Source organism: Streptomyces sp. MMG1533, from assembly GCF_001279775.1.
Classification (GTDB): Bacteria; Actinomycetota; Actinomycetes; order Streptomycetales; family Streptomycetaceae; genus Streptomyces.
This window is the reverse complement of record NZ_LGDG01000215.1, coordinates 1-57,218: the sequence shown is the minus strand read 5'-3', so window position 1 is coordinate 57,218 and position 57,218 is coordinate 1. Positions and strand designations below refer to the sequence as shown.

The window sequence follows — 57,218 nt, the reverse complement described above, 5'->3', positions numbered from 1 at the left end:
ACACGACGCCGGGGCGAGATGACCGACGCCTCGTAGGCCGGCTGAACCGACCCTTGCGCCGCGGCGACGTGAGTTGCCATTGTCAGGAGGTCAGGGACGCCGAATACCTCCGACGCGAAGCAGCCGGGGTAGGCCAGCACACCAACGCGCAGCGGACTCATGCGGCCCCTCCGGCACCTTCGAACGGGTGGCGATATTACCGTGATACGTGGCGATGCCGCCGCTTCTCAGAAGGGCGGCCGCTCGTCATCATCTCGGTCATGACAATCATGCGAGGACAGAGCGACCCCTTGGACGACTTCTCACGGAGAGCCGTCAGCGTCGATGACGTCGACAAGACCGTGTACGTTGCCGGGTCAGGACCGGCAGTCATCCTCATGCCCGAGATGCCGGGTATCAGCCCCGACGTCGCGCGGTTCGCGCGGTGGGTGCGTGATGCCGGCTTCTCCGTGTACCTGCCCTCTCTTTTCGGCGTCGACGGTGCCTATCCGCTCGCCGAGGCACGCGAGACCGTCGTTCGACGCGCCTGCGTCAGCGCTGAGTTCCGAGCCTTCGCCGGTGGCGGCACCAGCCCCGTCGTCACATGGCTGCGCGGCCTCGCCCGCCTGGCGCACGCCGAGCGTGGCGGGCCTGGCGTCGGCGCCGTCGGTCTGTGTTTTACCGGCAACTTTGCCTTGACCATGGCGCTCGAACCGGCTGTCATCGCACCAGTGGTCAACCATCCGTCGCTTCCGCTGGACGATCCCGGCGGTCTGGAGATCAGCGACGAAGACGCTGCTGCCGTGGCTGAACGCGTAGCGCGAGAGGGATTGAAGGTTCTCGCCTACCGCTTCGACAACGACAGGTGGTGCACTGGTCAGCGGTTCGCGGCTTACCGAGCGCTGCTCGGGGACGCATTCGACGGCCGCGTACTCAAAGCCGAGACTGCGAACACGAACCCTCCGCCCTTCTTCCGTGACGTCGTCGGTTGCGCCCACAGCGTCGTCACGGCACACCTCGTCGACCAGGACGGTCACCCCACCATGCAGGCCCGGAACGAGATCATCGCCTTCCTGGCCGAGCGGCTCGGGATGTGGGCTGAATGAGCCCTTGGCACTCCGGCACCTGGCGATGCGACAGAGCGCCGCCGTTTCCCGATGCGATCTGGTCGTCGACCTGGGGTACTCGTGACCGCCCCTCGGCGACCACGAGTGACACAGGCCACTCAGATTTCGATGACACACGTTCAATCTTCAGTGGCACAGGACAGCCTCTCCGGTAGGTCGTGGTTTCTGATCACGCGGAAGGGGAGAGCTGTTCGCGCACCCATTCGGGATCGGGGTTGGTGTGTGGCTGGCCCGCCACGACGACGGTGGGCACGGTCTCGTTGCCGTCGTTGGCTGCTCTCACCGCTGCGGCTGCTGCCGGGTCGCGCCAGATGTTGACCCAGTGCAGCTGGCGGGCGCTGCGGCCGAGCCGGATGCGTAGTCGTATGCAGTACTTGCAGCCCGGCCGCCAGAAGACGACCGGTCGGCCGTCGACCGCGCTGCGGCGTTGTGCCTCCTGCGCACCGATCGACCTCGGGAAGATCAGGGGTGAGTTCACGCCGGCGAGCGTTAGGAACGCCAGCAGGAGTGCTGCGGCTGTGCCGGGGCTCCCCTTGAAGATCTGCCCGGTCGCGACGGCTGAGCCGCTGAGCACAAGCAGCATCGGCAGGATCCAAGCGCGCATCATGGTGATGCAGGCTATCGATGAGTCGAATTGCTCCTCGAACTAGGTCGTTCACCTGGGTGTTCGCCGGACGTTGAGGCGGCCTTCGTCTGATCATGTGCTCCGACCAAGGACACACCTGACCACGACGAAGGCCGTAAGGGTGAGTCTGCTGCCTGATCATGCTCCGGGGGAAGCGTTCGCGAAAGCGTCACGCTTCCGGGAGGACTTATTTGACTGCCTGACCGCGCGCGGGGACGAACTGTTCGACCTCACCGACGCGTTGCTGTGCGCGGACGGACCGGTGACCTCGCCGGTGGACCTGACGCTGGTGGCCGAGCACCGTCGGGGGCACGGTGCGATGTACGACGCACTGAACAGCGGAAACGTGGACGTGCCCCGGCTGCGGCAGGTGCTGGCGGGCCTGCCCATGCCGCACGCCGCCGACGGCCGCCTGGTCCTCGGCGTCGACATCAGCAACTGGCTCCGCCCCGACGCCCCGACCAGCGCGGACCGCCTGTTCTGCCACGTCTACGGCCGCAGCGGACGGTCCTCGGACCAGTTCATACCCGGCTGGCCGTACTCGTTCGTCGCCGCCCTGGAATCGGGCCGGACGTCCTGGTGCCAGCTCCTGGACGCCGTGCGTTTCGGACCGGACGACGACGTAGCCCAGGTCACCGCCGCCCAGGTCCGCCGGGTGGTCGTCGATCTGATCGAGATGGGCCGCTGGCACCTCGGCGACCGCGACATCCTGATCGTCTTCGACGCCGGCTACGACGCCCCGCGCATGGCCCACCTCCTCGACGGCCTCCCGGTCGAGGTGCTGGGACGGATGCGCTCCGACCGCGTCATGCGACGGCCGACGCCCTCGCTCAAGGAGTACGCCATGTCCTATCCCCAGGGCGGGCGCCCGCCGAAGCACGGCAAGGAGTTCCGCTTCGCCAAGCCGGAGACCTGGGGCGATCCGGACGCGGCGACGGTGCAGGTCACCGATCGGTACGGCACCGCCCGCGCGATGGCCTGGGACCGCATCCACCCCCGCCTGACCACCCGCTCCGCGTGGATCGACCACACCGGCGAACTCCCCATCATCGAGGGCACGCTGATTCGCCTCCAGGTCGACCGCCTCCCCGGCGGCGGAGACCCGCTGCCCCTCTGGCTGTGGTCGTCGGCCACCGGACTGAGTGGCGAGGACGTCGACGTCCGCTGGCAGGCGTTCCTGCGCACTTCGACATCGAGCACACCTTCCGGCTGATGAAGCAGACCCTCGGCTGGACCCGGCCCAAGCTCCGCACCCCCGAAGCCGGAGACCGCTGGACGTGGCTGATCATCGCCGCCCACACCCAGCTCCGGCTCACCCGCGAAGCCGCAGCGGACCTCCGCCACCCCTGGGAGAAGCCGGCCGAGCCCGCACGGCTCACCCCCGCCCGCGTCCGCCGGGGTTTCGGAACCTCCGCCCGCACCTGCACGGTCCGGCCCGTGCACCGAAACCATCAATACCTGGGCCAGGAAGGCCACTTGGCTCCAAGAATCGCCGACCCGCGATCCGCTATGGCGTCGGGAAAACGACCAGACGCCCCGAGAGCATAATCGAGCGCGACGGCCTCAGAGGCTAAGAGACAAGCTCAGAAGTTGTTGCAGATCGGCACACGGGACGGCGGGTCCGGGCTGGCCGAATTCCAGTCCGGACCCGCCCGTGGACGCGCGCGTGGCCAGCAGCCGCCAGGTGGCCTGCTCTCCGAGCGGGAAGAGGAACAGCAGTCCTTGTCGCCCCGCGAACACCTGGGCTCCGGAACGGCCCGAGTCGCCGGTGAGTTCGAGGTCGGCGAGGACCACCTCTTCGGTGTAGGGCCGGCCGTGCCACCCGATGCCGGCGCAGGCCCGTACGGTGCTGGCCGGGCCGTCGCAGCCGCCGACGAAGAGGCAGCGGACCTCCTCCGTACCCTGTTGCGAGCGCAGCACGGCCCGCGCGCTGTGCCTTTCGTCGCGGGCGGTGACCAGTTCGGTGCCCCGTTCCACCGTCACCCCGCGGTCGGCGAGCGCCTGGGCCAGCACTTTCTCGACGTCCGTCTGCCGCATCAGTGACAGATGCGGGAACGCAGTGTCGGGCAGGGCGAGGTCGGCGAGACCGGTCTCGACGACGCGGGAGCCGAGATGAAGCCCGACCGTCGGTGCGGTGTCCGCCAGCTCCAGCAGGGCGTCCGTGACGCCGAGCGGGCGCAGGACCTCCAGGGTGCGTGGGTGCAGGATGAGCGCGCGGGAGGGCCGGAACGCGCCGAGGCGCCGCTCGACGATCCGGACACGCGCTCCGTGGTCATGGGCCTGCAGTGCCAGGGTGATGGAGAGACTCCTCCCGAAGCGGACGGCTGCCAGGGCCTGGACAGCCGCTGCCTGCAGAGTGCCGCTTGTGTCGACGCTGGCGACTTCCGGCCACAGCGGGCCACGACGTCCAGCACCTGTACGCCATCGGCCACACCACCATGGGCACACCGGTGGACGAGTGGGACTGGCCCCAGGAGCATCGCCTTCCTGCTGCGCAGCTTCCCGGACCCGTTTCCCGGGCCCAGTGCGCATGACGGCGGTCGCTCCCGCTCTCCGCTGCGGGGCAGCCCATCGGGTTCAGTTCGGCCTGGCTGCTCTCGCGTTGGTGAGAGACGGACAGTCGGTGACCTGGCGCTGCAGCACCATCAGTGGTCGGGCGTCAGAGTGGTCGGTGGGCCGGCGGTGACGCCGCCGTCCAGGACGAACTCCGTGCCGGTGGAGTAGGTGGCGTCGGCGGCGATGAAGAGCACCATGCGGGCGACCTCCTCGGGCTCACCGAACCGGGGGAGGGGCTGCGCGGCCGTGAAGGAGTCGTCGAAGTCGGCTGTCATCGCGGTGCGCACAGCACCGGGATGGACCGAGCAGACACGGGTCCCGTCCGGGGCCAGTTCCAATGCCGCGGCCTTGGTCAGTCCGCGCAGTCCCCACTTGCTGGCCACATAGGCTCCGATACCTGCGTAGCCGGTGATGCCGGCGAGTGAGGAGATGTTCACGATCACGCCTCCACCCGCCCGACGAAGGGAAGGGGCAGCCGTGCGCATGCCCAGCCAGGCGCCCTGGAGGTTGACGTCGATGACGCGGCGGAAGGATTCGAGAGGCTGTTCCTCGATGGTTCCCCATTCGAGGATGCCAGCGTTGTTGACCAGCACCGAGACGGGGCCTAGTTCCCGCTCCGTCTCCGCCACCACCGTCTGCCAGTCGTTCTCGGCGCTGACGTCCAGGTGCGCATACCGGGCAGGGCCACCGAGTTCGGCCGCCAGTTTTTCTCCTTCGATGTCGAGGACATCGGCGACCGTCACAGCCGCGCCTTCCGCGGCGAACAGACGTGCCACGGCGGCCCCGATCCCTCTGGCTCCACCGGTGACGATCGCCACTCGCTCGTTGAGACGTCCCATCACGACCTCCTGAACCGATGGTCGACGAAGACTCGCCGGGGAATGACAGGTCGGTCAGGAGGTCGCGCAGACGACCTCGACGAAGTGGCCCACTTGGTCCTCGGGAAGGTGACGTGCGAGGTCCGCCTCGCTGATCATGCCGACGAGGCGATGATTGTCGGTCACCGGCAGCCGACGGATCCTGTGCTCCTTCATGGTGTGCAGGACCTGGTCGGCATCGGCCTTGGCATCGATCGTGATCGGTTTGCCCTGTTCCAGCTGGCCGGCGGTCATGGTCCTGGGGTCCTTGCCCCTGGCGAGACACTTCACCACGATGTCGCGGTCGGTGATGATCCCGTGGAGCCGGTCGTCCTCCCCGCAGATCGGCAGGGCCCCCACGTCCAGTTCCTTCATCCTGCGCGCCGCGTCCTGAAGTGTTTCGCTCTCCTGTACGCAGGTGGCACCGGCGTGCATGATCTCCTGGGCAGTCGTCATGGTCGTGTCCTTCCGGCGTCGTTGTCGGCGCGGGAGGAACTCGTGGAGTGTGACCCGCCCCGGCCGGTCTCGTCCTCAAGACCAGTGTCGGCTGCTCACTTCCCCTGCGCATGCCGGGGAACAGACGGCCACGTCACCGCGTGGCGGTGCGCTCGCCGACGTCCCAGGCCGCCGGTGGGCCGCCGCGCGGCGGGCGTTCCGGTCTCAGTCGCGTCTGGAGCCGCATGACGACATGGCCGAGGCCGGACAGGGCACAGGCGATCACCAGATCGGTGGGAGACAGAGGCTCCGTACCCAGCAGGTCCTGGAGGGGCGGCAGGTAGACGCCGGCTGCCTGAAGACTCAGTGCCGTTCCTACCGCGATCAGCAGGAACGGGTTGGCCAGGCTGCCCGGGCGTGCCCGGGAGCCGAGTGCCATGCCGAGCTGGGTCGCCCCGAGCACCAGGAAGATCATGGACTGCCAGGGGCGTCCGGTCTCCCGTGCCCAGATGCCGGCCGCGAGCGTCACCGTGGCGATGAAGGCGCCCATGAACAGGATCCGCGGCCACAGGCCGGCGCCCAGCACACTCTCCGCGGGCGGCCGAGGCGGGTGGCGCATCGTGTCCGGAGCGACGGGCTCCGCACCGAGGGCGACGCCGGGTAGGCCGTGTGTGAGCAGGTTGATCCACAGGATCTGTGCGGGCAGGAGCGGCAGAGGCATCCCCAGGAAGGGGCCGAGGAGCATGACCAGGATCTCCGCCGTCCCACCGGCGAGTGCGTAGAGCAGGAACCGTCGTACGTTCGCGTAGACCCGGCGTCCCTCCTCGACGGCGGCCACGATCGTGGCAGGGTTGTCGTCGGCCAGCACCAGATCGGCCGCCTGGCGTGCCACCTCGGTGCCGCGCCGCCCCATGGCGACACCGATGTCGGCCTGACGCAACGCCGGACCGTCGTTGACGCCGTCACCCGTCATCGCCACCACGTGCCCGGCCTCGCGCCACGCCTGGACGATGTCCAGCTTCTGCTCGGGAGTGGTGCGGGCGTAGACCCGCACACCCGTCAGGTCACCCGCCGTGCCCTCCCGGATCCGGTCCCCTGTGGTGACCTGCTCGTCCCGGGTGGCGATGCCGAGGCGATCGGCCACCGCCCGTGCGGTCAGTGGGTGGTCACCGGTGATCAGCACGGGGATGATGCCGGCCCGTTTGCAGGCGGTGATGGTCGGCTCCGAGGCGTTGCGGGGCGGGTCCAGGATGCCGACGAGGCCGAGGAGCGACAGGCCGGATTCCCAGGTCGGGGGCTGTGGTGCCGTGGCCTCGTGGTCGGCCGAGGCGACGGCGAGCACGCGGTACCCGTGGCGGGCCAGCGTCTCCGAGCGTGCTGCCGCTCGGGCGACCGCCTCGGGATCGTCGGACAGAATGCGCGGGCGGAGTACGGATTCCGGCGCTCCCTTGCACACGACCCGAACTCCGCCCTCCGGCCGACGGTGCACGGTGGTCATGCGTTTGCGGTCGCTGTCGAACGGGATCTCCTCCACGCGCGGTAGTTCGCGGTCCAGTGCCGGCCTGTCCAGCCCGAGTCGGGCCCCGGCCACCAGCAGGGCGGCCTCGGTGGGATCGCCCAGCGCGCTCCATTCCGGGGAGTGGTCCGAAGGGGGCTGCAGCGCCGCGTCATTGCACAGCATCGCGGCCCGCAGCAACGCCGCCAGGTCGGGCGCCTCGCCCGGGGTCATGGTCTCGCCGCCGCGTACGGCCCGGCCCTCGGGCGCGTAGCCGGTCCCCACGACGGTCGCCTCGCCGACGGACGTCGTCCACAGATGTTCGGCGGCCATCCGGCCCTCGGTCAGGGTGCCGGTCTTGTCGGTGGCGATCACGGTCACCGAGCCCAGTGTCTCCACCGCGGGCAGTCTGCGGACGATGGCGTGCCGGTCCGCCATGCGCCGCGCTCCCAGAGCGAGAGCGAGCGTCACCACGGCCGGGAGGGACTCCGGAACGGCAGCGACGGCAAGACTGATCGCCGCCACGATCATCAGCTCCACGGGCTGTCCACGCACCAGCCCGAGGGCGAGCACGACCGTGCACAGTGCGACGGTGAGGTAGCCGAGCATGAGGACGTCGGCCTGTTTGGACGCCTTGTAGCGGTTGACCGTGTCGCCCTCCGCCTCCAGGATCCGGTCCAGCCGCCGGATGTCGTCGTAGCGCGTTCGGTAGGCGTCCCAGTCCAGCTCGGCCAGATCGTCGTAGCCCTCGAACTGGCTGATCACGCCACGGTGGAACGGCACCCACAACCGTCGGGAGATCTCCTCCCACTTGGGGGGTCGCCGTCGTCCAGCCGGATGCGATCGCGCAGTTCCTTCCGGCGCCAGGCGGGAAGGCGCCGCAGGAGGTCCAGGGCGCGGCCGAGCACCCAGGCGGCGGTGACGTTGGTGTACGTGTTGTCCGCCAGCCCCGGCAGGGCGGCGCCCGGGTAGGCGTCGTGGTACTCGTCGGGGCCGACGACTCCGCGGATGTGGTGGCGCTCCGTCTCGGGGTCGAAGGCCGCGAGGTCTGCCCAGAAGCGGGCGATCTGCAGCAGCATCTCCGCGCCTCTGGTGTGCAGGAACTCGGTGTCGCCGGTGGCCTCGCAGTACTGCCACACGTTGTAGGCGATTGCCGAGCCCACGTGGTGCTGGAGCCGGGAGTGGTCCGGCAGCCAGCGCCCCGAGTGGGGGTCGAGATGCCACTCCTGGGTCTCCTCGCGGCCGTCGCTGCCGCTCTGCCAGGGGTACATCGCCCCGCTCCGGCCGATCGCGGCGGCGGCCCGGCAGGCCCGTGGGAGGCGCCGGTACCGGTAGTTCAGGAGGGCCCGGGAGACCTCGGGGAAGTGCAGGTTGAGGTACGGCAGGACGAACAGCTCGTCCCAGAAGACGTGGCCCCGGTACGCCTCGCCGCGCAGCCCCCGGGCGGGGACGCCCACGTCCAGGTCCGCCGTGTGCGGTGACAGCGTCTGCAGGAGGTGGAAGAGGTGGAAGCGCAGTACGCGCCCGGACTGAGCAGGCACCTGGATCTCCGCGCGCCGCCACAACCGCTCCCAGGCCGCGACATGGGAGTTCAGCAGGCCCGCGAAGTCCGCCGCCGAGGACAACCGGTCGACCGCCGCCTCGAGAGGTCGCTGATCGCCGTGTCGCGTGAGGTGTGCAGCGCGACGGTCTTCTCCACGGCGACGGGACGGCCGGGAGTGAGTGGGAGCACCAGACGGTGAACGGCACGGTGGCGGGCTGGGCGGAGCTCCCATGAGGCCGGTGGCCGTTCGGTGACGACCGCCCGGGCGGCCATGGCGACGCTGATGTCGGAGGTGGTGGTCCGGCAGGTCAGCCAGACGCTGTGGGGGGCCCGCGTCCCGGTCCGCACCTGGGTCAGCTGGTGGCGGTTGAGGGCACGGTAGCGGTGCACATTGCCGTTGGTCACCTCGCCGTCGAGGCAGGACTCGATCTCGACCTGCCCCGACCAGTCCTCGGCGGTGAAGACCGTCCGTAGTGCGGCCAGATGAGGATCACCCATGTGCACCAGGCGGGTCTGCTCGACAGCGACCACACCTGCCCTCTCGTCCCGGTGGCGGAAGGTACGGGTGAGCGTGGCGCGGCGCAGATCCAGGGTGTGCCGGTGGTCCAGGAGGGTGCGCGGATGCGGGGAGAACCACGGGCCCCACGCACCCTCGGCGCGGCGCAGGCGGAACCGCAGGAGCAGCCAGTTCGGGAGGTTGACCAGGTCTTCGTTCGCCACCTGTCGTCCCGCTACGGTCGACTCCGGGCGGTTGTGGCATCCGGCCGCGTAGGTTCCCGGGTAGTGCACCAGGCCCGCCCGGCACTCCGGCACCGCGCCTCTTGTGGCGAAGTAGCCGTTGCCGAGCGTGCAGAGCGATTCCCGCAGCCGTTCGGCAGCGAGGTCGTATCCCTTCCACTCCCACGTCCACTCCGACATCCGTCGCCCCCTCAGTTCGGAAGTCGTGGGAGCGGGGCCTGCACGGCGAACCTCAGACCCGATGAGGGACGACGGCGACCGGCACCACGACCCGGCCAAGGGACCCCCGAAGGTTGCGCTCCTCGCCTCGGACGACGATGACCGGGCACATGGCGCGAGCCGCCACCGTGAGGCTGACCGACCCCAGCAGTAGCCCGGCGACCTCGCCGCGCCCACGAACTCCTGTGACAAGGGCGAACGCCTCGGACCCCGCCCGAAGCAGCGTGGACACCGCATCGGCGGCCAATACGTCGCCCGATACCTTCACCTCGGGGTCGCGAAGCCGGGCGCGTTCCGCGCAGGAGGCGACGATGTTCTGCGCCATGACCTCTCCGGCGGGGTGATCGGTGCTGAAGGAAGGCCGGACTCTTTCGTAACGCTCCCAGAAGAAGGCATGGACGAGCCGCAGCGGCAGGCCGTGGCGGGCCGCTTCGTCCACCGCCCAGTCGACCGCCAGCAGACTGGATTCCGATCCGTCGACGCCCACGACCAGCGGGAGTTCCATCGGGGCCACCGCCTTCCGTCCCGTTGCTGACAGACCCTCTGCGAATACCGTCGCACCGCCCGCGCGCCGCCGCGACATTCGGGCGGGCGCTCGGACCGGGTGGCCGTCGCCGGGTTGCGGTGCGTCGGGTCGCGACGACGCTGGAGACGTACGGCCCGACCAACCACCGGGCGCTCCTCAAGCACCTGGGACATGCCTGAGACCCCGCACGTCGTGAGGGATGCGATGACCTTCCCCGCGGTAGCCGTCCGGCGCGCCACGCCCCAGATCAGCATCTGTTTGAGCTCGCCGAGAGGGGGCGGTGACCGCCGAGGAGCACATGACCGCTCCCAGGGTTACGGTCCACCTGACGTCTGGGCGTGGACCCCGGCCGTGGACAGTCCAGGGTCAGGCTTCGATGTCGAGTACCTCCGGCACAGGGCGGCGTGGCGTGCCGGGACCGTTGGGGCCGTAGCCCAGGCGCAGCAGGACCTGTGTGTAGCCCGTCCCGGTCATCGGGTCGCGCACTGGCCAGCGCAGGTCCGTCCATTCGAGAGGCTGGGTCACGAAGGAGTTGGCGAGGCCCTCGCGGGTGGCCGGCAGCAGGACGCGTTCCATCGCCTGGCCGGCGCGGAGCCAGTCCTCCGGGCGGTCGTGATCCGTGCTGATGAGAGCCGGCTGAGGGTTCTGCTCGAAGTCCACCGCGTCACGTCCCGCCACCTGCCGGGGGCCCGCGAAGTCGCGCATGGGCGCCTTGCCCCCGAGCTTGCGCGGCCCGAAGGCGTAGTGCGGGACTCCGTCGTCGGCCGTGCTCACCGACGGGGCGTCGATACGCGTCCACCGGGCCAGGTCCTGGTCGCTGCCGCGGTCGGTGATGTTGCGTGCCTCGGCTTCCTGAACCAGTTCCAGCACTTCCCACAGATGCCATGAGTCGGGGAACGTCAATGCCGCTCCCTCAACGCGAGCACTCGCGGCGAGAGTCTCCCGCACGGCCTCGGGGATCTGTCTCTCCTCGAACGGGTAGCGGCTGCTGTGCCGTTGGCGGATCGCCGGATACAGCGCGCCGAGGCCGCTCACACCGTTCGTACGGCCGGCCAACTGCACGCTCGCGAGGAGTGCCCGGTCGGTGAGGTCGGGCAGTAGCCGGGTTTTCGGGTGCCAGCCCTCGTGGACGATGGCGGCCCTCAGGTTCAACAGGGCGGCACCGCAGCCGAGATGAAGGCCGCGGTCATCGGGGTCGGAGTGCGGCATGGCGCGCTCGAAGTCGGCCCACACCTCGAAAGCGCGGCTGCGCCGGAGATAACGGAAGCGCCAGGGCTGCACGTTGTGCATCGACGGCGCGGCCACCGCGTCGTGTACCACGGCGGCCACCCAGTCGTCGGACGGTGCTGGCTGGCTCATCGGAACACCCTTCGAGAGCCGTCGGGACCGGGAGCGCTCTTCCGTGGCCGGCGACTGCCTGGTCATTCATCGGCTGGAGTGATGCGGCGGCCCGTGAGGTGTGTGGGCCGGATCGACACCCACATCTCGCGTTCACCGCCCGGCCACGGCGTGGTGTGGGCGTGTTCGGTGAGTCTGCGCACGGTGTCGGGCTCCGTCACGACGCTCGCGGGGCCGACGGCGAGGACGCTCCAGCCCTGGCTGAGGGCCTCGTCCATGTGATCGACCTCGAAGGCGACCTCGGTTCCGACGGCTGCCGCGGGTGTGAGGTTCGGCGCGGTCCGGAAGACGATCGCGTCATCGATGACGTCGTAGTTGACCGGCACGACCGCCGGGCGGCCGCCGGACGCCGACACCGCGACGCGCCCCACGCCGTGGGTGGAGAGCAAGGTGCGGCATTCCTCCGGGCCGATGTCCCGCAGCTGAGGATGCAGCAGTGCCTGTCCGTGGCCGGGTGGCAGATCCATTCCTCCTCCGCGCAGCGTGGTGACGGTGGTGCCCAGCGCGTCGGCCAGCCTGATGAGGGTCGCCATACTCGGGTCGGCAGGCTGTTCCTCCAGGTAATCCAGATAGCCGGAGGCCATGCCGGCGCGGCGGGCCGTCTCCTCTCGGCTGAGGTTCTGTCTCCGGCGTTCGACGGCCACGCGTCGGCCGATGTCACCGGGGCCGGGTGCCCTGGGCGGCATGTCCTCCGCCATTGCCGTGTCGGGGCCGGAGGGGGCGCGGGTGCTCGCGGGCTGTCCGTGTTCGAGATGGCGGATGTGCGCGTCGGGCCCGGGGAACACGAGCGTCACTTCGTCCGTGTCCGACCAGCGCACGTCGTAAGGAGGCGTTCCGTCCTCGTGATGGAGTCCGACGATCTCGCCGTCGCGCTTGGCGGCGCCGGGCGTCGTGCGTTCGATGACGAGTTGGTCGCCGAGGTGAGCTCTCATGACGCCGCCCTCTCCTCAGAGTGGTGCTGTATCCAACGTGCCACGCGCGACGGGCGGCCGCACGGGACCGATCAGCCGGAGACCACGCCGCCCGGCTCCGCACGGCCGTCGCCCCGCTCAGCCGGTGATCTCGATACGCTGAGCCTTGCCCTTCTCGGTCTTGGGGACCTTCACCGTGAGAACTCCGTTGTTCAGATCCGCGCTGATGTGCTCGGTGTCGGAGTTCGGCGGCAGAATCGTGCGGTAGTCGAACTGGCCGACGTGACGGGTCTGCCGGCGGACCGTCCCGGGGTGTTCTTTCTCCCTGATCTCACCGTGGATATCGAGTTCGCCTTCGGCGACCTCCACGGTGATCTGCTCCTTGTCCACTCCGGGCAACTCCAGTTCCACCAGGTAGGCGTCCGCGGTGTCCTCGATGTCGGCCAGGGGTGCCCATGGCTCGGCCGCCCCGAACCCGGGGAAGCCGCCACTGGGAAAGGCGGCGTGCATGAGCTGGTCGACCCTGGTACGCAGGTCCTCCAGCTCCCGCAGGGCTGCCGGAAGCCCGCTTCTGCTGTGTCGTGCGGGATGTGTCATGGCTGATCCCTCCTTGACTTCTGCCTTGGGGTCGCTGTGTCGCCGTCGGTCACGTGGGCCACCCGGCGACCTCTCGGCCGTGTGGCTGCGGTGCGCCCATGCCCTCGATGTCGCGCTCGGCGGTCTTCAGCAGCTGCCTGGCCAGGTTGTTCATGGCCCGGCCCGCTGCCAGTTCGTCACCGATCTCCGGCACGTTCGAGTCCACCGGATGGCAGTGTGCGGTCCCGTGACCGGTGAGTTCTGTGGTGCCGGTGTCCAGGGTCAGATGGGCCTTCGTAGTTCCCGTGTCGTCCTCGAACAGATGAAGACGAACCCTCCATTCCAACGTATGCGGCATCGCTTTCCTCCTCACCTCGGTACGGACCGATGCGATCCTGATGGGACTCGTTCTGGGACTTGGGGCCGTGCGGAGGCGGCTGCCATCTGGTCCTCGATGCGTTGCCGGACGCGGGCCGTGAGGACGCTCAGTCGCTCGGAGGTTGTCGCCCGGGGCGCGACGGGCGCTCGGATCCGGCGGGCGGCCGAGGGCAGCTCTCCCAGGTCCGCGGCGAGTCTGGCCCGGCACTCGTCGAGCGTGGGCCGCCTGCCGGTGCGCCGCCCGTTCCGCATCACCGTCTCCAGCAGCGGAACGCCGTCGGCGGGGGGCTGCTCGTGGGCGAGAGCGATCTCGTCGGCGCAGCCCGGGCGGCGGAACACCTGCTTGCGGCCGGGCGCCGTCACCTTCGCCGACGAGAGCTTCATCATCGGGCGGCCGTCGAACTCGACCAGCTTGTAGGCGGAGTCCAGGTACGGCGCGTCGGCCGACACGCCGACACGGGTGCCCACGGCGTACGTGTCGATCGGTGCTCCGGAGCGCACGAGGTCGTCCACGGCGTACTCGTCGAGACCACCACTGGCGACGATCCGCACGTCCGGCAGCCCCGCGTCGTCAAGGACCGACCGGGCCCGTACCGCCAGGTCCCCGAGGTCACCGCTGTCCAGCCGCACGGCGGAGCCGGGGCCGCGGTCCAGGTTCCGCAGGACGCGTGCCGCGACGCGGACGCCTTCCTCCGTGTCGTAGGTGTCCACCAGCAGGGTCACCGGACCGGGGTGGCACCGTGCGAAGGCGCGGAACGCGTCCTCCTCCGAGGCGAACGCCTCCACGAAGGAGTGGGCCATCGTGCCGACGGCGGGGATGCCCTCAGCGGTGGCCGCCGCCACGTTGCTCGTACCAGCGAAGCCGGCCATCGCACCCAGACGAGCGGCCTGGAACCCCGCCTGCGGACCGTGGGTGCGCCGCAGGGAGAAGTCGACGACCGGGTGACCAGCCGCCGCAAGCACGCAGCGTGCGGCCTTCGAAGAGATCGCCGTCTGATGGCTGAGTCGGTTCAGCACATACGACTCGACCAACTGCGCTTGCGGAAGTGGTGCGGTCACCTCCAGCAGCGGCTCACCCGCGAATACGATCCGCCCCTCCGGGACCGCCCGCACCTGGCCGGTGAACGTCAGGCCGAGCAGCGGCTCCAGGTCCCCTGGCGGCCTGTGCAGCGCGGAAGCGAAGGCGTCGACGTCCTCGTGGCCGACATGAAAGCCGGCCAGGTAGTCGAGTGCCGACTCGAGCCCCGCCGCCACCAGGAAGCCGCGTTCAGGGGGCAGGTTGCGGACGAAGAGGCTGAACGTCGCCTGGCCGGTCATCTCCTCCCGCAGGTAGGACATGGCCATCGTGACTTCGTACAGATCGGTGGTCGTCGCATCCGACATCGGTGTCACCTCCTGGGGTTCCGTCCGGCCTCCTGCTCGTCACCGGCGGAAGCGCGCGGACCACTGCGGTTCCACCAGGTCCCACTCGGCGTCCCACTGCGCATACCTTCTCCGGTCCACGATCAGGCGCATGCCCGCCCAGGCCGCGCAGGACCCGGCGGCCACGCCGAACGCCGCCATGGCGCCCACCATCCAGCCACTGCTCGTCGCATTGAGAGTGCTCGTCGGCGGACTGGTGACGGTTTCCTCCCGCGTCACCCACACACGCACGGTGGCGCCTTTGGGAGTTCCCGGCTTCACGAGGGCCGCTCCCGTTCGCACGACACCGTGGGTGTCGGTCCAGCGGACCTGAGCCGGTCGCTTCGCCCATCCCTCGTCGCTCTGGACGCCCGCTGTCAGTCGGGCGGTGACCTGATGCCGTTCCGCCGCCTGGGCTCGCACGGTGCCCATCGACGCCTCGTACGCCGTCAGCCCCGCGCTGACCGCGGCGGCCGGCAGCCCGAGGACGAGAACGACCATCAGGACGCGGCGGAACCAGCATTCGAACCTGTCGGACGTACGTCGCAGGGAGTTCGCGCCCTTGTGCGCGTGATCGCCGCGCCGGGACGGGCCGGATGCATATGGCGAACCTTGTGCGCTCATGAGTCGGCCTCCAGCATCTCGCTGGTCCGTCCCCACCACCAGCTCCCACAGTCGACCGGCAGCGGGCTCGCGGCACAGGGCCGAAAGTCCCTGTAGGGCCGGTTTCCGGCCCAGGTTTCCGCCGGATGCCGACCTGGTCCCTCGCCGCAGACCCGGGTCATGTCGGTCACACCTGGGGAACGACCGCGACGGGACACGGCGCGTGATGCAGGAGTGCGTGATTGATCAAGCCCAGCTGTAGGCCCGGGTGGCCCTGCCGCCTGCGTGCGCCGACGACCAGCAGGTCCGCCTCCGATGCCGCGTCCAGCAGCGCTCGGCGGGCCGGGCCCTCGATGACCATTGGGCTCACCCGGGCGTCGCGATACGGCTCCGCAAGGCCGCGCAGGGCGGAATCGAGGACCTGGGACGGCGGGCGCCGATGGGCCTCCATGGCGTACCACGACGGAGCAGGCGCCGTGGTGAGAACCCTGGATGACGGATTCCAGGCGTGCACCGCCGTCAGCCGGCAGCTCCGCACGTGAGCCTCCCGCAACGCGAACTGCAAGGCGGTGCCGCTGCCCTCCCCCTCCTCGACACCGACGACGATGTTCCCGAACCGGCCGTCCCGGTGCGCCGCGGCACCGCGCACCACGACGACCGGGCAGTCCGCCCGGCCCGCCACTGCCAGGCCGGCCGCGCCCAGGAGCAGGTCGGCGAGGCCTCCGAGCCCTCTGGACCCGAGCACCTGCGCGAAGGCGTTGCGTCCCTTGTCGACGAGGGCAGCGGCGGCGTCCTCGTGCAGCACTTCGCTCGACAGCTGCGCCGTCGGAGCTCATTGCCTGGCACGTTCCGAGGCGGCACTGATCACGTCGGACGGCTCGCGGTCACCGGACGCCGCATGCACGAGGTGGAGCGGCACGCCGTGCCGGGCCGCCTCGGCGGCGGCCCAGTCCACCGCCTCCAGACTTGGTTCGGACCCATCGATGCCGACCACCAGGGGAATCGTCACCGCACCTGTCTCCTCTCGTGGCGGGTGTCACGTGCCTGCCCTCCCCTCTGTGGCTCCACATGCGCCGGGGAGGATATTGGGGTACTCCTCGAAGTACAGAAGCACTGCGCTCGGCATGTCGGCGACGTCCGGAGCATGCACGCCATCGGACTCATTCACCGTCACCCACCGTCGTATCCAGCTTCGTACGAGACGGAGGCCGCCGCCATGCAGCCAGTCATCACCGTGGGCCTCGACGGCTCACCCGAGAGCCTCGCCGCCGCCCGCTGGGCCGCCGACGAGGCCGACAAGCGCAAACTCACGCTGCGCCTGCTTCACGCGTGGCCACTGCTGGCGCCGGAACCGGCCCGCGTCCCTTCGGAAGTCGATCAGAACTACTGGGCGAAGCGCTTCGTCCACACCGCGCGCGCGGAACTGGAATCCAGCCACCCTGGTCTGACCATCATCGGGAGCCTGGTGGCCGAGGACGCCCGGAAGGCCCTGCTCCAGGCGGCGTCGGAATCCGAGCTGATCGTGCTCGGCTCACGGGGGCTGGACTCCGTCGGAAGCTACTTCCTGGGTGACGTCAGCATGCCGGTCGTTGCCCGGACGGAGCGGCCGGTGGTCCTGGTCCGCACCGGATACGGGACAGCGCAGCCGACGCCGGCGAGCCGTGTGGTCGTGGCTTTGAAACTCCACGGATCCAGCGACGAACTGCTCGACTTCGCCTTCCACACCGCCGCGGTCAGAGAGGTTCCGCTCCTGGCCGTGCACGGCCGAAGCGTGCCGCTCCACGCGCGCGTGCCCTGGGGCGTGGACCACGCCGTCACCGAAGAGATGACACGGGACGCGCAGCAGGAGTTGAGCAAGGCCCTCCACCGCTGGCGCGAGAAGTACCCGCAGGTGGACGCGGCCCACGCCATCCGGCTCGAGAATCCCGCGAAGGCCGTGGTGCATGCTGCCGAAGGCGCCGCGCTGCTCGTCGTCGGCCGGCGCATACACCGGCATGACGTGGCATCCCACCTGGGCCACGTGACCCATGCTGCCCTCCATCACGGGCGCTGCCCCGTCGCCGTCGTCCCTCATGACTGAGCCCGGCCACCACGGGCCACCGCCCCCGCGCGCGGGGGTGTGCGAGACCCATACCGCAATCGTGTTCTTCGCCGGAGACCGCGCCTACAAGGTCAAGAAACCGGTGGACCTGGGGTTCCTGGACTAGACCTCGCGCGCGGCGCGCCAGGACGCGTGCGAACGCGAAGTCGCTCTCAACCGCCGCTTCGCCCCCGACGTCTACCTGGGCCTGGGCGAGTTCCGCAGTCCCGACGCGGAGGCGCCCGAACCCCTCGTGGTGATGCGACGCATGCCCGCGGACCGGCGTCTCTCCCGCCTGGTACGAGAAGGGGCCGTCCTGGACGATGTCCTCCGGGCCGTCGCCCGGCACCTCGCCGCGTGGCACGCGGACGCGCCCCGCGGCCCGGACGTGGACGAGGGAGGGCACGCGGGACGCCCTGTCGTCGCGCTGGGAGGCCAGCTTCGCGCAGGTCCACGCGCTGGCCGACGACGGCTCCGTGCCCGAGGGGATGACGGAGACGGAACAACGGGTGCGCCGCTATCTCGCAGGCCGCGAGCGGCTGTTCGCGTCCCGTATCGAGCAAGGGCGCGTGGTCGACGGCCACGGTGACCTGCTCGCCGAGGACATCTTCTGCCTCGATGACGGCCCCGTGTCCTGGACTGCCTGGAGTTCGACGACCGGCTGCGCTACGTCGACGGCCTGGACGACGCCGCCTTCCTCGCCATGGACCTGGAACAGCTCGGCGCCCCGGAGGCCGCCTGCTACTTCCTCGCGCAGTACAGCGAGTACTCCGGTGATCCGGCGCCCGCGTCGCTGTGGCACCACTACGTCGCCTACCGCGCGTTCGTCCGTGCCAAGGTCTCCCTGATCCAGGCCCGTCAGGGCGCGCCAGGTGCGGAGACGGCGTCCCGCAGGCTGGTCTCGACGACGCTGCGCCACCTGCGCGCCTCCGCCGTCGGCCTGACCGTTGTCGGCGGGCTGCCGGGCAGCGGGAGTCCACCCTCTCCGGTGCGCTGGCCGACCGGCTGGGAGTCACCCTGCTCAGCAGCGACCGCGTCCGCAAGGAACTGGCGGGTATTCCCGCGGAGCAGTCCGCGGCGGCCGGCTACGGCGAAGGGCTGTACACACCCGAGTGGACGGCCAGGACCTACGCCACCCTCCTCGACCGGGCGGCGGCCCTGCTGTCCGCCGGCGAGTCCGTCGTCCTGGACGCCACCTGGTCCGACACGGCACAGCGTGAATCGGCACGGCTTGTGGCCGAACGCACCAGCGCCGACCTGGTTGCCCTGCACTGCCACGTCCCGGACGACGTGTCAGCGGGCCGCCTGAGCACGCGCGCCCCCGGCCCGTCCGACGCCGATCTCGACATCGCCACCGCCATGGCGGCCAGGGAACCCGCGTGGCCCGAGGCCGTCGCCGTCGACACCAGCGGCCCGTTGGAGTCCGCGGTCGCCCGGGCGCTGGCAGCCGTACGCCCCTGGGGCACCGGCCGGGCCCCGGTCTTCCGCCGCCCCGACATGGAGCCGGACTGACGGGAGACGCACGACGACGCGGCGGTCCGTGTTGCCGGGGTGTCCCGCCGGGGTGACCGTGGAGGTGGGGGAGCGAGGGAGTGAGTACCGTGCGAGCGCTCGTCTATCACGGCCCGGGGCACATCTCCTGGGACACCGCCCCGGACCCTGAGATGGAGGAGGCGACCGACGCGATCGTGCGCGTCGACGCCACCACCGTCTGCGGCAGTGATCTGCACATTCTGCGAGGAGACCTCCCTGAGGTGAAACCGGGGACGGTCCTCGGCCACGAGGCCGTGGGCGAGGTCTTGGAGGTCGGCCGTGATATTCACGGTCTGCGCCCCGGCCACGAGGTGATCGTGTCGTCCGTCTCGTCCTGCGGCCGCTGTCAGGCGTGCCGAGACACCATGCGCGGGCAATGCCGCGGGGGCGGTGGCTGGATCCTGGGAAACCAGATCAACGGAACCCAGGCCGAGTTCGTGCGGGTCCCCTTCGCCGACCACTCCACCCACCGACGGCCTCCCGCAGTCCCGCTCGACGACGCGCTTCTGCTCGCCGAGGTCCTCCCCACCGCCTACGAGGTAGGGGTACGGAACGGACACGTCGGCCCTGGGGATCTTGTCGTCGTGGTGGGCGCGGGTCCCGTCGGTCTCGCCACGGTCGCCGTCGCGCGGCTGTACTCACCCCGCCGGATCATCGTGGTGGACCTGTCCGACGCCCGGCTGGAAGCCGCCGCCCGCGCGGGGGCCGATGCCGCCGAAGTGCCGGGGAAGATGATCGCCGAGCTGTCCGAGGGACCGGGCGCCGACGTCGCCATCGAGGCATCGGGCGAACCGGACGGCTTCGTCCTGTGCACCCAGGCCGTCCGGGCGGGAGGGCACATCGCCAACATCGGGACGCACGGCAGACCGGCCACACTGCACCTCGAGTCCCTGTGGCGGAAGAACGTGACGATCAGCACCGGCCAGGTGGACACGTCCTCCACTCCGTGGCTGCTGGAGCTGCTGAGGTTCGGACGCCTGCCCGTCTCCCAACTGGTCAACCACACCCTCGGCCTCGACCGGATGGAGCACGCCTACGAGGTGTTCTCGCAGGGCGCCACCACTGGTGCCCTCAAGGTCGCGCTGCACCGGGAGTGAGAGAAGCCCGGAAGCGGGAGCCCGAACGGGGCGGCCGGTCCATCGGACGCAGTGCTGGGAGGAGCACCGATGCACTGGGAAACCATCGGCAAGGACACCACATCGGTCGTTCCACCCCGTCTCGCCGACTACGGCCGAGCCTGCTCGGACTTCACCTGGGCACAGGCGCGCACCGAGCTGGCCGGGCTGCCCGGCGGCGGCCTCAACATGGCTTATGAGGCGGTCGACCTGCACGCGGCGTCCGAGCATGCGGACAAGGTCGCCCTGTGCTGCGTGGCCCGGGACGACTCCGTCTCCACTGTCACGTACGCGGAACTGGCCCGACGTACGGCGCGTTTCGCGAACGTTCTGCGGTCACTCGGCGTCGGCCGCGGAGACCGGGTGTTCACCCTGCTGGGCCGCTGCCCCGAGCTGTACACCACGGTGCTGGGCACCCTGAAGAACACCAGCGTGCTGTGCCCGCTCTTCTCGGCCTTCGGCCCCGACCCGGTGGAGCAGCGGCTGCGGCTCGGCGACGCCCGTGTTCTGGTCACCACCGCGGCCCTGTACCGGCGCAAGGTCGCCGAGCGGCGGGCCTCCGTTCCCGGACTGGAACACGTCCTGATCGTCGGGCCCGGCACCGCGGAACTGCCCGGCACCGTCTCCTTCGACGACGTGATGGCCGCCGCCCCGGACACCTTCACTATCCCGCCGACCTCGCCCGACGACATGGCCCTGCTGCACTTCACCAGCGGTACCACGGGCACCCCCAAGGGCGCGGTCCACGTCCACGAGGCCGTCGTTGCCCACTACGCCACGGCCGCGTACGCCCTCGACCTGCACCCCGAGGACGTGTACTGGTGCACTGCCGACCCCGGCTGGGTCACCGGCATGTCGTACGGGATCATCGCCCCGCTCGTCCACGGCGTGACGGTGGTCGTCGACGAGGGGGACTACGACGCGCGGCGCTGGTACCGGATCCTCGGCGAGCAGCGGGTCGGCGTCTGGTACACCGCCCCCACGGCCCTGCGCATGCTGATGCGCGCCACACCGCGCCAGGGTCCGTACGACCTGCCGCGCTCCTACGACCTGTCGGCCCTGCGCTTCATCGCCTCCGTCGGCGAGCCCCTCAACCCGGAGGCCGTCCTGTGGGGCCAGGACGTGCTGGGCCTGCCGGTGCACGACAACTGGTGGCAGACGGAGACCGGCTGCATCATGATCGCGAACTTCGCCGCCTGTGAGATACGGCCCGGCTCGATGGGGCGGCCACTGCCCGGCGTCGAGGCGACCGTGCTGGAACAGGGCGAGGACGGCCGGGCCCTGGTCACCGACGGCCGGGTCACGCAGGTGCGAAGCCCCGAGGTCGAGGGCGAGTTGGCGCTCCGGCCGGGCTGGCCGGCGATGTTCCGCGGCTATCTCCACGACAAGGAGCGCTACGACGCCGCGTTCGTGGACGGCTGGTATCTGACCGGTGACCTGGTCCGCCGGGACGCGGACGGCTGGTACTGGTTCGTGGGGCGCGCCGACGACGTCATCAAGTCGGCCGGCCATCTCATCGGCCCGTTCGAGGTGGAGAGCGCGCTGATGGAGCACCCATCAGTGGCCGAGGCTGGCGTGATCGGACGGCCGGACCCGGTCGCCGGGAACGTCGTCAAGGCGTTCGTCTCGCTGCGCCCCGGTGTCCCGCCGACTCCGGATCTGGAGCGTGAGCTGCTCGCCTTCGGCCGCCGCAAGCTGGGGCCCGCCGTCGCACCCAGGGAGATCGTGTTCGACCAGAACCTGCCCAAGACCCGCAGCGGGAAGGTGATGCGCCGTCTGCTGCGCGCACGCGAACTCGGCCTGCCCACGGGCGACCTGTCCACCCTGGAGGGATCCTCATGAGCCCGGCCCACCCCACCAGCGCCCGCAAGGCCCCGGCTCCCCGGAAGGTCGGCAAGAAGGCCGCGAAGACCAGGCGGAAGACGGGCGCCGGATCTCCGTCCGCCCGTTCGGCCGATGGGCACCGGACGGACCTGCTGGAGGCCATGCTGCGCATCCGGCGATTCGAGGAGCGGTGCGTCGAGCTGTACAGCGCCACGAAGATCCGCGGCTTCGTCCACCTGTACATCGGCGAGGAGGCCGTCGCCGTCGGCGTCAACGAGGCCCTCAGGCCCGAGGACGCGGTCGTCGCCACCTACCGCGAGCACGGCCACGCCCTGGCCCGCGGGATCACGGCCGAGGCCATCATGGCCGAGATGTACGGCAGGGCGACCGGGTGCAGCGGCGGCCGGGGCGGCTCCATGCACCTGTTCGACGCGAGCCGGCGCTTCTACGGCGGCAACGCGATCGTCGCCGGTGGAATTCCGCTGGCCGCCGGCCTCGCCCTCGCCGACCGTATGCGCGGACAGGACCGCGTCACCTGCTGCTTCTTCGGTGACGGAGCCTTCGCCGAGGGAGAGTTCCACGAAACGGCGAACCTCGCGGCCCTGTGGAGACTTCCCCTGCTGCTCATCTGCGAGAACAACCTCTACGCCATGGGCACGGCCCTGGCGCGGCACGAGGCGCAGACCGACCTGGCCATGCGGGCCGCTTCGTACGGCATGGTCGCGTGGGCCGTCGACGGCATGGACGTCGAGGCCGTGGAACAGACCGCACGACGGGCCGCCGAGGCCGTCAGGTCCGGTGCCGGACCGCACTTCCTCGAACTGCGCACCTACCGGTTCCGTGCCCATTCCATGTACGACCCGGACCGGTACCGCGACAAGGCGGAGGTCGAGCGGTGGAAGGAGCGGGACCCGATCACCCGTCTTCTCGACCGCATGCGCGAGGACGGCGAGCCCGTCGACGAGACGCTCGCCGGGATCGAGCGCCGGGTCGCCGCCGAGGTCGACCACGCGGTGGAGGCGGCCGAGCAGGCGCCCGAAGAACCGGTGGAGCATCTCCTGCACCACGTCACCAGCGCTGCGGCGGAGGTGAGCTGACCATGGGCGACGATGAGCGGCCGCAGGCGGTGAAGACGACCTACCGGGAAGCGCTGCGCGAGGCGCTGCGGGACGCCCTGCGCGCCGACGACCGTGTCTTCCTGATGGGCGAGGACGTGGGCCGCTACGGCGGAGGCTTCGGCGTCAGCCTCGGCCTGCTGGAGGAGTTCGGTCCGGCACGCGTCCGCGACACGCCGCTGTCGGAGTCCGCGTTCGTGGGCGCCGGCATCGGCGCCGCCCTGGCCGGGCTGCGGCCGATCGTCGAGATCATGACCGTCAACTTCAGCCTGCTCGCCCTCGACCAGATCCTCAACAACGCCGCCACCCTGCTGCACATGTCGGGCGGCCAACTGGCCGTGCCCCTGGTCATCCGCATGACGACAGGTGCCGGACGGCAGCTCGGGGCCCAGCACTCGCACAGCCTGGAGGGCTGGTACGCGCACATCCCCGGCATCCGGGTGCTCGCCCCCGCCACCCTCGAGGACGCACGCCACATGCTGGCCCCGGCGCTCGCGGACCCCGACCCGGTCCTGATCTTCGAGCACGGAAGTCTCTACAACGTCTCCGGCGAACTCCTCCCGGCCACCGCGCCCGTTGACCTGGATCACGCTTCGGTCCGCAGGCCCGGCACCGACATCTCGCTGATCACGTACGGAGGTTCGCTGCCCAAGGCCCTCGCGGCGGCGGACGAGCTGGCCGCCGCGGGCATCAGCGCCGAAGTGATCGACCTGCGCACGCTGCGGCCCTTCGACGCCCGCACCGTCGCCGCTTCCGTGGCCCGTACCCACCGTGCCGTGGTCGTCGACGAGGCATGGCGGACGGGAAGTTTCGCCGCCGAGGTGTCCGCCCGTATCGCCGAGGAGTCCTTCTACGAACTGGACGCGCCCGTCGAGCGGGTGTGCAGCGCGGAGGTGCCCATGCCGTACGCCCGTCAGATGGAGGAGGCCGCCCTGCCGCAGACCCCCGACATCGTCGCGGCCGCCCACCGGGCGGTGGACTGACCATGGCCGAGTTCACCATGCCGTCCCTCGGTGCCGACATGGACGAGGGAACGCTCCTGGAGTGGCTGGTGGAGCCCGGCGACCTCGTCCACAAGGGCGATCCGGTCGCGGTCGTCGAGACCGCGAAGTCGACCATCGAGGTGGAGTGCTTCGAGACCGGAACTCTGGCCGAGCTCCTCGTCGAGCCCGGCACGACGGTGTCGGTGGGCACACCACTCGCGCTGATCGGGGTGCCGGCCAAGAAACCCGAGCACCCGGCAGGAGAGGAGAAACCGCACACGACCCGAGAACCGCGCAAGGCCGGGCAACCCGAGGTTTCTGGAAAGACCGAGAAAGCGGCGAAGCGACGAGCGGCCCGTCGCGCACCGAAGAAGGGCGAGCCTGCCAAGCCCCCGTCCCCGCCTCCCGAACCCGCCACGGTCCCGGCCCCGGTACTGACCACCGCTCGACAAGGCGTCCACACCGAGGCAGGTCCCCTGGTCCGGCATCTGGCGGAGCAAAGCGGCGTAGACCTGGAGACACTGCACGGTTCCGGGCCCGGAGGACGCGTCACCCGAACCGACGTCGAGGAAGCGGCGGCCGCCCGGCAACCGCGCCTGCGGGTAACCCCTCTCGCCCGGAGACTGGCGGCCGAAATGGGCGTCGATCTGGCCATGGTGAGGGGAACGGGCAAGGACTCGGCCGTCCGTGCCGCGGACGTACGCCACGGGGCCTTGGGGCCTGCGGCCGAGGCCCCGTCCGCGCATGTCGGCGCCCCCACGGTCCGTCCGTCCGCCGAGCGTCTCTCGGGAGACCGGGGGACCGCCATGCGCCGGGCGATCGCCGGTCTGATGAGCCGCGCCAACCGGGACATTCCCCACTACTACCTCTCCACGACCGTGGACATGGCCGCCGCGATGGACTGGCTGCACGAGCACAATCGGCGCAGCTCGATCGGGGAACGGCTGCTCCCCGCTGCCCTGCTGCTCAAGGCGGCGGCCCTGGCGGCCCGGGATGTCCCCGAGCTCAACGGTTCCTGGACCGACGACCACTTCACGGCCGGCGAGGGCGTCCACCTCGGCGTGGCCGTCTCGCTGCGCGGCGGAGGGCTCGTCGCCCCCGCGCTGCACCACGCCGACGCCCTGGCACTCCCGCAGCTGATGACGGCCCTGAAGGACCTGGTCACCCGGGCCCGTACGGGCAGACTGCGCGGCTCCGAGGTGTCGGACGCCACGATCACGGTCACCAACCTCGGAGATCAGGGAGTAGAGGCCGTGTTCGGAGTGATCTACCCGCCGCAGGTGGCCCTCGTCGGTTTCGGGCGGGTGGTCGACCGGCCGTGCGCCGTCGACGGCATGCTGGGCGTGCGGCCCGTAGTCACTGCGACCCTCTCGGCCGACCACCGAGCGACGGACGGCGCTGTCGGCGCCCGCTACCTCACGGCGGTCACCCACCTCCTGCAGAACCCGGAGCAGCTGTGAACATCAACCGAACCGACGCACTGGAAATGGTGAGGGAATCGATCTCCCGGGTCATCCCGGACGCCGACTTCGCCGCACTGGGGCCCGACGACGCGTTCCGTGACGCGCTGGAGATGGACTCCCTGGACTTCCTGAGTTTCGTCGAGGTGCTCAGCGAACGGTCCGGTGTCCGCATCGAGGACGAGGACACACCCCGGCTGACCACACTGTCCAGCAGTGCCGACTTTCTCGTCGCCCGCACGGGCTGATGTGCCCTCCGTGGACGTGAACGGCTCAGACCGCTTCGGTGTTGTCGATGACACCCACCACGTCGTCGATGTCCCGCACTGAGGCGAGCAGTTCGGGGACGAGTGCTTTGTCTGCTTTGTTGACTTTCCCCGCCACGGTCACCACGCCGTTCTCCACGGTGACTTCGACAGCGCGCGGGTCCAGCAGGTGTCGGCCGACCAGGGACTCGACCTCGGCGAGGATCTCGGCGTCGTCGCGGATCAGGGCACACAGCAGATCGTGCCGGCTCACCACACCGACGAGCCGACCGTGATGGTCGGTCACGGGGAGGCGCTTCAACCGGCCGTGCGCGGCGGTCCACGCCGCGTCCGCCACCCTCTGCTCCGGGTGGACGGTGACGGGCGGGAAGGTCATCAACGTGGCGGCCGTGTCGCCGTGGCTCTTGTCGTACAGGCGGTGCTGCCACAGCCTGCCGACGGCTCCGTGCCGACGCGGCTCACGGTGACGATCGCGAACACCTCCAACATGCCGATGATGGCGCGCGAGGCCAGTGTCCACACGGGGGTGACGGTCGCCGAGTACTTCCGTGACATGGGCCTGGACGTGGTGGTCATCGCCGACTCGACCTCCCGATGGGCCGAGGCGCTGCGCGAGTTCGCCTCCCGTACCGGCGCGCTGCCCGCCGAGGAGGGTTATCCGGCCGGACTGGCCTCGGCCATCGCGGCCTTCTACGAGCGGGCCGCCGCCGTGACCACGCTCGGCGGTGACCGGGGCTCGGTGACCGTGATCGGCGCGGTGTCCCCGCCAGGCGGGGACATGACCGAACCGGTCACGGCCCACACCGAACGCTTCGTCCGCTGCCTGTGGACCCTGGACCGCGACCTCGCCTATGCCCGCCACTACCCGGCGGTCTCCTGGGCGGGGTCCTTCTCCCGGGACGTCCCCGTGCTGGCCGCCGGACACCGGGCGGCCGGAGATCCGGCGTGGTCCCGGCGCCGTGACCGGGTGGGGGCGGCGCTGGCGGAGGCCGACCGGCTGGCCGACCTGGTGGACCTGATCGGGATCGCCGCCCTTCCGGCGCGGGAGCGGATCAGAGTGCTCGCGGGCCATCTGGTGCGGGAGGGCGTGCTGCAGCAGAGCGCGCTGTCTGAACGGGACGCATACTGCGGGCCGGAGAAGACGGCCGCACTGGCCGATGCCGTCCTGGCGGTCGTCGGCCGCTGCCGGGAGCTGGTGGACTCCGGTGTTTCTGCGGCGTCGGTGGAGGAGGTCGACTTCGGTCCGCTGCTGCGTGCCCGGGAGGACACCGGCCCGCACGACGCCACCGGGGTGGCGGCGCGGCGTGACGCCATGCTCTCCCGGCTGGGAGAAGTGCGGTCATGAGCCTCTCCGGCGGAATCGAGTACACGGCGGTGCGTGAACTCCGGGGGCCGCTCGCGATCGTCGAGGGGGTCTCGGGGGTCGGCTGGGACGAGTACGCGCACATCACCCTCGCCTCGGGCGAACGGCGCCACGGCGTGGTGCTGGACGCCGACCGCGGCCTGGCGGTCGTCCAGGTGCTGGAGGGCACCGCGGGCATGGACCCGCAGGGCGTCCGCGCGGTCTTCTCGGGCAGCCCGCTGCGCGTCCCGGTCGGCACGGACTGGCTCGGCCGCGTCTGCAACGGCCGCGGGGCCCCCGTCGACGACGGGCCACCCATATTCGGCTCCCACCAGGCCGAGGTGGGCGGTGCCCCCGTCAACCCGGTGCGACGTGAGCCGCCGTCCGAACCGGTGCTCACCGGTGTCGGGGCCGTCGACGCCCTGACCACGCTGGTACGGGGGCAGAAACTGCCGGTGTTCTCGGTGGCCGGGCTGCCGCATCTGGAGCTGGCCGCCCAGATCGCCGCGCAGGCCACCGTCGGCGGAGAGGCGTTCAGTGTCGTCTTCGCGGGCATGGGGCTGACGCACGCCGACGCCTCCTTCGTACGTGACGTCCTGGAGGAACGGTCCGCGGCCGGGGAACTGGTCCTGCTGCTGAACACCGCCGACGACCCGGTGATCGAACGGATCCTCACCCCTCGCATCGCGCTCACCGTCGCCGAGCACCTCGCCTTCACCGAGGGACGGCACGTCCTGGTGGTGATGACCGACATGACGACGTACGCCGAAGCCCTGCGCGAGGTCTCCGCCGCCCGCGGGGAGATCCCCGCTCGCCGCGCCTACCCCGGCTACCTCTACAGCGACCTGGCCTCCTTGTACGAGCGCTGCGGACGCATTCGCGGGCGACCGGGCTCGGTCACCGTGCTGCGGTGCTCACCATGCCCGCGGGCGACATCACCCATCCCGTGCCCGACCTGACCGGCTACATCACCGAGGGACAGATCGTGCTCTCGCCGGAGACCCACGCGCGGGGTGTGTACCCGCCGCTGGACGCCCTGTCCTCACTCTCCCGGCTGATGCGCAAGGGCGCCGGCCCCGGCCGTACCCGCGACGACCACCTCGACGTCGCGGCCCAGCTGCTCGCCGCCCTGGCACGAGCCCGGCAGGTCCGTGATCTCGCGGACCTGGTCGGCCAGGCGGCGCTGAGCTCCACCGACCGCCGCTACCTCGACTTCGAGGAGGCGTTCCTGAGGGACTTCGCCGACCAGCGCAGTGACGAGTCCCGCAGCCTCGCCGACTCGCTCGAACGCGGCTGGCGGGCCCTGCTCACACTGCCCCGCAGCCAGCTCTCCATGCTCCCCACCGGGCTCCTCGACGCCCACGGGGCGAAGGACGCACCGGACGTGGAGGCGTCCCGATGACCGGCGCCCGCCGTGTGCCGCCCGGTCGGGCGGGACGGCTGCGACTGCGGCACAGCCTCGATGTCGCCGAACGCGGAGCCGACCTGCTGGAGCAGAAGCTCCGTATCCTGCGCTCCGAGCACGAGCGGCTGCTGAGCGCGGAGAGGTCAGCCGCCCGCGCCTGGCGGGACTTGCTGTCCGAGGCCGAGAACTTGCTACTGAGGGGGCTCTTCCTGGGCGGGGAACAGGCCCTCGACGCGGCCACCGCGGGTATCGGTCCCGCCGAGGTCACACTGCGCTGGACCACCTCCATGGGGGTACGCCACCCCGCGGCGGCCGCTGTGTCCGTACCCGCCCGATCACCCACCGCCGCCGCTCCCACGAACACCGCCCTCGTGCACGCCGAAGCGGCCTACGGCCGTGCCCTGCGCGCCGGCGGCGAGTACGCCGCCGCTCATGCTGCCGCCGAACTGCTGGGCGCCGAGGTCATCAGCACCCGGCACCGGGTCCGCGCCCTACGGCGCCACTGGATTCCCCGCCTGCGGGAGGCGCTCGACCGGGCCGACCTCGCCCTGGAGCAGGCCGAGCACGAGGACGGCGTCCGGCGGCGCTGGGCGGCTCGGAGCCCCGAGCGGTGACCGTTCACTGGAACGCCGCGTGGATCTCATGCTCGGTCGCGTTGTGCGAGACGAGCAGGATCTCGTCACCGGGTCGGAGCCGCACCGCCGGATCCGGCACGGTCGGTTGTCCGTCGCGGACGATCGTGGCGACGACCGTGCCTTCGGGCAACGGGACGTCGCCCAGGGCACGGCCCGCCGTCCTGGACTGCGGTGTGATGGCCGTTTCGATGACGTCGACGCCGGCTTTGCTGAGCCGCAGCAGGGCGACCGTGTCGGTGGCCCCGGTGGCCTCCTCGATGAGGGAGATCAGCGGGGTGGCGGCGGGGACGGCGACGTCGACGCCCCAACGCCCGTCGAACAGCCAGGCGTTGTCGGCGTCGTTGAACCGGGCGGCCACGCGGGGCACCGAGAACTGCCGTTTGGCGAGCAGGCTGATGACGAGGTTGTCCTCGTCGTCCCCGGTGGTGGCGATGAGGAGGTCGGCGGTGAGAGCGCCGGCGTGTTCCAGAAGGGTGGGTTCACACGCGTCCCCGGCGATCAGCCGCACCGGGACGCGCCCCTCGAGTTCGGCGACGCGGTCGTCGTCGGCGTCGATCAGCGTCACCTCGTTGTGGGCGGCGGCGAGCACCTGGGCGATCTGGGTGCCGAGCCGTCCGGCCCCGGCGATGATCACGTTCACGTGCCCAGCTCCTTGTCGAGAAAGCCGCGCAGCCTGCTGAGCGCGGTCGCGGCGACGGCGAAGGTGACCAGGTCGCCTGCCCGCGCGGGCGTGCTGTGCGTGGGGATCAGGGAGCGGCCGGCGCGGGTGACCTCGACGACGCGGATCTCGCCGTCGACCTCGAACTCGGTCAGCGGCCGCCCGGTCAGATAGGCCGGCAGTTCGGAGCGGTAGAGCAGGGTCTCGCCGTTGCCGAAGCTGATTTCGGGGGAGAGGTGGCGGTGCAGCAGCATTTGGTGGATCTGGTGGACCGTCCAGCGGACGCTGGTGATGGTGGGGATGCCGAGTTCGCGGTAGATGTCGGCGCGTCGGGGGTCGTAGATGCGGGCGAGGACGTTCGGTACCCGGTAGGTCTCCTTCGCCGTGCGCGCGCTGACGATGTTGCTGTTGTCCCCGGAGGTGACGGCGACGAAGGCGTCCGCGTGCTCGATACCGGCGGCCTCGAGGACGGAGCGGCTGTAGCCGTTGCCCTCGTGGAAGCTGATGCGGGGGCTGTCGGGCAGCCGCCGGGCCGCCTTGGGACGCCGGTCGACGACCTGCACGTCGTGCCCTTCGGAGGCGAGCAGACCGGCGAGGGTGGCGCCCACACGTCCGCAGCCGACGACGATCACCTTCACTGTTGCGCTCCCTTCCGGTGGTCGGCGCGGCGGCGCAGCCACCACTTGCGGACCTCGTCCGCGATCAGGGGCAGGGTCCCGAGCCCGGCCAGTACCGCCCAGTCGGCGGCGTCGAGCGGGGCGGTGTTGAAGACGGCCTGGAGCAGCGGTACATAGCTGATCGCGGCCATGAGGGCGATGCCGAAGCCGCCGGCCGCCAGCAGGGCCGGATTGGAGAGCAGTCCCACTTTCAGGATGCTCTGGCGGTCGGTGCGCACGGCGAGCGAGATGAAGAACTGGCTGAACACGATCGCGCCCTGGGCCAGCGTGACGGCCTCCCGGTAGACGGGATTGTCCTCGGTGAAGTCGTCGAAGGGAACTCCGGAGGAATGGATGTGCCAGAAGAACACGGTGCACACGCCGAGCGCCTGGATACCGCCCAGGAACAGGATGCGCCCCACCACCGCGGAGGAGAACAGCCGCTCGCGCCTGGAGCGCGGCGGGCGGTCCATCACGTCCGGCTCGGGACGCTCCGCGCCCAGCGCCAGGGCGGGCAGCACGTCCGAGCCCAGGTCGATCGCCAGGATCTGCACCGCGCTGATGGGCACCAGTGGGAACCCGGTGAACGTCGCCGCCAGGATCGGGCCGAGTTCGCCGATGTTGCTGCTGAAGACGTAGACCAGGAACTTGCGGATGTTCTGGTAGACGGACCGGCCCAGCCGCACCGCGGTGGCGATGGACGCGAACGAATCGTCCAGGAGCACCATCGAGGCCGCCTCCCGGGCAACGTCGGTGCCCGACGCCCCCATCGCCACGCCGATGTCGGCGTGTTTGAGCGCCGGGGCGTCGTTCGCGCCGTCCCCGGTGACCGCCACGACCTCGCCGCGCCGCTGGAAGGCGGTGACCACGCGCATCTTGTGCTCGGGGCTGACCCGGCACAGCAACAGCTCGGAGGGTTGGCCGAGCAGCGTGTCGAGCGCCTCCTCGTCCATCGCGTCGAGCCGGGCGCCCGTCACCACGACCGGATCCGGCCCCCGTACGATCCCGACCCGCCGGGCCACCGCCTCCCCAGTGAGCGGGTGGTCGCCGGTGACCATGACGATGCGGATGCCGGCCCGGCGGCAGGCGGCAACCGCGTCGGTGACCTCCGGACGCGGCGGGTCCAGCATGCCGACCAGTCCCAGGAACGTCAGTCCCGACTCGGCCTCGTCCTGTGCGGGGTGGGGCCCGTCCAGCTCCCGCCGCGCGACGGCCAGCACCCGCAGCCCCTGCGACGCCAGCGCGTCACTCGCCGCGAGCACTGTCGCCCGGTCCTGCTCTGTCAGCGGCCCGCTCCGCCCCTCCCACTCCATCTCGGCGCAGCGCGCCAGCAGTTCCGCCGGCGCTCCCTTGGCGCACGCCTGGTAGCCCACGCCGTTCTTGTGCACCGTGGTCATCAGCTTGCGGTCCGAGTCGAAGGGGAACTCGGTGACTCGCGGAGCCACAGCCTCCTCTGCGCCGACGTCGAGACCGGCCTTGGCCGCGACGACGAGCAGCGCGCCCTCCGTGGTGTCGCCGAGCACCCGCCAGTGCTGCACGCCGTCGGGCGGGACCAGCCGGGCGTTGCAGCACAGGACCGCCACCCGGAGCAGCTCGCGCACCGGCGCCGCGTCGGCGACCTCCCCGCCAGGGGCGTATCCCACACCGGTCACTGCGTGCGTCGCATCCCCCGCCCACACCCGGGTGACGGTCATCTCGGCCTGCGTGAGCGTCCCGGTCTTGTCGGTGCACACCACCGTGGTCGACCCGAGCGCCTCCACCGCCAGCAGCTGCTTGATCAGAGCATGGCGGCGCGCCATCCGCCGTACACCGATCGCCAGCGACACCGAGAGGGTGGCGGGCAGTCCTTCCGGCACCAGTGCGACCATCACCCCCAGCGCGAACACGAACAGGGTCACCACGGACTCCCCGGTGGGCAGCCGTACGGCGAACATCAGGGCACCGATCGCCAGGGCCGCTCCCGCCACCCGCCGGGCCATGGAGGCCACCTGGTGCTGCAGCGGGGTCTTCTGCCGCGGGGCCGCCGCGGCCAGCCGGTAGATCCGCCCGAACTCGGTCGTCGCACCGGTGGCGTAGACCACGGCGCGTCCGGATCCGGCGACGACGTCGGTTCCCATGAAGACGCAGTTGCGGGCTTCCCGCGGCGACCCGGCCGACACCGGATCGGCCGTACAGCTCACAGGGTTGCTCTCCCCGGTCAACGGCGCGTTGTTCACCGCCAGCTCGTGCGCCTCGACCACCCGGCAGTCCGCCGGCACGGCGTCCCCGGCCTCCAGCACCGCCACGTCGCCCGGCACCAGGTCCCGGGCGGGCACCTCCAGCCGCCTGCCGCCGCGCAGCACCCGGCAGGCGTGGGGCACCATCGCCTCCAGCGCCTGGGCCGTCCGCTCGGCCGAGTACTCCTGCGCGAAGCCGATGGCGGCGTTCAGCACCACGACGCCCAGGATCGCCACCGCGAGCTGAAGAGTGCCCACGTCACGCGGCTCTTCCAGCCAGTAGGCCAGGAAAGTGATCCCCGACGCGACGACCAACACGACCGCGAAGAGGTCCGTGAACTGTGCCCCCAGCTGCCGCCACACGGGGCGGCGCCTCGTACGCGGCATTTCGTTGGCCCCGTACCGCTCCAGCCCCGCCCGTGCCCGATCCGCCGATAAGCCGCGCCGTGAGGTGCCCAGATCGGTGAACACCTCACCGGCGGTGAGTTCCCGTACCGGAGGACGCGGACCGGAACCGGACGTGGCGTCGACCACCGCGTCCGTCCCTCCGCCTGGTACCAGCGGGTCCGTACCGGCGCGCATCATCCGAACCCGTACGGCGCCGAGGCCCTAGGTTCCGGCGGAGCCGGTCGGATCGCGCGGAGGGCCTTGCGTGAGGCTTCCATCACGGACTCCAGTGAGTTCGGCGGCCGTCCGGCCGGTGTGCCGCCCCTGAGCGGCAGCGCCCTCTCATCGTGGAACGGGCCGTCCGGCGTCACCAGGGCCGTACGGGGCAGGGGATGGCGCCGTTCGGCGTCTCACACCGGGACCGTGATGACGGGGCAGTGGGCGTGGTGCAACACTCCCTGGCTCACCGAGCCCAGCAGCATGCCCGTGAAACCTCCGTGCCCGCGGGTTCCCACGACCAGGCCCAGCGCGTGTTCCGAGGCTTCCGTCAGGACCCGCACCGGGTGGCCGAGGACGACCTGGTGGTGCAACTCCACTCCCGGGTACCTCGCGGTCCGGCCCGCGACCGTCTCGGACAGCACCCGGCGGCACTCCCGCACAGCGGCGTCCTCGTCCAGGACACCGAGGAGCGGCGGATGCCACACGTACAGGGCCCTGAGGGTCGCTCCGCGCAGGGCCGCCTCCTCGAACGCCACGTCCACCGCCGCGGCCGCGTGCGGACTGCCGTCCACGCCGACGACGAAGTACGCGGGCTCCTGGGTGATGTGCTCTGGCTCCGGAACGACGACGACCGGACAGGGAGCGTGGGCGGAGACAGGCATCGCCACGGAGGCGGAGCTGAACATTTCGCGCCGGGTACTCAGGTGCCAGGAACCCACCACGACCAGCGAGGCGTTCCGCGCCTCCTCGCGCAGAACCCACGCGGGCTCTCCTTCCGCCAGCAGCGTCGACACGTCCACCGTCGGCTGCCGGAACTCGACGAAGGCGACCGCCTCCTTGAGTACCTCGGCACCCGCTTCGTGCAGAGTCCGGTTCCACTCCTCCCAGGACGGCCGTGCCTCGCCCGTGCGGTATCCACCCGTCGGCATACCCTGGGCGTGGACGAGCCGCACCGGCAGGCCACGGCGTTCCGCCTCGTCGGCGGCCCAGGCGAGTGCCAGCCGCTTCGAGGGATCGGGGTCGACACCCACGACGACCGGCTCACGCCCGCGCGCACCGCTCATGCCACCTCCAGCAGATTCCCGTGCCGCCGTCCTTCAACTGTCCTTCCAGCGTGACCCCAGCCGTCGGGAGCCGCCACGTCACGGCCTCGCGGGGGCTGATCCGGCGGTTCGTGGCTTTGCGGTGCCAGGCCGAGTGGCCGAGCCGGCCGACCGCGCGATGTGCGGCCACTTGATGCGGGGCGTCGCAGCCTGGTGGAGCCTGGAAGGAGGGAGAGGGGGCGGTCGGCGGCGGGCCGGATCGGTCTGCCGCCGGGTTATGGAGGTGCCGTGATGGACCCGGTCGTCGTGGGAGTGGACGGCTCGCCGTCAAGCTTCGAGGCGGTGCAGGTTGCGGCAGGTGAGGCCGGGCTGCGCGGCGTGGGACTGCGGCTGGTGCACGCCTTCGGGTGGCCGTCGATGCATCTGCCGCCCGGCGGACCCCCGTGGAATCCGGCGATGGCGGGGGTGCGGGAGTTGGTGGACGGCACGCTGATCGAGGCTGAGGAGCGAGCCCGCAGAGCCGTGCCGCAGGTGGACGTGACGCGCGAGGTCACCGTCGGCGAGCCGCTGATGGTGCTGGAGATCGAGTCGCGGACCGCCTCGCTCGTCGTGGTCGGCAGCCGAGGCCTCGGGGCGTTCGGCAGCCTGCTGCTCGGTTCCACCGCCGTGCATCTGACCGCGCACGGCCGCTGCCCGGTGCTGGTGGTGCGCGGCGGGCCTGACCCGAGCGGTCCCGTGCTCCTGGCGGTCGACGGCTCACCGGGGGGCGAGGCCGCCGTCGAGTTCGCCTTCGCCGAGGCGTCGCTGCGCGGCGTGGGCCTGGTGGCGCTGCACGTCTGGAACACCCGGAGCGAGCGGGCCTACGAGGGCCCTGGTGATCCTCTGAACGCGGTGGTGGACATCGAGCGGCTCCGCCAGGAGGAGCAGCAGTTGCTGGACGAGACTTTGGCCCCGTGGCAGGAGCGCCATCCCCGGCTCGCCGTGGAGCGGCGCCTGGTGCGATCCCGTGTTCGCCCGGCCCTGATCGAGGCGACCCGCGACGCGCAGCTCGTCGTGGTCGGCGCCCGCGGCCATGGCGGCTTCACGGGCCTGCTGCTCGGCTCGGTCAGCCAGGCACTGCTGCACCACGCGCACTGTCCCGTCGCCGTCGTACGAGCAAGGGAGCGGCCATGACGGCAGGGCGGTTCGTGACGGATTCCCGATGCCGCTGTGCGCGGTGGCTTCAAGCTTGGTGGCCGCCGTGACCATGGCCAGGGCCGCGGCGGGCAGCACCGGCAGCAGGTCACCGGATCGGTCACTGGTTGCAGTTGGACAAGGGGGCGCCCGGCTCTTGAGCTGCTGGTGCACTTCCCTTGTGGACAGCAGTGGCGGCCTCGCTGCGGGATGGTTGGCAGCGCTTCGCCCGTCCCGACGGATCCGGTCGGCGCCGGCGTCCTGTGGGCGGGGCAGGGAGGCTGGTATGGGAGCGCCGGCATTGCGACGACGTTGTCCGTACGGGGAGTCGGCTTGCGACGTGCGGACGCAGCTGGCGCCGATGACACCCCTATCGAAAGGGGAAGACCACATGAATCGGCGCGTCGCAGCAAACTATGGTTCGCCGGCCGGCCTGGCGGCGGCGGACTGGGCGGCGCGGCAAGCCTTGTACCGTAATCTTCCGCTGTCCTTGGTGCATTTGAGTGCGGACCGTCCCTCCGGGGAGACAACACCGGTCTCGACCGCCGCGCCGCGGGAAGGGGAGTCCCGGCTGATCTCTGAACAGGCTCAGCGGGACATGGTCCACAGCGAGCTGGACATCCTGGAGGTCCAGTTGGAGGGGGATCCGCGCAAGGTGCTCCTCCGAGAGGCGGCCGGTGCTGAAATGCTGATACTCGGTTCGCGACCTCTCAGGAGTTCGGGAGGCTTTGTTCCCGGGGACCGGGGGCCCGGGGGCTGCACCTGGCTGCTCACTCGGACCGGCCGGTGATCATCGACTCCAGTTCGAAGGCAGCTTCGTCTGGTGACTCCCGGGCGAGGGACAAGGACTTGTGACGGACGACCTGACGGGCATGCGGTCTCTGTGGGCTTCCCAGCGTTCGGCCAGCCGAACCGGCCGATTCGCCAGCCGGTCATGGAGCAGGCTGAGGGTCACCGCCCTGGTGCACCGGCTGTGGTCTAGTTCTCGGCGCGGAGGTGTTTCGTGACGTCGACGACACCATCGACGCTCTCGGAGAGGCGTACTGCGATGGGGATGAGACTTTCCTGCGGCACGGTGCCGCTGAGCGTCACCCGTCCGTCGGCGACCCGGACGGTGACCTCGCCGGATGGCAGGCCGAGGGTTCGGGTCAGCACATCCGTCGTGATCTCCTCCTGGATGGCGACGTCTCGCCGCAGGAAGACGTGCAGTAGGTCATCACGGCTGACGATGCCCACCAGCCGGCCGACGTCGTCAACGACGGGTAGCCGCTTGACGTGATGGCGGGCCATGGCACGAGCCGCCTCCACGACCGACCACTGGGGCCGCGCCGTGACGGCGGGGCTTGTCATCAACTCCTCGGCGGTCAGCGCGTGGGCCTTGGCGCTTTCTGTGGGTAGCAGATGCGCGGCGGTCAGGTGTCCGCCCGGATCCGCCTGGCTTTCCTGTTTGCGCAGCAGGTCCGCCTCCGACACCACGCCGATCGGGCGGCTTTGATCGTCGACGACGGGCACCGCAGTGATGTCGTGCTCCGTGAGGTGCTGGACGATGTCCTTGAAGCCCATGTCCCGCCGCACACTCACCACGGCCGTGGTCATGAGGTCTCCGACCAGTCGATGCAGCATGTCGCTGCTCCCTCCTCAGGCGCTCGCGGGACAGGTTCTCTCTCCACTGTCCGCCCCTTGGAGAGCGCCTGCATTTCACGCGTCCTGGGCGCACGGGCCGGGCGAACGAGGAGCGCACGCTACTGAACTTGATTGAGTGATGTCGGAGCCGTTTGCCTGACAGCGGCACCACGGCTTCGGTAGCCGTTGGGTGTGAGATACGCGCAGGGCGGTGGGTTGACCGATGCAGGGAGGGCCGCGAGGGAGCGGATCCGGTTGCAGGCCGTGGAACGCTTCGAGGGCGGGGAGAAGAACCGGGAGATCGCTACTGCATTGCGGGTCAGCGAGCGATCGGTGGAGACAGTACGAATCACGTTCAGCGGCTCAGTCCGGCGCGGCTTCCGGCTTCCTGATGCTGCGACCGGGACGTCGACGCCCGCTCTGCCTATCCGTGGGGCGTTTAGCGTCGTCTGAAAACCCCTTGCTCCCCGGTCCGCCTGCTTGGTGGGATGCAGGGACTTCGAGGGCGGGAGGGGACAGCTTGGCGGTGTTCGGGTGTGCGGGCTGCGGTGCGGTCCTGACGGCGGCGGTGTCGGAGGTGGCGTTGCCGATCCACCTGGCCGACACCCACTGGGAGACGCTGCACCCGCCACTGCTGGAGGCCGGCTCCTACGCCGTCGACCCTGCGCCGTACGGGCCGCCGTGGCGGCAGTGGGACGAGGTCGGGGCGCACGAGGCGGCGGAGCGGGGGCGCTTCGCGCCGTTCGGCGCGCTGTCCAACGGACCGTCGGACACCGTCCTCCTCGCGCCCGGCGACATGCGCGGCACCGGGCTGATCCTCGGGCGGGCCGGGGGCTACTGCATGGGGATCGACGGGAGGGACGGGCCCAACCTTGCCTGCCTGGGCTGCGATCTGCTGGTTGGAACGAGGATGGACGACTGCGGGTGCTGGCAGGTCGTCCGGCTCGTCCCGCAGGCGGTAGTGCGGCTGCCCGGCCCGCCGGAGCGGCCGATCATGGATTGGGCGGAGCTGCTGGCGACCGGCGCGCTGTGGCACCGGCTGAGCGAGTACCGGGACATCCCGGCGGGCGTGGCCCTCGCCCAGGTGGTGGTGGCCGCCGGGGGCACGCCGGTCGAGGTGGCGCCCGGGCCGGTCGCGGAGCTCCTCGGCCGGGCACTCGGCGCGCTGCTGCCCGCTGGGGAAGGTGCGAAGCGGCTGGACCTGGCGGGACCGGGATTCGGCGAGCCGACCACTGACCTGGTGCTGGTGCCGGTCCATCCGCAGACCGGAGACATGTGGCAGCCGCGTGCCGGGGCGGTGCCGGTACCTATGGATGCCGCGCTCTGGGCCGAGCTCGCCTTCCCACCACACCGGACCCGGCTGCCGGTGGTCGGCGGGCTGCCGGCAGGTGTGGAGCGGGACGACCCGCTGCCGCAGCACCCGTGGTACCCGTTCCAGCCGTCCGGGGAGGCGTTCCGGTACACGCTCGCGCGGATGCCAGCCGTCAGGGAACCGTGGCTGCGGGCGATCTACGACCGAGGATGCTGACCCGTCAGAGGTAGTGCGGACCCAGACGTTGAGCTCGACGTAGACGGCGTAGTCGTGGACCGAGTCGCAGCTGGGACCAGGACACCCCCTGATCACACATGACTGAACGACATCACGCGTTCAACTTCAGTAGTTGCCTCCGCCGAGAGCGGCGCCGACCCGCGCTCGCGGCCCGGTACCTGTTCTTGCCGCGAGGCCCGAGCACCTCTGCTAAGGGTTGTCCCGTAAATGATCTTCGGGTGTGCGCTGAAGGCCGTCCGGCTATCCGCCGAGGGTGAGGTTGTGCAAGCGGGCGATGCCGAGCATGGCGTTGTGGACGCCGTCGCCTTTGAGGCGGCAGTCTCGGAGTATCTTCCAGGACTTCATCCGGGCGAAGACGTGTCCCACGCGGGCGCGGACCTGTTTGTGCGACTTGTTGTGCGCCACTTTCCAGTCGGGCAGGTCTTCGCCCTTGCGGCGCCGGTGGGGCATGACGAGTCCGGTGCCCGGATAACCGCCGTCGGCAATCGTGGTGGTGCGGCCGACTGCGGCCCTGGCGCCGGATTCCTCCCATGCCTTGCAGTCGTTGCGGTTGCCCGGCAGTGGTCGGCCGACCACAACCACCAGGCGGGTGTCGGCGTCGACGACGACCTGGTGGTTGGTGGAGTACCGGTAATTCTTCGACTGCTCGGCTACCTCGTGGTCGCGGGTGGGCACCAGGATGCCGTCCACGATCAGCACGGAGTCCTTGGCGAACGATCCGGTCCGCCGCGGACTTCGAGACCCCGAACAGCGGGGCCAGCTGGCGCATCGTCAAGTTCGTACGCCAGTAGGCCACGACCAATAGCACCCGGTCCTCCAGGTTCAGACTCCAAGGCCGTCCCCGGCGAACCGTGTCGGCACCCTCACGCCGCAGTGCGGTCACCAACTTGTCGAACTGGCGCGGGCTCAGTCCGGAGAACGGCGTTATCCAAGACGGCTCCGACGCCGTAATCACACCAGCCACGCCGGGTTCGATGGCGAGGGAGTGGGCTCGAGTGACGCCGCGTACGTCGGCGCAGGAACTCAAGGTTCTGCCGCATCGTCCCATCCCCCTGCGCATCGCAGCTTCCGCCTGGCACGATCACCTCATGGACCGGAATCGCCCATACCGAGGCAACCTAATCATGGCCAGGGCGGCATCGGGATGAAGAGGGCATCTGGCGCTGCCTCAGTGTGATGAGTAATCGCTGCAAATGAAGAGCAGTGCTATTTTCCCGGAAACACTTCAAGAAGCCGAGAGACCCGGGGCCAGCCCCCGATCAAAATCGCCGAGACGGCCGCAGTGCCGACCAAGAACCAGGGGCGCAGACTATCTGATACGACACTTTCCGGCATCAAGGCGTTAGCGATCAGTGTTGCAGCCAATGCCGAAAGGATCACTGCTGCGACATGAACGGACTCGCGCAAGGTTGTTCTGGCCTTTGAAACGGGAACGACATCGACCAGAGCTTCTTCATCGAGAAGGGCGCCGATTCTTCCTTTCGCGTACTGTTCGCCGATTTCGGCAAGCATAGCGGAAAGTTTACTGGACGCTACATCCGGGTCACGATCCAATTCTCTCAGCTGCATGCGGAGAGCTCCAGCAACCAAAGAAGCATGGTGCGCCACCGATGCGCGCCGAGGAGATCGACGGGGTATTGTCCCCCTCCGATAGGGCACCCGGAGAATATTTCTCTCCACCCGACAGCAGAACTGATCGATGCGACGAATGGTGGCTACTTTTTTGAGAAGCGCCGGCCGCTGCTGCAAAGTCGCGCAGGCGGAAAGCGCGTGCGCGATGCTTACGTTCAACGCGTACCTGTGGGTCGGTGACCAACGACCGAGGAACACGAGGACGAGAATCGCTATCGCGCCAGAGAGTAATAATCCAAGCGTAATGGCTATCGCTAACGATTTACTCGCGCTCACGGGACCGTCGCTTGCTGCTTCAATTAGGTGGCCGTACCGGTACGCAGAATGAGCCAGCCTCCCGATGCCCATCGAATCGGCGGCATCCGCGACCCATATCAAGGTCGGTCCGAGGGCGCGGAAAACCCCACCTGTTATGCCTATCAGGCCGACCGCTGCGAAGAACGCCGGATCTTCCTTATTGAACCTATGAACCTTCTGAAGCAGGGCCCGAGAGTGCGTTACGTCAATCTCAATATTGAGATCAATTACAGCTCGATTGAGTATTGATGCCGGATTACGTTTATCGCTGTGATTCTCTTTCAACCACCTTATCGGTCTGCCGACAGCGCGTACCACCGTCCGCCCCCTCGATGATGTCTGCACTGAGCCCCCTCGCTGGCGAACGCTGACTCAGGGATGTCCTGCCCGAGCCCACATGATCCTCGTCATCGTCGAACTGGACAACCTGCTGACCAGTAGAAACGGCGAAACCGTAACAGCAGTCGCTACTTCGACGTAAGGGATGTGAGGACTCGTTGCCCGTACCCCACAGCGCGCATCGACCTCGACGGTATCCACCGCAATCCATGGCGTTGAAGCGTGACTCTCACCGCACTTACGACTTCTTGGGGAGTGATCGCTGAGGGTCACCGGAGCAGGATCATCTTGCGAAGCAGTTCGAATCCGGCCCGGCCGTAGAGCTGCCTTTTGATCTTTTTCACCCTGTTCACGGCCCCCTCGGTGCCGCCGGAGCTCCAGTGCACGGTGAGTCCGGCGATCACGGCTTCCAGGTCGGTGGTGAGCCCGTGAGCGAATCCGGTGATCCCGGGGAGCCGTGTGGTGCGGGCGGCACTGATCCAGTCCGGCAGGTCGGCGCCGGTGCGCCGGGCGAGCATCTGAGCGAAGTCCCGTACAAGTCGGTAGGTTTGATCCAGCTCAGGACATGTGTCGAGGACCGCCTTGAGTTGGGTGGTTTCGTCTTCGGTGAGGGTGTCGGGGTGGCGGGTGATCCAGCCGACGACGGTGCGCACGGACGGCCCCGCGGAGGCCGGAGCCGGTGCGTCGGGCCACTCCAGGCGGCTGCGGGCCCAGTCACGCAGACTGCTGTAGGGCACCCGGTGGCCACGGCCGGCGAGTTCTTCGCGCAGTTCCTTGATGGTGATCGCGCCATCGGATTCGTCGATGCGTCCTTGCAGGTAGGGCTGGTGCACGTCAAGGCGGCTGGAACGCGTTCGGCGTCCGGTGACCATGTCCTGCCAGCGGTCCGCCCGTGCGTACCGCTGAACGGTGTGCCGCCCCCAGCCCAGGTGACGGGCGATGGCCCGCAAGCCCATACCCTCGCTCAACAGGCCGTGGACCAGGGCATGCTGGGCCCGCATCCGCTCCGCTCTACGGCCGGTCGGCAGCACGGTGAAGGGCAGCCCGGCTTCGCTGTCGGCGGTCTGCGTGCCGGTGGCCTCACGGTCCGGTGGAGGGACGGCGGTGCCCGCGCGCATCCGCGAACTGACCAACGGGCGTGGCGTGGACGGCCACGGGCGACACCGTGAGCCCGGATTCCGCCACCGCCGGCCTGTCCCTGTTGGTGTACGGCGGTGGCCCTAAGAAGCAGAAGAAGTGATGGATGGGGGAGAGGGGCCACCATCTGCTGTGCGTTCCCCGTCGCCCCTGCGGATAGCATCAGAGGCTCCGGCGTGGCTCCCAGCAGAGGCGACGATCATGGATCCGGCCGCGGTATCTCACCCCGCACCCCTCGTACCCCCCGCAGCGAGCATCAGCCTGCGTCAGTTGCTGATGGCGTTGGGGGACTCGTTGGTGGAGGTGCAGGCCGCTCCCGCGGGGCTGGACGTCGAGATCCGTGGGGTCGCGCTGCTCGATCCCGAGGATCCGCCGACCGCGCAGCCGGGCGAGCTGGTCCTCGTCATCGGTGCCCGCGGCCGGGCCGCTTTTCCCGCGCTGCGGGCCGCCGGGCGGGACGCAGCCGCCGCCGTCGTGGTCAAGCTGGACGGGCCCGGCCAGGCCGAGGCGCTCAGCGAGACCGCTGCCGAGGCGGGGGTCGCCCTGCTCTCACTGCGCGGCGAAGCACGCTGGGAGCAGGTGAACGCGCTGGCCCGGGCCGCCCTCGACGACGCACCGCTCGGCGACCCCGGCAAAGGGGCCGAGGAGGGCGACCTGTTCTCGCTCGCCCAGACCACCGCCATCCTCACCAGCGGCATCGTCAGCATCGAGGACGCCGCCCACCGGGTGCTGGCCTACTCCCGCACCACCGACTCCGACGAGGCGGACGACCTGCGGCGGCGCTCCATCCTCGGCTGGCAGGGACCGGAGGGGTATCTGGCGAAGCTGCGCGAGTGGGGCGTGTTCCAGCACCTGCACTCCAGCGACGAGGTGATCGGTATCGACAGTCATCCGGAGCTGGGAATCCGCCGCCGGCTCGCGGTGGCCATCCGGTCCGGCGACCGGCAGCTGGGCACCATCTGGGTGCAGGAGGGCTCGACTCCGCTGTCCGAACGCTCGCAGCAGGCACTGCTGGGTGCCGCCCGGGTCGCAGCGCTCCATCTCGTACGCCGTCGTCGGGAGCTCTCGGACGACGTGACGCTCACCCGGACCCTCCTGGCCGGACTCCTGGACGGGAGTACCGGACCGCAGCCGCTGGCCACCCATCTGGGATTCGACGCCACCCGCCCGGCCGCCGTGCTGGGCTTCTCCTACGGGACCACCGAGGCGTACGAGACCCCGGAGGTCGTGGCCGCACCGGAGCTGACCCACACCGAGGTCACCAACCTGGTCTCCGTACACATCGCCGCCCGGCACCGCAGCGCCCTGGTCACTCAGGTCGATCCCCGTATCTACGTGCTCCTGCCCCAGCTGCCCCGCGGCATCGACACGGACACGCTGCGCGGCTGGGCCCAGGAGATCACCGACGCCGCGCGCCGCCACCTGGGCCTGCCGCTGCGCGGCTCGGTCGGCTGCCTGGTGCCGAGCCTCGGGGACGTCCCCGACTCACGTCGCGAGGCCGACCGCATCCTCGACGCCATGGTCAGTGCCGGTGTGTCCGCCGCGGTCGCCGCGCTGCCGGACATCCAGGCGGAAGTGCTGGTCAGCGAGCTGCTGACGTTGCTTGCCGCCCACCCCGAGATACGGGATCCACGCCTGACCGCCCTGGTCTCGCACGACCGCCGGCACCGGGGCCGGCTCGCCGAGACCCTCCTGACGTACCTGAACTCCTTCGGTGACATGCGGGCGGCCGCGGCCCAGCTCCATGTGCACCCCAACACGCTGCGCTACCGCCTTCGCCGGGCCGAGGAGCTGACCGGCCTCGATCTCAGTCGACCCGACCAGCGTCTGCTGGCCATGCTCCAACTGCGGCTGCCTCCCACCGGCTGACCCGGTTCCGCATTGGACGGACATACAGCTATCGAGGCCGAGTTTGTTCAGCCTTCACAAACCTGTAGCCCCATGACCCCCCATACGCTTGCGCAAATCCATTTCCGCAAGTGATGCGGCCCACCTCCCACGAGGAGGCGGAACGAAACGCGGACGTGCGGTGACGACCCCGTCACCAGCACGGCATCCGGATACCGCGAACGGCACCATCAACGCTTGCGGGAATCGTCAGTGCCCTGACCGCCCCTCTCCCTACCTCTTCCTGTGCATGCCCGCCCCGCTCGTCCCCGCCACCGAGGCGATCCGGCGATCCGGGCAGCCACGCCCCGCACGGCACTCCCAACCACCCATGGATGTCGACATGACTACACGTCCCCCTGATTCTCCGGCCCAAGAAACCGCTCCGCCCACCAGTGGTCAGCCTCCGGAGCAGCAGGCAGGTCTGCAGGCCGGTCTCAAAAACCGCCATCTGTCCATGATCGCCATCGGCGGGGTGATCGGTGCCGGTCTCTTCGTGGGCTCCGCCTCCGGTATCGCCGCCGCCGGGCCCGGCATCCTGCTGTCCTACGCCCTGGTCGGCGCCCTCGTCGTCTTCGTGATGAGGATGCTGGGCGAGATGGCCGCGGCCAACCCGACCTCCGGCTCCTTCTCCGCCTACGCGGACCGGGCGCTCGGCCGCTGGGCCGGGTTCTCGATCGGCTGGCTGTACTGGTTCTTCTGGGTCGTCGTACTCGCCGTGGAGGCGACCGCAGGCGCCGTGATCCTGGAGGGGTGGGTGCCGGCCGTACCGCAGTGGGCCTGGGCCCTGATCGTGATGATGGTCCTCACCGCCACCAACCTCGCCTCGGTCGGCTCCTTCGGCGAGTTCGAGTTCTGGTTCGCGGGCATCAAGGTCGTCGCCATCACCGGCTTCGTCGTTCTCGGCGGGCTGGCGATCTTCGGAGTGCTGCCCGGCTCCGACCATGCCGCGACGGGATTCGGCAACCTCACCGAGCACGGCGGCTTCCTGCCGAACGGGCCGGGCGCGATCCTCACCGGCATCCTGCTGGTCGTCTTCTCCTTCATGGGCAGCGAGATCGTCACCCTCGCCGCCGGCGAGTCCTCGGACGCGCAGCGGGCGGTGGCCAAGGCCACCCGGAGCGTGATCTGGCGGGTCGGCGTCTTCTACGTCGGCTCCATCCTCGTCGTGGTCAGCCTGCTGCCGTGGAACGACCCCGCGATCGCGGAGAAGGGCTCGTACGTCGCGGCCCTCGACTCGATCGGCATCCCGCACGCCGGCGAGATCATGAACTTCATCGTGCTGACCGCCGTGCTGTCCTGTCTCAACTCCGGTCTCTACACCGCCTCCCGGATGGCCTTCTCCCTCGGGCAGCGCGGCGATGCCCCGCGATCCTTCGTACGGACGAACAAGCGGGGTGTCCCGCAGGCCGCGATCCTGGCCTCCGTGGTCTTCGGCTTCGTCGCGGTCGCCTTCAACTACCTGTGGCCGGACACGGTGTTCCAGTTCCTGCTGAACTCCTCGGGCGCGGTCGCACTCTTCGTGTGGCTGGTCATCTGCTTCTCGCAGCTGCGGATGCGGGGGATCATCCTGCGCGAGAGCCCGGAGAAGCTCGTCGTGCGAATGTGGCTGTTCCCGTATCTGACGTGGGCGACGATCGCGATGATCGCGTTCGTGCTCGTCTACATGCTCACCGACGAGAAGGAAGGCGGCGGCCGGAGCCAGGTGCTGCTCTCGGTGCTCGTCGCCGCCGTGGTCATAGCGATCTCGTTGGTCCGCGAGCGGTCCCGCCGGAAGGACACCGAGAAGGCGGTCGCGCCGCGCTAGCCGCCGCGGACTGCCGTAAGCGGCTGGGATCGGGTGGGCGTGGGGCGTTCTTTCCCCAGGCCCACCCCTTCACGCTGTACGCGGCTGACGGCTTCACGCTTGTACGGCCGCTGACGGCAGAAGTCATCGGCGTCACGGCAGACGACGATGGCCGTCAGGTTGTGGTCGCCGCTGGTGGCGCCGGCGAAGGCGACTTGGTCGTGGCGGTCGGGTTCTTCTCCGGCGCGTTCCGGATGGGCGGGGGCGACGCGCAGCCAGAACGTGGCGTTGGGGAGGTGGTGGCCGAGGCGTTCGGCGGGCAGGTCGACGTCGTGGAAGAGGGTGCCGGAGGTCTCCAGGGCCTGGAGGCGGCGGGGCGGGCGACGCGGGCTGTGGACCAGCCGGTGCGGCTCCACCGTCATGCGCCGATTCCGGGTCTCGTTCAGGCAGGACGCACGGATGGGCCAGCCAGTTCCTCCCCGTAGAGGAAGGGGGTGTACGCCGCCGGAACCGCGCTTTGATCCGAGTCCGAGGTCTGTGCGGGGGCGGTGAGGACCCTTTCCGTCCCGAGGCCGGCTTGTTCACTGCGGCTAGTGCCGCGACCGGATAGGTTCGCCGAGTCGGTGGACGAGCAAGGCCCCTGGCGGGCAGGGGGAGATGGGCGATGAGTGACGACTACCTGACGGTGATTCCGACTGATCCGTACTGGCGGCCCAGTAAGGATGCGGCGGATCGTGCCGCGGCCCTGCTGTCCGCGATGCTTCCCGACGACGACGCCCGCCATGGCCTGGAGGCCAAGTGGCACGACAGCGTCGAAGTGGTCGACTGCGGCGCCAACCTGGAGAAGATCTCCTGCCCGCGGTGCGCAGTTCACACCCGGCTGGTGGGGGGAGGCCGTCTCGGAGCGCTGCAACGAAGGCTTTTCGACGCTCATGGTGACGGTTCCCTGTTGTGACACCGAGACGTCGCTCAACGAGCTGGTGTACGACTGGCCGATGGGGTTCGCGCGGTTCAGGATCGAGGTCCTGTATCCGAACCGGGCATGGCTGACCGACGAGGAACTGTCCTCCCTCACCAACGCGCTCGGACATCCTCTACGACAGATCCTCATCCACATCTAGGTCGTGTCTCCCAACTTCGGTGGGGCATGAAGGACTTCGCCGATGCCCGTAGACTCATGACGTGGCATTCATGAGCACCCCGCACTGCTGCTTCCTGTGATCGGAAGGCATTGAGGGCGATGCCGGACGGCGTCGCCCTCCTTTGTGTGCCTGCTACGTGAACTACGTTCCCGGCGCTGCCCGTTCCTTCCTGGAGCAGTGACTTTCTGCGTGTGCGTGCAGGCACGGTCTCTTCCCCTCACCCTTGCCAGGAGTGCCTCGTGCCCGTGTCGCTTCCCCCTGCCCTCGAACTCTCCCTCGACCTGCTGCGCTGCCCAACGTGCCGCACGCGCCACCTGCACCCCGACCGCGGCGCACTGCGCTGTCCGGTGGGCCACACCTTCGACATCGCCCGCCACGGCTACGCCAGCCTGCTGACGGGCACCCGCGCCACCAGCGGCGACGATGCGGCCATGGTCCAGGCCCGGGGCCGATTCCTCTCCACCGGCGCCTATACGCCCATCCGTAAGGTCGGGGCCCGCCTGGCGGCCGACGCCGTGTCTGAGCGGGCCACTGTTGTGGACGTGGGCTGCGGCACGGGCTACTACCTGGCCGGCGTACTCGACCAGTTGCCCGGCGCCCGTGGTCTGGGTCTGGACACATCGGTGCACGCGCTGCGCTCTGCAGCCCGTGCCCACGACCGGGCCGCCGCAGTGGCCTGGGACATTTTCCGTCCCTTCCCGCTGGCCGACGGGGTGGCCGATGTCGTGCTGGACGTGTTCGCCCCGCGCAACCCGGCCGAGTTCCACCGCGTGTTGCGCCCGACCGGCCGGTTGATCGTGGTCCGTCCCACCGGGCGGCACCTGGCCGAGTTGCGCGGCCGGTTGCCTGCGATGGTCACGATCGACCCGACCAAGGAACAGCGCCTGCACCGGGCGCTGGACCCCTTCTTCGAGGCCGCCGTCACCGAACAGGTGGAGTATCCCGTGACCCTGACGAGGCCGGGTGCCCTGGACCTGGTAGCGATGACGCCGAGCGCGCGCCACGTGAGCCATGCTGACCTGAACGAAGACGGCTTCCTGCCCACTCAGGTCACCGTCTCCGTGCTGGCCACCGCCTACCGGCCTCGGTGACCACGAGCGGGCGCATGCGTCTGCCGACTCGCGATCGTTTGTCGCTCTGCGGCCGTGCCGGCGGCGGTCATCGCCTGGCCACGGACTGTGCATCCGTGACGGTCGAGTCATGGGCGGGGTTCTCCACCGTCCCCGCCCCGCGCACGGCCGTCGCCCTGGCCGCCCGCCACCGCAGCGCCGACGCCGCCCTCGGACGGGTCCGCGACGCCATCATCCGGCTCCGCCGCGAGAGGACCCAGGTCAGTGTCGCCGCCGTTGCCCGCCGTGCCAACGTGTCCCGCACATTCCTCTACGACCACCCCGACGCCAGAGCCGCAGTCGCCGCCGTGATGGCCGAAGCCGGAGAACGACGGACCCAGATGGTCACCGACCAGGACGAGGCACACGAGGCGACCTGGCGCGAGCGGGCCTTGAACGCCGAGGACGCCCTCAGGGCCGCCCACGCCGAGATCATCGCCCAGCAGCGCACCCGCAACGGCGAACTCCTCCGCCAGGTAGGCGACTTGGAAGCCGAGTGGACCCAGGAGGCAAACCAGCGGATCACCACCGAGAACACGACCCTCAAGCAGCGCGCCATCCAATCGGAGACGCGTCGGCCCTCGACCGGCGCCCCGATCGACAGCCGCCCCGGGCCCTCTGACAGTCACTCGGATGAGCGATACCGATGGGCACCCATCCACCGTCGCGGACCTGCAGTCTATGAATCACCGCAGTTCAGAGCCGGTATCCGAGCTCCTGCAGTCGGTAAAGTCGACGAGCTTCACAATCTCGACATCGGTACACGGGCCGGCGCCGAGGCATCCGACCAGATCAAGTACCTCTCGGAACGCATCCCGGGCCCGCAACGAGAAACGGACCGCGTGACCGCCGGACTGCGGGCTCTGCCGCTTGCCCCGCCACCCGTTCACGGCGAGACGATCGGCTCCTACCTGAACCGGCTCGTCGACGCCAACCACCTCACCATCGGGCACCTCACGTCTTTGATCGGCCCGTCGCGTCAGCACCGCCGTGACGAACCGAGTCGGCTACGGGACCTCTGAGAGGCTGGTGCGACTCGCCGCCCTGACCAGCCGGAGTCCGGCCTCCCTGATCCACGCGATGCGCCCGCTCGGCACGATCGGCGACCCCATCCGGCGGCTGCCGCCGTCCGCCACCGAGGAGGTCATCGAGCCGCGGCGCCGCCCGGCCTGCCGCCCCTGCGCGGTCCGCCGGCGCATCCGCGGTCTCGTTGTCCGCAGCACTCCTCACCATGAAGGTGTCTGCCACGGGCATCACCGCCGGCTTCTCGGAGACGAGCAGCACAGCCTCACGCCGCTGTCCGAGGTTCTTCGGGCCAGCCGCCAACATCAGCGGATCGTCTGCCGGGAATCCCACTCCTCCACCGCGCTGGCCTCCCTCGACGCCCGCGACCGCCTGGTCCAGTGGTTCGCCAAGGGGGTCAGCAGCCCGCCGCTTCGGCAGCGTTGGCACCGCCAGCTCGATGTGTGGGCGAGGACCCGCTCGGTGGTCCCCACCGCCTCATCGCCCCTCCGAGGCCCGGATCGAGCTGGTCACCTATCCCGAAGCCGTCGTTCTCACCGGCCTGTTCGCCTCGCCTCACGGTCGAGACCACCCCCAGCTGCCGACCGAGGCGGCCCAACGTGTCGGTATCGATCCCACCAACTCCCGTCGGACCTGGTCCGGAAACGGCCTCAGCGAACAAATAAACGGTTGCCTGTTGGCGATGTCGGTGGATGCAATGTCCGGCATGGTCACCCAGGTGCGCCCGCCACGGCGAGATGAGATGAACGCGTACTTCCGGGCCTTGCCACCCTGCGATCCGGGCGAACCGCGACCGAATCGTCACACGGGAGACGCCAACGCATGAATGCGCCACCATCGCCACCTGGAGCGGAGCGGACTGACGGATCATCCGTCCAGATCGGCGCACTCGTTCCGCTGACTCGGCCTGGCTGGGTCGAGGCAGGCCAACACTTGCTCGCTGGACTCGAGCTGGCCGTTCGCGAAGTCAATGACGCCGGCGGGATCGTCGGAAGACCACTCGAACTGGTGGTCCGAGACACCGCGGCTGATCCGCAGAGGGCCTCGGCGGCCGTGGATGAATTGGCTCGCCTGGGCGTGGCTGCCTTGGCGGGGGAGTATCACAGCGTCGTCGCTCGCGCCGCTGCCGCCCGGGCCGACGTCCTCGGCCTGCCGTTCCTCTGCTCGTCAGCGGTTCTCGACGCGCTGACCGAACAGCCGACGGAATGGGTCGCGCGCCTCTCCCCGCCGCAGTCGCGCGGCTGGCAGGTCTACGCGGACTTCCTCCTCGGCGCGGGCCACAGCCGAATCGCCGTAGCGACCCAGCCGAGTGTCTACTGGGCATCTGGGGCCCGCATTCTGTGGGACTACCTCGCCCCGCGCGGCGGCACCGTCATCGAACTCGACATGCGCGCGCTCACCCCCACGGCGGTGTGCAACGCACTCGTCGACAATCGCGCGTCAGCCCTCCTTCTTCTGGTCGGCCACCCGGAGCCGGCCGTGCCGATCGTCAAGTCCGTCCGCCGCGACCGGCGCCTCGCCGAGATCATGATCGGTGCTCCGGCCGGGCAACCGGAGTTCGCCGAATGGGCGACGTTGCTGGGCGACGACAGCGCCGCGATTTCGTTCCTGCGCTACCTGCCCGAGCGCCTCAGCCCACTCGGTGCACGAGTCGAGAAGGCCCTGCGCGAGCGGCTGGCCGAAGCGCCCTCCTTCGTCGCCTTCGAGGGCTACGACACGGTCGCCGTCCTCGCCGATGTGCTGCGTTCTCATGGCGCGGACCGGGCGCGTACTGCCGAAGCCTGGCCGCGCGTTGCAGTCGAAGGCACCCGCGGGCAGATCCGGTTCTCCCGCACGCCAGGCATCAGCGTCTGGCAATGGGCTTCGACGCCGGTCCAAGTCGTTGATCGAGATCCTGCGGAACCCGATCGCTTTCGGATCCTTCACGCCGGCTGAGAGACAGCCCAGAGGAGGCCAGCAGTCGGACCGGCATCAAGATCAATCTCAGCGCCAACCACGGTTTCATCGATCAGAGAGGCCGGCGGGACATGGAGCCGATACGCCGCTGGCGGTCACACGCGACCAACAGGCTGAGTTCCTCGGCGAACCGCGAAAGTTGAACAGGTCCCGGTGTCCTTGCTCAGACACCAGCCGCAGTACGCCTTGAAATGGTCCGTCTCGCTCCGAGATGGGAGCGGGGCCTATGCGGGAGAGGGCCAGCGCACGTTGGATGTCAGAACACGGTCGAGCGCCGCCCGGCCTGCGGGTCCCCATGTCGGCTTGCCGCCGGGAAGGCCCTGTTCCCCGTTCTGTCCCATGAGGATGAGGAAGAGGCTTTTCAGAGCAGCCAACCCTCGGGCGCGCCGGACCGTCGCCTCGTCCGCATGCGCGTACACCTCGAAGAACCGTGAGCCCGCGCCTGCGGGAAGCAGCACCCACGCGGCGGCCAGGTCCCACGCCGGATCTCCGGCGAACATCGCATCGAAATCAATCACGCCCGAGAGCGTCCCGTCCGAGACGACGACATTCGCGGGATGGAGGTCACCGTGCAGCCATACCGGCGGGCCCTCCCACTCGGGGGCCGCAACGGCATCGTCCCAGACGTCCCAGACGGCCCGGACGTCGGCGGCAAAGCCGCCGGGGGCAATGGCTTGCAAGAACTTCTCGAAGCCGCCCGTGCACTTCTTGGGGTGAGCGCCGCGGTCCGAACTGGACGGCGCCTCAGCGGGCGCCTCCACATGGAGCGCCCTGAGGAAACCCGCCAGAGTGTCGGCCGCGTGGTCGCCGCGACTGATCGAGGTGGAGTCCAGTGGCTCTCCGCGAACCCACGTCATGATGCTCCATGGCCTCGGAAAGCGCTCGGACGGTTCGCCTATCCGCACAGGCGTCGGAACCGGGAGCGGAAGACGCGGGGCCAGGACGGGCAGCCACCGGCACTCCTTGCGCAGGAGATCCGGGGCCCCTTCCGTGCGCGGCATGCGCACGGCCAACTCATCCCCAAGGCGCCACATCTGGTTGCCCCAGCCGCCCGCTACCTCGCGGATGGGCAGCCCCGCGAGGTCCGGATGCTGGTCCTTGAGAAGATCGTGCACCAGCTCTGCGGTGATCTCGATCTCGGAGTCGGTCATGCGAAGCCACAGTACGTGAGACAGGCGGAGCGGACACTCACTCTCCGGAATGCCCGCCGCCACGCCCGTTCCGTCAGCGGGCCTCTCCAGAGCAAAAGGACGCCACGCCACCTGCGAGCCTATCGCGGCTGGTATCTGACTCAGGACATCAGGGCCGGGGTGGAGCCGATACGCAGCCAGCGACTACAAACAGTCACCAACAGGCTGGGTTCCTCGGTGAACCGGCGACAGTTGCATACGAGAGCACACCAGTACCAAGGCCGTAGACCGAACGTTACGGCTGCGGTGGCTGAGGCCGGGTGGGCAGCAGCCGGACCGTCGGAGGGACCGTCGGGGCGGGCGCTGCCCAGTTGCCCGCCGCGCCGGCGGTTCTCCGGGGTGAGCTGGTTGACCGCGCGGACGGCGTCGGGGTGCCGGCCGGGGGAGGCTGGGCCATGGCGCGACCGGTGGCCGAGCCTGCGCGGTCGCGCAGCCGAATATCGCGTGCGCTGCCGTCGGCGGGCGTAGCAGACTCCCGGCATGGTCGACATGCGCATGTTCCGGGACGAGGTCACAGGCTGGGCGGGCGGTGGCTCCGGCGCGCCGGCGAGGGAGCTGGCGGAGCTCCTGGGGGTGCACACGGCGGTCCTGCTGGAAGGGCTGAGCGACCTCGCGGCCGTCGAGGCGCTGGCCGCGGGGCGGGGTCGTGACCTGGCGGCCGAGGGGGTGTGCGTGGTGCCGATGGGCGGGGCGATGAGCGTCGGCCGCTACGCAGGGCTCCTCGGGACGTCCGGCCTCGGTCTGCGCCTGACCGGTCTGTGCGACGAGCGCGAGAAACCCTTCTTCGACCGGGCCTTCAACCCGGCCCGGGCGCCGCGCCCGGGCGTCTTCGTCTGTACGGCGGATCTGGAGGACGAGCTCATCCGCGCGCTGGGCCCGGCGCGGGTCGAGGAGATCGTCCAGGCCGAGGGGGAACTGCGCGCCTGGCAGACCTTCGTACGGCAGCCCGCCCAGCAGGGCCGGCTCCGGCACCAGCAACTGCGGCGCTTCATCGGCACGAAGAAGGGCCGCAAGATCCGCTATGGCCGCCTCCTGGTCGAAGCCCTCGCCCCCGACCAGGTGCCCGCCCCGCTGGACGACCTCCTCGCCGGCCTGTGATGGCCTGTCCCCGCAGGCAGGCACGCCGGGGCTGAGCGGTCGTCCCAGTCGGATCGGCGGAGCCGTGGTTCGGGTGGCCTCCGGCCCTGCTGCGCATCAGCGTTTGGTGGTGTGGTCCAGGATTCCTGCTGGCTGCTGGCTGCTGGCTGGTGGCCGGTCGTGCTGGGGATGCCGGTCGCCATCGGGGCGCTGGGCTGCTGGGCTGCTGGGCTCTGTGGCGGATGCGGCTGTAGTTCGTCTCGACCTGGTGCGCGGCGGCGGCCATGTGCTCCGGGGTGCCGTACGGATGGGTTTGCGCGCGGCTGGAGTCCGGGGCGGCGGGACACCCCGGACCTCATGAAACAGCGGCCAGTTGTGGCCGCCCGTTGACATATTACTGAAACGTAACCTTCCACCTGCTACCGCCGGTAACACCCTGCCCGCTACGCTCCTGACAATCCGTCTAAGAGCGGCAAGGGAAGCAGCGGTTGGACGACCGGGCCTCCTCGCCGCCGCATCCGCTCCATCGGATCGTCAACCGACCGAGCCGCACACGAAGCTCGGCCCTCCCTTCTCTCCGGAGGTCCGCCATGCCCGCACATGCCCGCATCGTGGCAGCAACCGTCACCGCTGCCGCCTGCCTCGGAGCCACGGCCGTCCCGGCCACCGCCGCGAACACGGACACCGGCACCGTGGTCTCGCGCGGCGTCACCATCCCCGCGTTCTACAACCCGCCTGCCGACCTACCGTCCGCCGACGGCGCGCTGGTCCGCAGCGAGCCCCTCCCGCTCGCCCTGAGCCTGCCGGGCGTCGTCGGCCCGTTGCCCGGCAAGGCCACCCGTCTGATGTACAAGTCCACGGACTCCAACGGTGTCCCCGTCGCGGTCACCGGCGCCTACATCGAACCGAGCGCCGCCTGGGAGGGCGCAGGCGCGCGGCCGTTGGTGGCCGTCGCGCCCGGCACCATGGGACAGGGCGACCAGTGCGCCGCCTCACTCGGCCTCGAGCACCCTCTCCAGTTCAACGGGGAGACCGTCTCCATCGGCTACGAAGACCTGGCCATCTACCGTCTGCTCGCCAGAGGCGTCGCCGTCGTGGTCACCGACTACGCCGGGCTCGGCACCACGGACCGGCTCCATACGTACGTCAACCGTGTCGACGAGGCCCACGCCGTCCTGGACGCCGTCCGCGCGGCCCGTTCCCTGAGTGGGGCATCGGTCACCGCCGACTCACGCGTGGCGCTGTACGGCTACAGCCAGGGCGGCGGCGCCACCGCGGCCGCCGCCGAGCTCCAAGCCGTCTACGCCCCCGACATCACCCTCGCCGGTACGTACTCCGGAGCGCCGCCCGCCGACCTGGCCGACGTCACCAAGGCCATCGACGGCAGCGACCTCGCCGGAGCACTGGGCTGGTCGGTCAACGGCTTTCTGCAGTCCGACCCGGCCCTGCGGCCGATCGCCGACGCCCACCTCAACGCGGCGGGCCGCGCGGCCCTCACCGACCTGTCCACCATGTGCGTCGGGGACGCGCTGTTCGCCTACAACTCCGCGCACAGTACGGACTGGACCACCGACGGGCGGCCCATCAGCGACATCATCGCGGCCGAACCCGCCCTCCGTGCGTTCCTCGCCGAACAGCGCATCGGCACGCTCCGGCCGTCCGGTCCGGTCCGCCTGGCAACGGGCACCAGCGACAACCTCGTGCCCCACGCGCAGTCCCGCCAGTTGGCCGTGGACTGGTGCGGCAAAGGCGCCGATGTCACCTACAAGCCCGTGGTCCTGCCCGACGTGGGCCGCGCGCTGATCAACCACTTCGCGCCCCTGCTCACCGATCAGGAGGAGGCCATCTCCTGGCTCACCGATCGCCTCACCGGCGAGCCCGCCACGTCCAACTGCGCCGGCCTGCCCCTGCAGCCCTGAGGACCGGGCACATTCGGATCACCTCGCACGCCGCGGTACGCCGAAAGGGCCGCCGAGTGCGGCCTGCTCGGCATACCGCCCGGGCCGTCGCGGGGGAGGAGGCCGGGGTGGGCGCGGTGTCGGCGTACAACCTCTTGGCCCTCTGGAACGTGGCCCTGGCCGCATCAGCCACAACGCGTCCGTGGTTCCTCTCCCCAGGCCACAAGCCTCCCCAAGACAGCGAGGCTGATCCAAGTCTGACGAGTCGACAAGCACAACCCAACCTACGGCGTGAAGTGGCCCAAGGCCGTCAAGAAGATCACCGACGACGTGGACGAGCTGATGGCGTTCTACGACTTCCCGGCCGAGCACTGGGTTCACCTGCGCACAACGAATCCCATCGAATCGACCTTCGCGACGGTACGGCTGCGGACCAAGGTCACCAAGGGCGCCGGCAGCGCGGCCGCCGCGCTTGCCATGGTCTTCAAGCTCGTCGAGTCCGCCCAGGCGCGCTGGCGAGCGGTCAACGCACCCCAACTCGTCGCCCTCGTCCGCGCCGGAGCCCGCTTCGAACGCGGCCACCTCGTCGAACGCCCCGAGACCGTGGCAGCGTGACCACCTTTCCCGAAACGCCGATGGAGGCATCCGCCGTGTCCGATCTCGACAGCCAGACCGCTTACTGGGACGCCTCCGCCACGACGAAGCGATTCACGCACCCGCTGCACACACCGTGGCTGGACAACGTCAAACGAAACGCCGCGATCCTCGACTACGACTGCGGCTACGGCCGAACCCTGGACGCGCTGGAACAGCAGGGCTTTGACAACGAAGCGGCCATCTCCTGGCAGGTCATCGGCCCTTGCCCGAGCCGGGCCCGGTCCGCGAGCGCGGTGAGGATGCGCTGGTAGTCCACCGACAACGCCGACCACGCAAGCCCGGAACGCCACACCGGCACCTGCGATTTCGTCTTCGCCGCTTCCGGCGTCGGCGATACCTCCTCGGCCTGCCCGTCGGCGGCCGGTGCTGTCCGGTCGGCCCGGTCGTGGCCATGCCCGGTCTCATCCGCCGGGGCAAGCACCTCGCCCACCCGTGAGCGAGCGATGGCCCATTCCTTCCAGTCCCGCTCCGCCACGGCCAGTTCAGCCTGGATGCGGTCGGCCTCCTCCCGCAGCTCGTCCACGCGACGGCGAGCGACGAGCTCGCGCTGTTCCAGCAGCCCCACGACCGACGGCATCCATGACCTCCACAGCAGCGGCGACAGAACAGGCCACCACTCCCACAGGATCGCCGACCCTATGCCTGACCAGCGGAAACGTTGTCCTCAGCTCGGAAAGACAACAGCTTCTCACGCCGCCATGTGTGGCCGTGACCTGTTCGGCCAAGTCGTGCACGGTGACTGCCGCAGCGCCGTCGGGACGGGCACAGCCACCGTCTGCTGCTGAATCAGCGGTCGTGTGGTCCGGCCGCGGCGGCTGGCGAAGACGTAAAGGCGCAGGACGATGAAGCGGGCTGTGCCGGCGAGGCCGGAGGCGCCGAGGTAGACGATCTGCTCAGTCAGCATGCCGGGTAAGGGCTGCACGACATGCAAAACGTAAACGGCGACGCTGGTCGCCACGTAGGCGGCGGTTGCCGAACCCGCGGACTGCCAGTGCTCTCGCCAACCGGCGCTGCGCCCTTTGGCGAAGGTGAAGCGGGCGTGGAGTTCGGTGCACAGCAGAGTGGAGGCGACGGTGATGATCGCGTTCGAGACCGCCCAGGGCATGGTCATGGCCAACAGCGGTACCGCGAAGCTGGAGAGGACTCCGATGCCACCTCCGAAGATCACAAACCGTATGAAGGAGGCGATGGGGCCAGGGGTGGCCAAAGTCGCCATCTCGGGCTTCTGTGCGAGCGGCGACTTCATGGTGGGTGCTCCTCAGAGGCTGCGGGCGGTGATGTTGCCGTGGGCGGTGGTGGCGTGGATGTCGAGCTGGGCGGTGGCGCCGTCGGTGTTCAGGAGGGCGTTGTGGATCCGGCCGTGGGTGGTGCCGGCGTCCAGGGCGGCGGAGACTCCGCGGGCGGCGCCGATCGAGATGTCGCCGGATTCGGTGCGCAGT

The 57,218-nt window shown here is 70.0% G+C and carries 47 protein-coding genes and 11 pseudogenes (1 of these 58 running past the window's edge); 28 read left to right on the top strand and 30 right to left on the bottom strand.

Annotated elements, in window-relative coordinates; all coding sequences use genetic code 11:
* A protein-coding gene (locus tag ADK57_RS22935; protein WP_053751393.1) for a GlxA family transcriptional regulator crosses the window boundary here: on the bottom strand, positions 1-161 show its start. 850 nt of this gene lie to the left of the window's left edge; the window shows 161 of its 1,011 coding nt (coding positions 1-161); the start codon lies at positions 159-161; its stop codon lies beyond the left edge, outside the window.
* Between the two features lie 99 nt (positions 162-260).
* Here ADK57_RS22935 and ADK57_RS22930 point away from each other — a divergent pair, with 99 nt between their 5' ends.
* Positions 261-1,085: a dienelactone hydrolase family protein gene (locus ADK57_RS22930; protein ID WP_053751392.1), complete on the top strand. Its 825-nt coding sequence runs from the start codon at positions 261-263 to the stop codon at positions 1,083-1,085.
* Between the two features lie 190 nt (positions 1,086-1,275).
* Here ADK57_RS22930 and ADK57_RS22925 read toward each other — a convergent pair whose 3' ends face one another.
* Complete coding sequence (locus ADK57_RS22925; RefSeq protein WP_053751391.1) at positions 1,276-1,713, bottom strand: glutaredoxin domain-containing protein; 438 nt, start codon at positions 1,711-1,713, stop codon at positions 1,276-1,278.
* A gap of 139 nt (positions 1,714-1,852) precedes the next feature.
* Between ADK57_RS22925 and ADK57_RS22920 the strand changes: the two are divergent.
* Positions 1,853-3,305: pseudogene (locus ADK57_RS22920) on the top strand (NF041680 family putative transposase).
* Here the strand turns inward: ADK57_RS22920 and ADK57_RS22915 are convergent.
* The 13 genes and pseudogenes from ADK57_RS22915 to ADK57_RS22855 form a co-directional block, all read right to left on the bottom strand.
* Complete coding sequence (locus ADK57_RS22915) at positions 3,295-4,179, bottom strand: FAD-dependent monooxygenase (protein WP_234390380.1); 885 nt, start codon at positions 4,177-4,179, stop codon at positions 3,295-3,297. The pseudogene ADK57_RS22920 and the gene ADK57_RS22915 sit on opposite strands and share 11 nt — an antisense overlap.
* A gap of 197 nt (positions 4,180-4,376) precedes the next feature.
* Positions 4,377-5,126, bottom strand: coding sequence for a glucose 1-dehydrogenase (locus tag ADK57_RS22910; RefSeq protein WP_053751390.1), 750 nt, complete (start codon positions 5,124-5,126; stop codon positions 4,377-4,379).
* 54 nt (positions 5,127-5,180) lie between these two features.
* Entirely contained in the window at positions 5,181-5,600 is a 420-nt protein-coding gene (locus tag ADK57_RS22905; protein ID WP_053751389.1) for a CBS domain-containing protein, read from the bottom strand.
* Positions 5,601-5,733: 133 nt separating this feature from the next.
* The gene (locus tag ADK57_RS50575) at positions 5,734-7,683 is read right to left on the bottom strand and encodes a cation-translocating P-type ATPase (RefSeq protein ID WP_234390384.1); all 1,950 of its coding nucleotides are present in this window, start codon (positions 7,681-7,683) and stop codon (positions 5,734-5,736) included.
* Positions 7,669-9,535: pseudogene (locus ADK57_RS50570) on the bottom strand (glycoside hydrolase family 65 protein); the annotation flags it as partial. The gene ADK57_RS50575 and the pseudogene ADK57_RS50570, both read right to left, overlap by 15 nt.
* 76 nt (positions 9,536-9,611) lie before the next feature.
* Positions 9,612-10,079 (bottom strand): annotated as a pseudogene (locus ADK57_RS22890) (universal stress protein); the annotation flags it as partial.
* A 387-nt stretch (positions 10,080-10,466) separates the two neighbouring features.
* Positions 10,467-11,459 (bottom strand): Acg family FMN-binding oxidoreductase, encoded by a 993-nt coding sequence (locus tag ADK57_RS22885; protein ID WP_053751387.1) that lies wholly within the window; start codon positions 11,457-11,459, stop codon positions 10,467-10,469.
* A 62-nt stretch (positions 11,460-11,521) separates the two neighbouring features.
* Positions 11,522-12,430 carry a DUF1918 domain-containing protein gene (locus ADK57_RS22880; RefSeq protein WP_053751386.1) on the bottom strand — a complete coding sequence of 303 codons (909 nt, stop codon included), beginning with the start codon at positions 12,428-12,430 and terminating at the stop codon, positions 11,522-11,524.
* Between the two features lie 117 nt (positions 12,431-12,547).
* Positions 12,548-13,006, bottom strand: coding sequence for an Hsp20/alpha crystallin family protein (locus ADK57_RS22875; protein WP_053751385.1), 459 nt, complete (start codon positions 13,004-13,006; stop codon positions 12,548-12,550).
* A 49-nt stretch (positions 13,007-13,055) separates the two neighbouring features.
* Positions 13,056-13,343, bottom strand: coding sequence for a DUF1876 domain-containing protein (locus ADK57_RS22870; RefSeq protein WP_053751384.1), 288 nt, complete (start codon positions 13,341-13,343; stop codon positions 13,056-13,058).
* Positions 13,344-13,354: 11 nt separating this feature from the next.
* Entirely contained in the window at positions 13,355-14,746 is a 1,392-nt protein-coding gene (locus ADK57_RS22865; protein WP_053751383.1) for a nicotinate phosphoribosyltransferase, read from the bottom strand.
* Positions 14,747-14,785: 39 nt separating this feature from the next.
* Positions 14,786-15,388 carry a hypothetical protein gene (locus ADK57_RS22860; RefSeq protein ID WP_053751382.1) on the bottom strand — a complete coding sequence of 201 codons (603 nt, stop codon included), beginning with the start codon at positions 15,386-15,388 and terminating at the stop codon, positions 14,786-14,788.
* Positions 15,389-15,554: 166 nt separating this feature from the next.
* Positions 15,555-16,376, bottom strand: a pseudogene (locus ADK57_RS22855) (universal stress protein).
* 207 nt (positions 16,377-16,583) lie between these two features.
* On the opposite strand from ADK57_RS22855, the gene ADK57_RS22850 reads away from it, so the two are divergent.
* The 8 genes and pseudogenes from ADK57_RS22850 (at position 16,584) to ADK57_RS22815 (ending at position 25,725) form a co-directional block, all read left to right on the top strand.
* On the top strand, positions 16,584-17,447 hold the full coding sequence (locus ADK57_RS22850) for a universal stress protein (RefSeq protein WP_053751381.1): 864 nt from the start codon (positions 16,584-16,586) through the stop codon (positions 17,445-17,447).
* A pseudogene (locus ADK57_RS22845) lies at positions 17,440-18,959 on the top strand (AAA family ATPase). Before ADK57_RS22850 ends, ADK57_RS22845 begins: the two are co-directional and overlap by 8 nt.
* Positions 18,960-19,048: 89 nt before the next feature.
* Entirely contained in the window at positions 19,049-20,077 is a 1,029-nt protein-coding gene (locus tag ADK57_RS22840; RefSeq protein WP_053751380.1) for an alcohol dehydrogenase catalytic domain-containing protein, read from the top strand.
* 69 nt (positions 20,078-20,146) lie between these two features.
* Complete coding sequence (gene acsA / locus ADK57_RS22835; RefSeq protein ID WP_053751379.1) at positions 20,147-21,937, top strand: acetate--CoA ligase; 1,791 nt, start codon at positions 20,147-20,149, stop codon at positions 21,935-21,937.
* Complete coding sequence (pdhA, locus tag ADK57_RS22830; RefSeq protein WP_199830658.1) at positions 21,934-23,016, top strand: pyruvate dehydrogenase (acetyl-transferring) E1 component subunit alpha; 1,083 nt, start codon at positions 21,934-21,936, stop codon at positions 23,014-23,016. Before acsA ends, pdhA begins: the two co-directional genes overlap by 4 nt.
* 2 nt (positions 23,017-23,018) lie before the next feature.
* A complete protein-coding gene (locus ADK57_RS22825) occupies positions 23,019-24,017 on the top strand; it encodes an alpha-ketoacid dehydrogenase subunit beta (RefSeq protein ID WP_053751378.1) in 999 nt (332 codons plus the stop codon).
* 2 nt (positions 24,018-24,019) lie between these two features.
* Entirely contained in the window at positions 24,020-25,477 is a 1,458-nt protein-coding gene (locus ADK57_RS22820) for a 2-oxo acid dehydrogenase subunit E2 (RefSeq protein ID WP_053751377.1), read from the top strand.
* Positions 25,474-25,725, top strand: a complete 252-nt coding sequence (locus tag ADK57_RS22815; protein ID WP_234390378.1) for an acyl carrier protein — start codon at positions 25,474-25,476, stop codon at positions 25,723-25,725. The genes ADK57_RS22820 and ADK57_RS22815 overlap by 4 nt, the downstream gene beginning before the upstream one ends.
* A gap of 25 nt (positions 25,726-25,750) precedes the next feature.
* Here the strand turns inward: ADK57_RS22815 and ADK57_RS22810 are convergent, their stop codons facing one another.
* Complete coding sequence (locus ADK57_RS22810) at positions 25,751-26,119, bottom strand: CBS domain-containing protein (RefSeq protein WP_053751376.1); 369 nt, start codon at positions 26,117-26,119, stop codon at positions 25,751-25,753.
* Between the two features lie 21 nt (positions 26,120-26,140).
* Here ADK57_RS22810 and ADK57_RS22805 point away from each other — a divergent pair, with 21 nt between their 5' ends.
* From ADK57_RS22805 to ADK57_RS22795, 4 genes and pseudogenes are all read left to right on the top strand, one after another.
* Positions 26,141-27,088, top strand: a complete 948-nt coding sequence (locus tag ADK57_RS22805) for a hypothetical protein (RefSeq protein WP_234390376.1) — start codon at positions 26,141-26,143, stop codon at positions 27,086-27,088.
* A pseudogene (locus tag ADK57_RS22800) lies at positions 27,085-28,076 on the top strand (V-type ATP synthase subunit B); the annotation flags it as partial. The gene ADK57_RS22805 and the pseudogene ADK57_RS22800, both read left to right, overlap by 4 nt.
* 66 nt (positions 28,077-28,142) lie before the next feature.
* Positions 28,143-28,487: a hypothetical protein gene (locus ADK57_RS52025; RefSeq protein ID WP_420711883.1), complete on the top strand. Its 345-nt coding sequence runs from the start codon at positions 28,143-28,145 to the stop codon at positions 28,485-28,487.
* Positions 28,484-29,104: a V-type ATP synthase subunit D gene (locus tag ADK57_RS22795; protein WP_199830657.1), complete on the top strand. Its 621-nt coding sequence runs from the start codon at positions 28,484-28,486 to the stop codon at positions 29,102-29,104. The genes ADK57_RS52025 and ADK57_RS22795 overlap by 4 nt, the downstream gene beginning before the upstream one ends.
* Positions 29,105-29,108: 4 nt before the next feature.
* Here ADK57_RS22795 and ADK57_RS22790 read toward each other — a convergent pair whose 3' ends face one another.
* The 4 genes from ADK57_RS22790 to ADK57_RS22775 form a co-directional block, all read right to left on the bottom strand.
* Positions 29,109-29,765 (bottom strand): potassium channel family protein, encoded by a 657-nt coding sequence (locus tag ADK57_RS22790; protein ID WP_053751375.1) that lies wholly within the window; start codon positions 29,763-29,765, stop codon positions 29,109-29,111.
* Entirely contained in the window at positions 29,762-30,421 is a 660-nt protein-coding gene (locus ADK57_RS22785) for a potassium channel family protein (protein WP_053751374.1), read from the bottom strand. The genes ADK57_RS22790 and ADK57_RS22785 overlap by 4 nt, the downstream gene beginning before the upstream one ends.
* Positions 30,418-33,189: a cation-transporting P-type ATPase gene (locus tag ADK57_RS22780; protein ID WP_324612203.1), complete on the bottom strand. Its 2,772-nt coding sequence runs from the start codon at positions 33,187-33,189 to the stop codon at positions 30,418-30,420. Before ADK57_RS22780 ends, ADK57_RS22785 begins: the two co-directional genes overlap by 4 nt.
* 263 nt (positions 33,190-33,452) lie before the next feature.
* Positions 33,453-34,325, bottom strand: coding sequence for a universal stress protein (locus ADK57_RS22775; protein WP_053751373.1), 873 nt, complete (start codon positions 34,323-34,325; stop codon positions 33,453-33,455).
* Between the two features lie 267 nt (positions 34,326-34,592).
* On the opposite strand from ADK57_RS22775, the gene ADK57_RS22770 reads away from it, so the two are divergent.
* Together ADK57_RS22770 and ADK57_RS52525 are read left to right on the top strand one after the other, a co-directional pair.
* On the top strand, positions 34,593-35,477 hold the full coding sequence (locus ADK57_RS22770; RefSeq protein ID WP_199830656.1) for a universal stress protein: 885 nt from the start codon (positions 34,593-34,595) through the stop codon (positions 35,475-35,477).
* A complete protein-coding gene (locus ADK57_RS52525; protein WP_078973278.1) occupies positions 35,377-36,267 on the top strand; it encodes a universal stress protein in 891 nt (296 codons plus the stop codon). The genes ADK57_RS22770 and ADK57_RS52525 overlap by 101 nt, the downstream gene beginning before the upstream one ends.
* Before the next feature lie 188 nt (positions 36,268-36,455).
* Here the strand turns inward: ADK57_RS52525 and ADK57_RS22760 are convergent, their stop codons facing one another.
* Entirely contained in the window at positions 36,456-37,100 is a 645-nt protein-coding gene (locus tag ADK57_RS22760; protein ID WP_053751370.1) for a CBS domain-containing protein, read from the bottom strand.
* A 192-nt stretch (positions 37,101-37,292) separates the two neighbouring features.
* Here ADK57_RS22760 and ADK57_RS52520 point away from each other — a divergent pair.
* A pseudogene (locus ADK57_RS52520) lies at positions 37,293-37,448 on the top strand (helix-turn-helix domain-containing protein); the annotation flags it as partial.
* Positions 37,449-37,620: 172 nt separating this feature from the next.
* The gene (locus tag ADK57_RS22755) at positions 37,621-38,628 is read left to right on the top strand and encodes a hypothetical protein (RefSeq protein ID WP_053751369.1); all 1,008 of its coding nucleotides are present in this window, start codon (positions 37,621-37,623) and stop codon (positions 38,626-38,628) included.
* A 261-nt stretch (positions 38,629-38,889) separates the two neighbouring features.
* Here the strand turns inward: ADK57_RS22755 and ADK57_RS22750 are convergent.
* The 3 genes and pseudogenes from ADK57_RS22750 to ADK57_RS22745 form a co-directional block, all read right to left on the bottom strand.
* Positions 38,890-39,613: pseudogene (locus tag ADK57_RS22750) on the bottom strand (transposase).
* Between the two features lie 242 nt (positions 39,614-39,855).
* Positions 39,856-40,863: a hypothetical protein gene (locus ADK57_RS50020; protein WP_159050127.1), complete on the bottom strand. Its 1,008-nt coding sequence runs from the start codon at positions 40,861-40,863 to the stop codon at positions 39,856-39,858.
* A 323-nt stretch (positions 40,864-41,186) separates the two neighbouring features.
* On the bottom strand, positions 41,187-42,035 hold the full coding sequence (locus tag ADK57_RS22745; RefSeq protein WP_159050126.1) for a transposase: 849 nt from the start codon (positions 42,033-42,035) through the stop codon (positions 41,187-41,189).
* A gap of 295 nt (positions 42,036-42,330) precedes the next feature.
* Here ADK57_RS22745 and ADK57_RS22740 point away from each other — a divergent pair, with 295 nt between their 5' ends.
* Both ADK57_RS22740 and ADK57_RS22735 read left to right on the top strand, forming a co-directional pair.
* A complete protein-coding gene (locus ADK57_RS22740) occupies positions 42,331-43,923 on the top strand; it encodes a PucR family transcriptional regulator (protein ID WP_078973277.1) in 1,593 nt (530 codons plus the stop codon).
* A 361-nt stretch (positions 43,924-44,284) separates the two neighbouring features.
* Positions 44,285-45,748 carry an amino acid permease gene (locus ADK57_RS22735; RefSeq protein ID WP_053751366.1) on the top strand — a complete coding sequence of 488 codons (1,464 nt, stop codon included), beginning with the start codon at positions 44,285-44,287 and terminating at the stop codon, positions 45,746-45,748.
* Here ADK57_RS22735 and ADK57_RS50565 read toward each other — a convergent pair.
* Positions 45,745-46,149, bottom strand: a complete 405-nt coding sequence (locus ADK57_RS50565; RefSeq protein WP_053751365.1) for a hypothetical protein — start codon at positions 46,147-46,149, stop codon at positions 45,745-45,747. The genes ADK57_RS22735 and ADK57_RS50565 overlap by 4 nt on opposite strands.
* A gap of 242 nt (positions 46,150-46,391) precedes the next feature.
* Here ADK57_RS50565 and ADK57_RS51360 point away from each other — a divergent pair, with 242 nt between their 5' ends.
* The 4 genes from ADK57_RS51360 to ADK57_RS51350 all read left to right on the top strand — a co-directional run bounded on the left by ADK57_RS51360 (position 46,392) and on the right by ADK57_RS51350 (position 49,000).
* Positions 46,392-46,682: a hypothetical protein gene (locus ADK57_RS51360; RefSeq protein ID WP_053751364.1), complete on the top strand. Its 291-nt coding sequence runs from the start codon at positions 46,392-46,394 to the stop codon at positions 46,680-46,682.
* The gene (locus ADK57_RS51355; RefSeq protein WP_053751363.1) at positions 46,660-46,848 is read left to right on the top strand and encodes a hypothetical protein; all 189 of its coding nucleotides are present in this window, start codon (positions 46,660-46,662) and stop codon (positions 46,846-46,848) included. Before ADK57_RS51360 ends, ADK57_RS51355 begins: the two co-directional genes overlap by 23 nt.
* Positions 46,849-47,108: 260 nt before the next feature.
* Positions 47,109-47,960: a putative RNA methyltransferase gene (locus tag ADK57_RS22715; RefSeq protein WP_053751362.1), complete on the top strand. Its 852-nt coding sequence runs from the start codon at positions 47,109-47,111 to the stop codon at positions 47,958-47,960.
* Between the two features lie 95 nt (positions 47,961-48,055).
* Positions 48,056-49,000: a DUF6262 family protein gene (locus ADK57_RS51350; RefSeq protein ID WP_234390372.1), complete on the top strand. Its 945-nt coding sequence runs from the start codon at positions 48,056-48,058 to the stop codon at positions 48,998-49,000.
* On the opposite strand, the gene ADK57_RS50560 is transcribed toward ADK57_RS51350, so the two are convergent.
* Positions 48,986-49,177 carry a hypothetical protein gene (locus ADK57_RS50560; RefSeq protein ID WP_053751361.1) on the bottom strand — a complete coding sequence of 64 codons (192 nt, stop codon included), beginning with the start codon at positions 49,175-49,177 and terminating at the stop codon, positions 48,986-48,988. The two genes, ADK57_RS51350 and ADK57_RS50560, sit on opposite strands and share 15 nt — an antisense overlap.
* 646 nt (positions 49,178-49,823) lie before the next feature.
* Between ADK57_RS50560 and ADK57_RS22700 the strand changes: the two genes are divergently transcribed.
* Positions 49,824-50,936 carry an ABC transporter substrate-binding protein gene (locus tag ADK57_RS22700; RefSeq protein ID WP_053751360.1) on the top strand — a complete coding sequence of 371 codons (1,113 nt, stop codon included), beginning with the start codon at positions 49,824-49,826 and terminating at the stop codon, positions 50,934-50,936.
* Positions 50,937-51,181: 245 nt separating this feature from the next.
* Here ADK57_RS22700 and ADK57_RS22695 read toward each other — a convergent pair whose 3' ends face one another.
* Positions 51,182-52,108, bottom strand: coding sequence for an aminoglycoside phosphotransferase family protein (locus tag ADK57_RS22695; RefSeq protein ID WP_053751420.1), 927 nt, complete (start codon positions 52,106-52,108; stop codon positions 51,182-51,184).
* Positions 52,109-52,627: 519 nt separating this feature from the next.
* Here ADK57_RS22695 and ADK57_RS22690 point away from each other — a divergent pair.
* From ADK57_RS22690 to ADK57_RS22680, 3 genes and pseudogenes are all read left to right on the top strand, one after another.
* Complete coding sequence (locus ADK57_RS22690; RefSeq protein WP_053751359.1) at positions 52,628-53,245, top strand: TOPRIM nucleotidyl transferase/hydrolase domain-containing protein; 618 nt, start codon at positions 52,628-52,630, stop codon at positions 53,243-53,245.
* A gap of 569 nt (positions 53,246-53,814) precedes the next feature.
* Complete coding sequence (locus ADK57_RS22685; RefSeq protein WP_053751358.1) at positions 53,815-55,143, top strand: lipase family protein; 1,329 nt, start codon at positions 53,815-53,817, stop codon at positions 55,141-55,143.
* 264 nt (positions 55,144-55,407) lie between these two features.
* Positions 55,408-55,737: pseudogene (locus ADK57_RS22680) on the top strand (transposase); the annotation flags it as partial.
* 214 nt (positions 55,738-55,951) lie between these two features.
* On the opposite strand, the pseudogene ADK57_RS22675 reads toward ADK57_RS22680, so the two are convergent.
* From ADK57_RS22675 to ADK57_RS22665, 3 genes and pseudogenes are all read right to left on the bottom strand, one after another.
* Positions 55,952-56,356 (bottom strand): annotated as a pseudogene (locus ADK57_RS22675) (hypothetical protein); the annotation flags it as partial.
* A gap of 111 nt (positions 56,357-56,467) precedes the next feature.
* The gene (locus ADK57_RS22670) at positions 56,468-57,025 is read right to left on the bottom strand and encodes a GtrA family protein (RefSeq protein WP_078973276.1); all 558 of its coding nucleotides are present in this window, start codon (positions 57,023-57,025) and stop codon (positions 56,468-56,470) included.
* Between the two features lie 12 nt (positions 57,026-57,037).
* A pseudogene (locus ADK57_RS22665) lies at positions 57,038-57,218 on the bottom strand (hypothetical protein); the annotation flags it as partial.

Coding starts and splice junctions, on each gene's coding strand:
- ADK57_RS51355 (WP_053751363.1), top strand. CDS start 46,660: ATGGTGACGGTTCCCTGTTGTGACACCGAGACGTCGCTCAACGAGCTG.
- ADK57_RS22690 (WP_053751359.1), top strand. CDS start 52,628: ATGGTCGACATGCGCATGTTCCGGGACGAGGTCACAGGCTGGGCGGGC.
- ADK57_RS22700 (WP_053751360.1), top strand. CDS start 49,824: ATGAATGCGCCACCATCGCCACCTGGAGCGGAGCGGACTGACGGATCA.
- ADK57_RS22745 (WP_159050126.1), bottom strand. CDS start 42,035: ATGCGCGCGGGCACCGCCGTCCCTCCACCGGACCGTGAGGCCACCGGC.
- ADK57_RS22760 (WP_053751370.1), bottom strand. CDS start 37,100: ATGCTGCATCGACTGGTCGGAGACCTCATGACCACGGCCGTGGTGAGT.
- ADK57_RS22810 (WP_053751376.1), bottom strand. CDS start 26,119: ATGACCTTCCCGCCCGTCACCGTCCACCCGGAGCAGAGGGTGGCGGAC.
- ADK57_RS22860 (WP_053751382.1), bottom strand. CDS start 15,388: ATGAGCGCACAAGGTTCGCCATATGCATCCGGCCCGTCCCGGCGCGGC.
- ADK57_RS50565 (WP_053751365.1), bottom strand. CDS start 46,149: ATGACGGTGGAGCCGCACCGGCTGGTCCACAGCCCGCGTCGCCCGCCC.
- ADK57_RS22775 (WP_053751373.1), bottom strand. CDS start 34,325: ATGAGCGGTGCGCGCGGGCGTGAGCCGGTCGTCGTGGGTGTCGACCCC.
- ADK57_RS22670 (WP_078973276.1), bottom strand. CDS start 57,025: ATGAAGTCGCCGCTCGCACAGAAGCCCGAGATGGCGACTTTGGCCACC.
- ADK57_RS22825 (WP_053751378.1), top strand. CDS start 23,019: ATGGGCGACGATGAGCGGCCGCAGGCGGTGAAGACGACCTACCGGGAA.
- ADK57_RS22930 (WP_053751392.1), top strand. CDS start 261: ATGACAATCATGCGAGGACAGAGCGACCCCTTGGACGACTTCTCACGG.
- pdhA (WP_199830658.1), top strand. CDS start 21,934: ATGAGCCCGGCCCACCCCACCAGCGCCCGCAAGGCCCCGGCTCCCCGG.
- ADK57_RS22925 (WP_053751391.1), bottom strand. CDS start 1,713: ATGATGCGCGCTTGGATCCTGCCGATGCTGCTTGTGCTCAGCGGCTCA.
- ADK57_RS22695 (WP_053751420.1), bottom strand. CDS start 52,108: ATGACCGACTCCGAGATCGAGATCACCGCAGAGCTGGTGCACGATCTT.
- ADK57_RS51360 (WP_053751364.1), top strand. CDS start 46,392: ATGAGTGACGACTACCTGACGGTGATTCCGACTGATCCGTACTGGCGG.
- ADK57_RS52525 (WP_078973278.1), top strand. CDS start 35,377: ATGGCGGCTTCACGGGCCTGCTGCTCGGCTCGGTCAGCCAGGCACTGC.
- ADK57_RS22740 (WP_078973277.1), top strand. CDS start 42,331: ATGGCGTTGGGGGACTCGTTGGTGGAGGTGCAGGCCGCTCCCGCGGGG.
- ADK57_RS22735 (WP_053751366.1), top strand. CDS start 44,285: ATGACTACACGTCCCCCTGATTCTCCGGCCCAAGAAACCGCTCCGCCC.
- ADK57_RS22880 (WP_053751386.1), bottom strand. CDS start 12,430: ATGAGAGCTCACCTCGGCGACCAACTCGTCATCGAACGCACGACGCCC.
- ADK57_RS52025 (WP_420711883.1), top strand. CDS start 28,143: ATGCGCAAGGGCGCCGGCCCCGGCCGTACCCGCGACGACCACCTCGAC.
- ADK57_RS50575 (WP_234390384.1), bottom strand. CDS start 7,683: ATGCTCGGCTACCTCACCGTCGCACTGTGCACGGTCGTGCTCGCCCTC.
- ADK57_RS22795 (WP_199830657.1), top strand. CDS start 28,484: ATGACCGGCGCCCGCCGTGTGCCGCCCGGTCGGGCGGGACGGCTGCGA.
- ADK57_RS22910 (WP_053751390.1), bottom strand. CDS start 5,126: ATGGGACGTCTCAACGAGCGAGTGGCGATCGTCACCGGTGGAGCCAGA.
- ADK57_RS22885 (WP_053751387.1), bottom strand. CDS start 11,459: ATGAGCCAGCCAGCACCGTCCGACGACTGGGTGGCCGCCGTGGTACAC.
- ADK57_RS22905 (WP_053751389.1), bottom strand. CDS start 5,600: ATGACGACTGCCCAGGAGATCATGCACGCCGGTGCCACCTGCGTACAG.
- ADK57_RS50560 (WP_053751361.1), bottom strand. CDS start 49,177: ATGCGCCGGCGGACCGCGCAGGGGCGGCAGGCCGGGCGGCGCCGCGGC.
- ADK57_RS22820 (WP_053751377.1), top strand. CDS start 24,020: ATGGCCGAGTTCACCATGCCGTCCCTCGGTGCCGACATGGACGAGGGA.
- ADK57_RS22850 (WP_053751381.1), top strand. CDS start 16,584: ATGCAGCCAGTCATCACCGTGGGCCTCGACGGCTCACCCGAGAGCCTC.
- ADK57_RS22865 (WP_053751383.1), bottom strand. CDS start 14,746: ATGTCGGATGCGACGACCACCGATCTGTACGAAGTCACGATGGCCATG.
- ADK57_RS22875 (WP_053751385.1), bottom strand. CDS start 13,006: ATGACACATCCCGCACGACACAGCAGAAGCGGGCTTCCGGCAGCCCTG.
- ADK57_RS22870 (WP_053751384.1), bottom strand. CDS start 13,343: ATGCCGCATACGTTGGAATGGAGGGTTCGTCTTCATCTGTTCGAGGAC.
- acsA (WP_053751379.1), top strand. CDS start 20,147: ATGCACTGGGAAACCATCGGCAAGGACACCACATCGGTCGTTCCACCC.
- ADK57_RS22685 (WP_053751358.1), top strand. CDS start 53,815: ATGCCCGCACATGCCCGCATCGTGGCAGCAACCGTCACCGCTGCCGCC.